This is a genomic window from Pseudarthrobacter sp. J1738 (assembly GCF_050490315.1).
Classification (GTDB): domain Bacteria; phylum Actinomycetota; class Actinomycetes; order Actinomycetales; family Micrococcaceae; genus JBNPEO01.
In genome coordinates this window covers 257,668-315,338 of record NZ_JBNPEO010000001.1, presented here as the reverse complement: position 1 = coordinate 315,338, position 57,671 = coordinate 257,668, and the positions used below count along the sequence as shown (strand labels likewise).

At 60.3% G+C, this 57,671-nt stretch carries 50 protein-coding genes and 1 pseudogene (1 of these 51 running past the window's edge); 17 read left to right on the top strand and 34 right to left on the bottom strand.

What is annotated here, in order from left to right:
- Nucleotides 1–1,221: the 5' portion of a nitrite/sulfite reductase gene (locus ACQR35_RS01515; protein ID WP_430269027.1), read on the bottom strand. The gene continues 525 nt to the left of window position 1, outside the view; the window shows 1,221 of its 1,746 coding nt (coding positions 1–1,221); it begins with the start codon at nt 1,219–1,221; its stop codon lies off the left edge, out of view.
- 90 nt (nt 1,222–1,311) lie between these two features.
- Entirely contained in the window at nt 1,312–2,019 is a 708-nt protein-coding gene (locus tag ACQR35_RS01510; RefSeq protein WP_430269026.1) for a sirohydrochlorin chelatase, read from the bottom strand.
- 99 nt (nt 2,020–2,118) lie between these two features.
- Here ACQR35_RS01510 and ACQR35_RS01505 point away from each other — a divergent pair, with 99 nt between their 5' ends.
- Both ACQR35_RS01505 and ACQR35_RS01500 read left to right on the top strand, forming a co-directional pair.
- Nucleotides 2,119–2,760, top strand: a complete 642-nt coding sequence (locus ACQR35_RS01505; protein ID WP_430269241.1) for a trimeric intracellular cation channel family protein — start codon at nt 2,119–2,121, stop codon at nt 2,758–2,760.
- A 23-nt stretch (nt 2,761–2,783) separates the two neighbouring features.
- Nucleotides 2,784–3,209, top strand: coding sequence for a hypothetical protein (locus ACQR35_RS01500; RefSeq protein WP_430268040.1), 426 nt, complete (start codon nt 2,784–2,786; stop codon nt 3,207–3,209).
- Nucleotides 3,210–3,335: 126 nt separating this feature from the next.
- Here ACQR35_RS01500 and ACQR35_RS01495 read toward each other — a convergent pair whose 3' ends face one another.
- The 4 genes from ACQR35_RS01495 to ACQR35_RS01480 form a co-directional block, all read right to left on the bottom strand.
- Nucleotides 3,336–4,157 (bottom strand): endonuclease domain-containing protein, encoded by an 822-nt coding sequence (locus tag ACQR35_RS01495; RefSeq protein ID WP_430269025.1) that lies wholly within the window; start codon nt 4,155–4,157, stop codon nt 3,336–3,338.
- 355 nt (nt 4,158–4,512) lie between these two features.
- Nucleotides 4,513–5,616, bottom strand: a complete 1,104-nt coding sequence (locus ACQR35_RS01490) for a polyprenyl synthetase family protein (protein WP_430269024.1) — start codon at nt 5,614–5,616, stop codon at nt 4,513–4,515.
- A gap of 9 nt (nt 5,617–5,625) precedes the next feature.
- A complete protein-coding gene (locus ACQR35_RS01485) occupies nt 5,626–6,981 on the bottom strand; it encodes a geranylgeranyl reductase family protein (protein WP_430269023.1) in 1,356 nt (451 codons plus the stop codon).
- Between the two features lie 12 nt (nt 6,982–6,993).
- Nucleotides 6,994–7,746: a demethylmenaquinone methyltransferase gene (locus ACQR35_RS01480; protein WP_430269022.1), complete on the bottom strand. Its 753-nt coding sequence runs from the start codon at nt 7,744–7,746 to the stop codon at nt 6,994–6,996.
- A gap of 116 nt (nt 7,747–7,862) precedes the next feature.
- On the opposite strand from ACQR35_RS01480, the gene ACQR35_RS01475 reads away from it, so the two are divergent.
- From ACQR35_RS01475 to ACQR35_RS01460, 4 genes are all read left to right on the top strand, one after another.
- Nucleotides 7,863–9,209 (top strand): isochorismate synthase, encoded by a 1,347-nt coding sequence (locus ACQR35_RS01475; RefSeq protein WP_430269021.1) that lies wholly within the window; start codon nt 7,863–7,865, stop codon nt 9,207–9,209.
- Between the two features lie 270 nt (nt 9,210–9,479).
- On the top strand, nt 9,480–10,418 hold the full coding sequence (locus ACQR35_RS01470) for an ABC transporter substrate-binding protein (protein WP_430268046.1): 939 nt from the start codon (nt 9,480–9,482) through the stop codon (nt 10,416–10,418).
- A gap of 35 nt (nt 10,419–10,453) precedes the next feature.
- Nucleotides 10,454–11,476, top strand: coding sequence for an amino acid ABC transporter permease (locus tag ACQR35_RS01465; protein WP_430269020.1), 1,023 nt, complete (start codon nt 10,454–10,456; stop codon nt 11,474–11,476).
- Nucleotides 11,473–12,249, top strand: coding sequence for an amino acid ABC transporter ATP-binding protein (locus tag ACQR35_RS01460; protein ID WP_430268048.1), 777 nt, complete (start codon nt 11,473–11,475; stop codon nt 12,247–12,249). The genes ACQR35_RS01465 and ACQR35_RS01460 overlap by 4 nt, the downstream gene beginning before the upstream one ends.
- A 104-nt stretch (nt 12,250–12,353) precedes the next feature.
- On the opposite strand, the gene ACQR35_RS01455 is transcribed toward ACQR35_RS01460, so the two are convergent.
- From ACQR35_RS01455 to ACQR35_RS01445, 3 genes are all read right to left on the bottom strand, one after another.
- Nucleotides 12,354–13,409, bottom strand: coding sequence for a hypothetical protein (locus tag ACQR35_RS01455; RefSeq protein ID WP_430268049.1), 1,056 nt, complete (start codon nt 13,407–13,409; stop codon nt 12,354–12,356).
- 171 nt (nt 13,410–13,580) lie between these two features.
- A complete protein-coding gene (gene menD / locus ACQR35_RS01450) occupies nt 13,581–15,368 on the bottom strand; it encodes a 2-succinyl-5-enolpyruvyl-6-hydroxy-3-cyclohexene-1-carboxylic-acid synthase (protein ID WP_430269240.1) in 1,788 nt (595 codons plus the stop codon).
- A 146-nt stretch (nt 15,369–15,514) separates the two neighbouring features.
- Nucleotides 15,515–17,605 carry a PhoX family protein gene (locus ACQR35_RS01445; RefSeq protein ID WP_430268050.1) on the bottom strand — a complete coding sequence of 697 codons (2,091 nt, stop codon included), beginning with the start codon at nt 17,603–17,605 and terminating at the stop codon, nt 15,515–15,517.
- 201 nt (nt 17,606–17,806) lie between these two features.
- Here ACQR35_RS01445 and ACQR35_RS01440 point away from each other — a divergent pair, with 201 nt between their 5' ends.
- Together ACQR35_RS01440 and ACQR35_RS01435 are read left to right on the top strand one after the other, a co-directional pair.
- Nucleotides 17,807–18,094: a helix-turn-helix domain-containing protein gene (locus ACQR35_RS01440; protein WP_430268051.1), complete on the top strand. Its 288-nt coding sequence runs from the start codon at nt 17,807–17,809 to the stop codon at nt 18,092–18,094.
- On the top strand, nt 18,091–19,323 hold the full coding sequence (locus tag ACQR35_RS01435; RefSeq protein WP_430268052.1) for a type II toxin-antitoxin system HipA family toxin: 1,233 nt from the start codon (nt 18,091–18,093) through the stop codon (nt 19,321–19,323). Before ACQR35_RS01440 ends, ACQR35_RS01435 begins: the two co-directional genes overlap by 4 nt.
- 29 nt (nt 19,324–19,352) lie before the next feature.
- Here ACQR35_RS01435 and ACQR35_RS01430 read toward each other — a convergent pair whose 3' ends face one another.
- Complete coding sequence (locus ACQR35_RS01430) at nt 19,353–20,384, bottom strand: o-succinylbenzoate synthase (protein WP_430268053.1); 1,032 nt, start codon at nt 20,382–20,384, stop codon at nt 19,353–19,355.
- A gap of 76 nt (nt 20,385–20,460) precedes the next feature.
- Here ACQR35_RS01430 and ACQR35_RS01425 point away from each other — a divergent pair, with 76 nt between their 5' ends.
- A complete protein-coding gene (locus ACQR35_RS01425; protein ID WP_430269019.1) occupies nt 20,461–21,360 on the top strand; it encodes a phosphatase PAP2 family protein in 900 nt (299 codons plus the stop codon).
- Between the two features lie 23 nt (nt 21,361–21,383).
- On the opposite strand, the gene ACQR35_RS01420 is transcribed toward ACQR35_RS01425, so the two are convergent.
- The 7 genes from ACQR35_RS01420 to ACQR35_RS01390 form a co-directional block, all read right to left on the bottom strand.
- Entirely contained in the window at nt 21,384–22,622 is a 1,239-nt protein-coding gene (locus ACQR35_RS01420; RefSeq protein WP_430269018.1) for an MFS transporter, read from the bottom strand.
- A gap of 6 nt (nt 22,623–22,628) precedes the next feature.
- Complete coding sequence (locus ACQR35_RS01415; RefSeq protein ID WP_430268056.1) at nt 22,629–23,780, bottom strand: MinD/ParA family ATP-binding protein; 1,152 nt, start codon at nt 23,778–23,780, stop codon at nt 22,629–22,631.
- A gap of 93 nt (nt 23,781–23,873) precedes the next feature.
- A complete protein-coding gene (locus ACQR35_RS01410; RefSeq protein ID WP_430268057.1) occupies nt 23,874–24,317 on the bottom strand; it encodes a VOC family protein in 444 nt (147 codons plus the stop codon).
- 232 nt (nt 24,318–24,549) lie between these two features.
- Nucleotides 24,550–25,380 carry an MBL fold metallo-hydrolase gene (locus tag ACQR35_RS01405; protein WP_430268058.1) on the bottom strand — a complete coding sequence of 277 codons (831 nt, stop codon included), beginning with the start codon at nt 25,378–25,380 and terminating at the stop codon, nt 24,550–24,552.
- 85 nt (nt 25,381–25,465) lie between these two features.
- On the bottom strand, nt 25,466–26,890 hold the full coding sequence (locus ACQR35_RS01400; protein ID WP_430269017.1) for a dihydrolipoamide acetyltransferase family protein: 1,425 nt from the start codon (nt 26,888–26,890) through the stop codon (nt 25,466–25,468).
- Between the two features lie 5 nt (nt 26,891–26,895).
- A complete protein-coding gene (locus ACQR35_RS01395) occupies nt 26,896–27,903 on the bottom strand; it encodes an alpha-ketoacid dehydrogenase subunit beta (protein ID WP_430268060.1) in 1,008 nt (335 codons plus the stop codon).
- Complete coding sequence (locus ACQR35_RS01390; protein WP_430269016.1) at nt 27,900–29,111, bottom strand: thiamine pyrophosphate-dependent dehydrogenase E1 component subunit alpha; 1,212 nt, start codon at nt 29,109–29,111, stop codon at nt 27,900–27,902. The genes ACQR35_RS01395 and ACQR35_RS01390 overlap by 4 nt, the downstream gene beginning before the upstream one ends.
- Before the next feature lie 143 nt (nt 29,112–29,254).
- Here ACQR35_RS01390 and ACQR35_RS01385 point away from each other — a divergent pair, with 143 nt between their 5' ends.
- On the top strand, nt 29,255–29,698 hold the full coding sequence (locus ACQR35_RS01385; protein WP_430269015.1) for an Lrp/AsnC family transcriptional regulator: 444 nt from the start codon (nt 29,255–29,257) through the stop codon (nt 29,696–29,698).
- A gap of 12 nt (nt 29,699–29,710) precedes the next feature.
- Here the strand turns inward: ACQR35_RS01385 and rfbA are convergent, their stop codons facing one another.
- The gene (gene rfbA / locus ACQR35_RS01380; protein WP_430269239.1) at nt 29,711–30,595 is read right to left on the bottom strand and encodes a glucose-1-phosphate thymidylyltransferase RfbA; all 885 of its coding nucleotides are present in this window, start codon (nt 30,593–30,595) and stop codon (nt 29,711–29,713) included.
- Between the two features lie 55 nt (nt 30,596–30,650).
- Between rfbA and rfbB the strand changes: the two genes are divergently transcribed.
- From rfbB to ACQR35_RS01360, 4 genes are read left to right on the top strand one after another with little or no spacing between them, the layout of a single operon-like run.
- Entirely contained in the window at nt 30,651–31,679 is a 1,029-nt protein-coding gene (gene rfbB, locus ACQR35_RS01375; protein WP_430269014.1) for a dTDP-glucose 4,6-dehydratase, read from the top strand.
- Nucleotides 31,676–33,127, top strand: coding sequence for a sugar nucleotide-binding protein (locus ACQR35_RS01370; protein ID WP_430269013.1), 1,452 nt, complete (start codon nt 31,676–31,678; stop codon nt 33,125–33,127). Before rfbB ends, ACQR35_RS01370 begins: the two co-directional genes overlap by 4 nt.
- A gap of 32 nt (nt 33,128–33,159) precedes the next feature.
- The gene (locus ACQR35_RS01365; protein ID WP_430269012.1) at nt 33,160–34,176 is read left to right on the top strand and encodes an LCP family protein; all 1,017 of its coding nucleotides are present in this window, start codon (nt 33,160–33,162) and stop codon (nt 34,174–34,176) included.
- A 44-nt stretch (nt 34,177–34,220) separates the two neighbouring features.
- Entirely contained in the window at nt 34,221–35,609 is a 1,389-nt protein-coding gene (locus tag ACQR35_RS01360; protein WP_430268066.1) for an AAA family ATPase, read from the top strand.
- On the opposite strand, the gene ACQR35_RS01355 is transcribed toward ACQR35_RS01360, so the two are convergent.
- From ACQR35_RS01355 to ACQR35_RS01325, 7 genes are all read right to left on the bottom strand, one after another.
- Nucleotides 35,606–36,463, bottom strand: a complete 858-nt coding sequence (locus tag ACQR35_RS01355) for an aldo/keto reductase (protein WP_430269011.1) — start codon at nt 36,461–36,463, stop codon at nt 35,606–35,608. The two genes, ACQR35_RS01360 and ACQR35_RS01355, sit on opposite strands and share 4 nt — an antisense overlap.
- 147 nt (nt 36,464–36,610) lie before the next feature.
- Complete coding sequence (locus tag ACQR35_RS01350) at nt 36,611–37,813, bottom strand: hypothetical protein (RefSeq protein WP_430269010.1); 1,203 nt, start codon at nt 37,811–37,813, stop codon at nt 36,611–36,613.
- The gene (locus ACQR35_RS01345; protein WP_430269009.1) at nt 37,810–39,081 is read right to left on the bottom strand and encodes a glycosyltransferase; all 1,272 of its coding nucleotides are present in this window, start codon (nt 39,079–39,081) and stop codon (nt 37,810–37,812) included. The genes ACQR35_RS01350 and ACQR35_RS01345 overlap by 4 nt, the downstream gene beginning before the upstream one ends.
- Nucleotides 39,081–39,965, bottom strand: coding sequence for an ATP-grasp domain-containing protein (locus tag ACQR35_RS01340; RefSeq protein ID WP_430269008.1), 885 nt, complete (start codon nt 39,963–39,965; stop codon nt 39,081–39,083). Before ACQR35_RS01340 ends, ACQR35_RS01345 begins: the two co-directional genes overlap by 1 nt.
- Entirely contained in the window at nt 39,962–40,870 is a 909-nt protein-coding gene (locus ACQR35_RS01335) for a PIG-L deacetylase family protein (protein ID WP_430269007.1), read from the bottom strand. Before ACQR35_RS01335 ends, ACQR35_RS01340 begins: the two co-directional genes overlap by 4 nt.
- Nucleotides 40,867–41,961 (bottom strand): SdrD B-like domain-containing protein, encoded by a 1,095-nt coding sequence (locus tag ACQR35_RS01330; RefSeq protein WP_430269006.1) that lies wholly within the window; start codon nt 41,959–41,961, stop codon nt 40,867–40,869. Before ACQR35_RS01330 ends, ACQR35_RS01335 begins: the two co-directional genes overlap by 4 nt.
- A gap of 42 nt (nt 41,962–42,003) precedes the next feature.
- A complete protein-coding gene (locus ACQR35_RS01325) occupies nt 42,004–42,771 on the bottom strand; it encodes an Ig-like domain-containing protein (RefSeq protein ID WP_430269005.1) in 768 nt (255 codons plus the stop codon).
- A gap of 526 nt (nt 42,772–43,297) precedes the next feature.
- On the opposite strand from ACQR35_RS01325, the gene ACQR35_RS01320 reads away from it, so the two are divergent.
- Nucleotides 43,298–45,973 (top strand): LuxR C-terminal-related transcriptional regulator, encoded by a 2,676-nt coding sequence (locus ACQR35_RS01320; protein WP_430269004.1) that lies wholly within the window; start codon nt 43,298–43,300, stop codon nt 45,971–45,973.
- Nucleotides 45,974–46,067: 94 nt separating this feature from the next.
- On the opposite strand, the pseudogene ACQR35_RS01315 reads toward ACQR35_RS01320, so the two are convergent.
- From ACQR35_RS01315 to paaA, 6 genes and pseudogenes are all read right to left on the bottom strand, one after another.
- Nucleotides 46,068–46,274, bottom strand: a pseudogene (locus tag ACQR35_RS01315) (enoyl-CoA hydratase/isomerase family protein); the annotation flags it as partial.
- A gap of 32 nt (nt 46,275–46,306) precedes the next feature.
- Nucleotides 46,307–47,521: a 1,2-phenylacetyl-CoA epoxidase subunit PaaE gene (paaE, locus tag ACQR35_RS01310; RefSeq protein ID WP_430269003.1), complete on the bottom strand. Its 1,215-nt coding sequence runs from the start codon at nt 47,519–47,521 to the stop codon at nt 46,307–46,309.
- A gap of 8 nt (nt 47,522–47,529) precedes the next feature.
- A complete protein-coding gene (gene paaD, locus ACQR35_RS01305; RefSeq protein WP_430269238.1) occupies nt 47,530–48,084 on the bottom strand; it encodes a 1,2-phenylacetyl-CoA epoxidase subunit PaaD in 555 nt (184 codons plus the stop codon).
- On the bottom strand, nt 48,084–48,968 hold the full coding sequence (gene paaC / locus ACQR35_RS01300) for a 1,2-phenylacetyl-CoA epoxidase subunit PaaC (protein ID WP_430269002.1): 885 nt from the start codon (nt 48,966–48,968) through the stop codon (nt 48,084–48,086). Before paaC ends, paaD begins: the two co-directional genes overlap by 1 nt.
- On the bottom strand, nt 48,965–49,276 hold the full coding sequence (gene paaB / locus ACQR35_RS01295) for a 1,2-phenylacetyl-CoA epoxidase subunit PaaB (protein WP_430269001.1): 312 nt from the start codon (nt 49,274–49,276) through the stop codon (nt 48,965–48,967). Before paaB ends, paaC begins: the two co-directional genes overlap by 4 nt.
- Entirely contained in the window at nt 49,273–50,247 is a 975-nt protein-coding gene (gene paaA / locus ACQR35_RS01290; protein ID WP_430269000.1) for a 1,2-phenylacetyl-CoA epoxidase subunit PaaA, read from the bottom strand. Before paaA ends, paaB begins: the two co-directional genes overlap by 4 nt.
- 121 nt (nt 50,248–50,368) lie before the next feature.
- Between paaA and ACQR35_RS01285 the strand changes: the two genes are divergently transcribed.
- Both ACQR35_RS01285 and ACQR35_RS01280 read left to right on the top strand, forming a co-directional pair.
- A complete protein-coding gene (locus tag ACQR35_RS01285; RefSeq protein ID WP_430268999.1) occupies nt 50,369–51,163 on the top strand; it encodes a low molecular weight phosphatase family protein in 795 nt (264 codons plus the stop codon).
- 82 nt (nt 51,164–51,245) lie between these two features.
- Complete coding sequence (locus ACQR35_RS01280; RefSeq protein ID WP_430268998.1) at nt 51,246–53,480, top strand: S9 family peptidase; 2,235 nt, start codon at nt 51,246–51,248, stop codon at nt 53,478–53,480.
- Between the two features lie 133 nt (nt 53,481–53,613).
- On the opposite strand, the gene ACQR35_RS01275 is transcribed toward ACQR35_RS01280, so the two are convergent.
- The 3 genes from ACQR35_RS01275 to pta form a co-directional block, all read right to left on the bottom strand.
- Nucleotides 53,614–54,168 carry a GNAT family N-acetyltransferase gene (locus ACQR35_RS01275; protein ID WP_430268997.1) on the bottom strand — a complete coding sequence of 185 codons (555 nt, stop codon included), beginning with the start codon at nt 54,166–54,168 and terminating at the stop codon, nt 53,614–53,616.
- 119 nt (nt 54,169–54,287) lie between these two features.
- Entirely contained in the window at nt 54,288–55,427 is a 1,140-nt protein-coding gene (locus ACQR35_RS01270; RefSeq protein ID WP_430268996.1) for an acetate kinase, read from the bottom strand.
- Entirely contained in the window at nt 55,427–57,499 is a 2,073-nt protein-coding gene (pta, locus tag ACQR35_RS01265) for a phosphate acetyltransferase (protein ID WP_430268995.1), read from the bottom strand. The genes ACQR35_RS01270 and pta overlap by 1 nt, the downstream gene beginning before the upstream one ends.
- Between the last annotated feature and the right edge of the window lie 172 nt (nt 57,500–57,671).

The window sequence follows — 57,671 nt, the reverse complement described above, 5'->3', positions numbered from 1 at the left end:
AGGCACGTCCAAGACCACAAGTTTTTGGTGTGGGGTGGTGCGCAGCCGGTAGGAGCCGTTGGATTCAAGCAACTCAGCCAGGGATACAAGTGCCGCACCGGAGAGCCGCCCAGCGGTGGGTGTGGCGCCGATGTAGAACTTGCCGTCCTTCTGCTCGTGGATGCCTACGTGGTCCCCGGGGGTTGCCGGTTTGGGCGCCGCCGGGCCGTCGTTGAGCTTGTAGCCGAGGTACTCATCCTCCAGAACGGTGCGGAATTTCTCCACGCCCCAATCCGCCAGCAAGAACTTCAGACGGGCTTTGGTGCGCATCCGGCGGTAACCGTAGTCACGGAAAATACTTGTGACACCCAGCCAAACGTCGGCGGCTTGCTCGGGGAGAACAAAAGCGCCAAGACGTTTGCCCAACATCGGGTTGGTGGACAGCGCGCCACCCACCCACAGGTCGTAGCCAATACCGAGTTCGGGGTGAACGTGACCCACCAAGGCAACGTCGTTGATCTCGTGAACCACGTCTTGGCTGGGGTGGCCGGTGATGGCTGTCTTGAATTTGCGGGGCAGATTGGCCAGCTCAGGGTCGCCAATAAACCGCTCGGAGAGTTCCTGGATGAGCGGTGTGGGATCAATGATCTCGTCCTTGGCAATGCCCGCTACCGGAGAACCGAGAATCACGCGCGGAACGTCGCCACAAGCCTCGGTGGTGGAGAGCCCCACAGACTCTAGCCTGCGCCAAATCTCGGGGACGTCTTCCACCCGAATCCAGTGCAACTGAATGTTTTGCCGGTCAGTCAGGTCCGCACTGCCACGGGCAAAGTCCACTGAAATCTGCCCGATCACGCGCAGTTGCTCGGTGGTGAGCGCCCCGCCGTCGATCCTGACTCGGAGCATAAAGTATTTGTCTTCGAGCTCGTGTGGCTCCAAGGTGGCTGTTTTACCGCCGTCGATCCCTTGTTTGCGCTGGGTGTAGAGCCCCCACCAGCGGAAACGGCCGTGCAGGTCAGTACCATCGATCGATTCGAAGCCCTGCTGCGCGTAGACCGTCTCAATGCGTTCGCGAACGTTGAGCCCGTTGTCCTCTTGCTTCCAGGTTTCGTTGGCGTTGAGCGGCTCGGTGCCGTCCACCTTCCACTGACCGTGCGGTTTAGCTGCCGGGCGGCCCGGGCGGTTGGCCTTGCGGGAAGCGGCGGGGTCAGTGCTTGCTCCGGCTAGAGCTGTCTCAGTCATTGTCCGACTCTAAAGCCGCGGCAATTTCTTCAACAAAGGAGGAGGCAATGAGAGGTCACGCGGGGAAACAATTCGTCACCTTTGAGACTTTTATGACGGGTTTCGAAGGGCCTCGTCGTAGCGTTCCAGCGCGATTTCGGCCAGCACTTCGGAGGGCAGGAGCGGCTCCGTGACCACGTCCGCACCGGCTTTGGCCAACTGGTCGTGGAAAAATCCGTGCGCCAAAAGATAGGACGCCACCACCACACGATCTGCGCCTTCTTCCCGAGCCTGATCTTCCCTTGCTTGAGCAACGGCGTCGGGCACTGAAGGGCTCGCCGAGGCGCCGTACCCAATCACAATCCGGTTGGGAACTAAGGTGCGTAAATCCTTGGCGAGGGCTTCAACATTGACAGCAGCACCGGCGTCGGAGGATCCAGCGGCGGCCAGGACCACGGCATCATCGGCACCAAGGTTTGCTTCTGCGAGGCGGGTCGCCAGCAGCCGCGCCAAGCGCGGATCCGGGCCCAGCGGTTCCGCGGCGAACAGACCGGGACGGCTACTCACGGCCCGTGCAATGTCCACCTTGACGTGATAACCAACACTTAAAAGCAAAGGAACGACGACGGCGGACTCGCCTTCGCCAATCCCGGCCACAACGTCTTTGAGGTCTGGGGTTTGGACGTCAACGTAGGCCTCACGAACGTCGAGTTCAGGGCGCAGGGCAAGGATTGCGGCCCGTAGTGAATCGACCTCTGCGGCACCCTGGCCGCTCGAGGTTCCGTGGCTGCAGGCGATCAAAATGGGAAGCTGGCTCATGGCAGGAGCCTACGTTGCCGGGGGCGCCGGATGAGAACAGGCACGCTCGAAGTCCGTATTCTGGGACGAGCCATTTCCTCACCTTTTCTGGAAGGTTCCATGTTTTCCTTCGATGCCGCTTTGCTCGCTTTGGACTTGATTGGTGTGTTTTTCTTCGCCGTGTCAGGTTCGCTGCTGGCTGCGCGCAAACGATTCGATGTTGTGGGTTCGGTCCTTCTGGCCTCGCTGGTTGGTCTGGGTGGTGGCGTGATTCGCGATGTTCTGATCAACGCCGGCCCGCCAGCCGTTTTCACCAACCCGTGGTACTTGCTCCCGCCGGTGTTGGCTGCAGGTTTGGTGTTTTTCCTGTTTGAAAGTGTGCAGCGGTACACCTCGTTGCTGACCTACTTTGACGCTGGCAGACTGGCCTTGTTTTGTATGTCTGGTGCGCTCAAGGCCATCAACGCTGGCCTCCATCCGGTTGCTGCTGTGCTGCTGGGTGTCACCACTGCGGTGGGCGGTGGGGTGTTGCGGGACATCACAGCCAATGAGGTCCCGCAATTGTTTGATGCCAAGGATATTTACGCGCTTCCGGCCTTCACTGGCGCTGGGCTCACCGTCCTGGTTTGGAACCTTGGAGCATTCACGTGGGCCACAGCCTTGGCGATCGCGATGCTAGTTTTCGCTTTCCGAATCCTTGCGTGGCGGCGTCATTGGTTTGTGCCCTTGGCCGTTAATGGGTGGCATCGTCAAGAGAGCTAATTCCATTGGCTAGGATTGATTCCATGACTGACATGTTCCTAGAGAAGTTCCGTGCCCTGGTACCGAAGTATCTCGAGGATGAGTGGCAGCCAGAGGACGGCCTCACTGATGCCGAGCTGGATGAAGCCCTCTCCCAGCACACCTTCACCATCCCGGCTGTATTGCGCGAGTTCTACCTAGCCTTGGGTGGCTGTGAGGACATCATGGAGGCCTACCACTACTTCTGGGATCCTGAGGAGCTCGAAGTGGATGAAGAAGGCTTCTTGATGTTCCTTGAGGACGAGGAAGAGAAGTTCACTTGGGGCTTCCGTGCCGGGGACCTTTCCATCCCGGACCCCATTGTGTGGCGCCGAAACAACATGCGCGGGCAGTGGAAGAGCGAAGAAGGAACGTTCTCTGAGTTCACCTTCGACATGCTCGAGTGGGCTTTTGAGGGCGACGAAGACTAACTCCCGTCTGCCCCCTCCTACGAGCCGCCCCTGCCGCCGAGTTTCCCCTCTTTTTGGGGTCCCATTCGGCGTGTTGCCAAGAAACGCCGGGCTCACCGGGGCGATCTCCGCAAAAGAAGGGGATTCTCAGCGGATCACCCTGCCCGCGAGAACCTGTTGCACTTGAGCTAGGACCTCTTCTGGCCGGTACATCAAGGCCGCGTAGTCGAAGCGGAGAACTGTGTAGCCCCTGAGGATGCTCGCATTGTTCCGTGCCCGGTCTTTGATAACTTGTTTCGGCTCGAGGTGAGTTTTGCCGTCCACCTCAATAATCAGAAAACCCTCGATCAGGAAATCCACAATGCCTACCCCGGCAATCTCCACTTGAGCCTGGACGAACAGCCCCGCCTTGCGGAAGAGGAGTCTGGCCACCACTTCCAAGGGGGAATCGGCCGTACACTCAACTAAGTCCAGCACGCTCCGGGCCTTCCCGTTCCGTTTCCCCGGTAGCCGTTCCCGCAGAAAATCTAGGGTTGATTCGCCTTGGGCCACTGCAGATTCCACCATCACCACCGCTTCCAAAACTGGCCGGCAATTGAGCGCGTGAATCAGCACATCGCCTTTTCCAGCAACTGGCAGCAATGGGTGCTTGGGGACCACAGAGTTTCGATGAACGACGGCGTTCTTCTCACCCCCGTGCCTACAGAGCAGATGGGGCAGTTCCGGGTTATGCAGCACCCAGAAACCGTAAAAGTGGGCGGCCGATACACAGCTCACCAAGCCATTGGCCACCACGGCGTACCTGAGTACAGGGTCGGCTCCCGGAAGCGCAAGGACACCTGGACGCTCGCGCCGCACCACGCCGTCGTTCACTGCATTGCGCAAGTCCCGCTCGCTGAACCCGGCCCGCAATAGCTGCACCGGACGGGCCACCGAGCCGAAGCGCTGAAGGGTTTGCACCAGTTCCATGCTCCCCAGCGTGACGGGCCCAGCACCCTGAAGAAACCCGGAATTGCGCCTATGTGGACAACTTTGGCAACATCCCCAACAATCTTCCCTGCTGAGATTGCCCTCCTTTTACCGAGGGTCCAGCGAATTCCCCGGCGGTTCGGCGCAACTCGCCGCAGCGCCTTCCAAAACCTGGGGAAACTCGGCAACACAACACTATGACGTCACAGTTGGACTACGTGACAATACTTGTCATAGACTTTCACTAGACACACCACCGCCTCCGGTGTTTCTGATGCGAACGGAAACGGCTCCGGCCTTTGCAATGTTTGACTCGTACATTGCAAAGGCCGGAGCCGTTTCGCTCACCCAAAAACTAGCTAGCGCGGTCCACCACTGCTAGAGCAAAGCTGGCCAAGGATTCCTTGACTACACCCTCCGGCAGCGGCGCCAAGGCGGCAATTGCCTCGTCAGCCCACGTGCGTGCAATAGCCCAAGACTCGTTGGTGACCGGGTGCTCACGCAGGGCGGTAACGGTCTTAGCCAGTGCCTCATCGCTACTGAGATCCCCATCCACCAGGGTCAAAAGTTCCGCGGCGGATTCGTCGCCTGCCGCTGCAGCCTGACGCAACAGCAGCACCGGCAGGGTTGGCACGCCCTCACGCAGGTCCGTTCCGGGCGACTTACCGGACTTGACCTTTACTCCGGTGACATCAATAACGTCGTCGGCAAGCTGGAAGGCAACACCAATTTTTTCGCCATACTCAACCAGAACGTCTTCGTATTCGTCAGGTGCGCCGGAGAAGATGGCACCGAGCTGACCGGAAGCAGCCACCAAGGAACCAGTTTTGTCCGCGATCACTGACAAGTAGTGCGCCAAAGGGTCTTCGCCTTCGCGCGGTCCAACTGTCTCGTGCAATTGGCCAAGGCACAAACGCTCAAAGGTCCGCGCCTGAATACCAAGGGCGCGGGTACCCAATTCCGAAACCAGGATCGAGGCGCGCGCAAAAATCAGGTCACCCGTGAGCACTGCAACCGAGTTGCCCCAGACCTCGTGCGCTGTGGGTGCGCCGCGACGGTAAGGAGCGGAGTCCATAACGTCGTCGTGGTACAGGGTTGCTAGATGCGTCAACTCAACAACTACAGCAGCCTGGACAATCTCAGGGCGGGTGTGGTCCCCCAAGTGTGAGGTCAGCAGAGTCAGTAGCGGGCGGACGCGCTTGCCGCCGGCTTCCACCAAGTGGCGCGACGTTGCGTCAGCGAGCGGGTCAGAGTTGGCAATGGCTTCGCGCAGCTTCTTCTCAACCCGAGCCAAGTTTTTGGTGATCTCCGGGCCGAGCACGTCATCCTCTGCGATCGCTGCAAAACCGGCCGGAAGGGTCAGGGAAGTGGCGATGGCCTTGGTGTTGGGGGCAGGCTCATCGGCTGGGGGCAGGCCGTGTCCGGCGTGCGTCCAGCTGTGGTTTGCGGAGTTGGTCACGAGCTAAGCCTAACTAGTGGGCGTCGAAACGGATGACTTGGAGCCCGGAACGGCACTATTTGCCGGTCCCGGGGTGGGCAGGAGCCCGGTGTTTGAGGTGGCCGGAACAAGTTTCTCGAGCAAACGAATTGCCCGGTCCTCAAGTCCTTTTTCTTCGGGCCCGGTGAGATTGGCCAGCATTCGGACCACAAAACGCATCAGCGGCGGAATCGGCATACCGGTCCGCAGCGCGAGTTTCATCACTGCCGGTTTGCCGATGAGCGTGGCGAAAGTACGGCCCAAAGTGAAGTGGGATCCCCACTGTTCGCGCACATAGTCTGCGTATCCGGCAAGGTGCGCGTCGGCGTCGTGCTGGCTAAGAGGTGAGGACTTCCGGGACTGCGCGTCAATGATGAACTCGGCGGCGAACCTCGCGGACTCCATTGCGTAGGAGATGCCTTCACCGTTAAACGGAGACACCATTCCGCCAGCGTCGCCGAGCAACAGCAAGCCGGGCACGTAGTGCGGGGTGCGGTTGAAACCCATGGGCAATGCGGCGCCGCGAATTTCCCCCACCATGTTCTCCGGTGTGTAGCCCCACTCAGCGGGCATACCAGCTGTCCAGTCCCGTAGGACCTGCTTGTAGTCGAGTTTCCCGAATTCTTTGGACGAGTTCAGGATGCCGAGACCCACATTGGACGTGCCGTCACCCACACCAAAAACCCAACCGTAGCCGGGCAGCGGACGGCCGTTTTTGTCAGGGAGTTCCAGCCAGCCTTCCATCCAGTCGTCATTAGTGCGCGGGGACGTGAAGTAGGTGCGCACGGCTACGCCGAGAGGCCGGTCATCGCGCTTGGCGACACCCAGAGATACAGCGGTGCGGCTCGAGTTTCCGTCAGCTGCAAGGACAACGTCAGCGTGAAAATTACGGGTTTCCCCGGTTTTGCGCCCGTCCGGGTCCAGGATTGCGGCCCGAACGCCGGTCACACGGCCGTCTTCACCGCGCAGCGCTTGGGTCACGCTGTGGCTTTCCAGTACGACGGCGCCTGCCGAACGAGCGTGCTCAACCAACTCTTCGTCAAAGCCAAGGCGCGTGCGGATCAGTCCATAGTCGGGAAAGTCTGTGAGCTCGGGCCAAGGAACCTCAATTTGGCGACCCCCAGCGATCAGGCGGAGCCCCTTATTGCGGCGCCACCCTTCGGCTACAGGGTGTGGCAAACCGAGCTTCTGAATCTCCCGCACAGCGCGGGGTGTGAGCCCATCGCCGCAGACTTTCTCACGCGGGAAGGTGGTTTTTTCCAGCACAGTGACGCTGACGCCAGCTTGAGCCAAATAGTAGGCCGCAGTAGACCCGGCCGGGCCCGCTCCAACAATAAGTACGTTCACGGTGAGGGTGCTTTAGCTTTCCGCCAAGGGCTTGGCCGGCGCGGAAGTGGTTGCGGACACCAGTGGCTTGGTGGCTCGGTGCACTGCAACGATTCCGCCGCTGAGGTTGCGGTAGGCAACGTCTTCCCAACCGGCGTCCTGCATCCAGTGGCTCAGATTGTCTTGATCCGGCCAAGCACGAATGGACTCGGCCAGGTACACGTAAGCGTCCGGGTTGGAGGAGACCTTAGTGGCAATGGCGGGCAGTGCTCGCATGAGGTACTCGGTGTACATGGTGCGCCACAGCGGGATGACGGGTTGGGAAAACTCCGGAATCACAATACGTCCGCCAGGTTTGGTCACGCGGAACATCTCAGCGAGCGCTTCTTTGGGACGGTTGACGTTGCGCAACCCAAAGGAAATGGTGCTCGCATCAAAGCTGTTGTCCGCGAACGGCAGGTTGGTGGCATCGCCCGCAATGAAGTTGATGTCTGGGCGGCGTCGTTTGCCGGTGCGCAGCATCCCCAAGGAGAAGTCGCAGGCCACAACGTCGATTCCAGCGTCCGCGTAGGGCTCGGAAGAAGTCCCGGTCCCGGCAGCAAGATCGAGCACGCGCTGACCCGGACGGGCACCTACGGCGTCGAACACAATTTTTCGCCATCGGCGCGTTTGGCCCATAGAGAGGACGTCGTTGACCACGTCATACCGCGGCGCAACATCGTCGAACATCTTGGCTACTTCGTCCGGACGCTTATCGAGAGAGGCTCTATTACCTGCGCTAGTCACCATCCCATTGTCGCAAATCTTTGCCCGGGCTTCTAACCACGTGCTGAGAAACGCCCGGGAGCGGTGAGGGTAAGCAGATTCGGGCCAGCGCGGCGGCAGAGTAATGTTGTCTCATCATGACCGGCACCCTCAAAGCTCTTACAGTCCCCCTGGGAGAATCCCGCTCCCCCGAGGGGCTTTCTGCTTTCCTAGTCCGGGACAACATGCTCAGTTGGAACCGGCGCGAATCCGGTTTGGTGGGCTTTGGCGAGCTTGACCGTTTCACCGCCACGGGCCCGGACCGGTTTATCAACGCGGAACAGTGGTGGAAGCACCTGGTTCTGGATGGCGATATTCGCGACGAGGTGAACCGTCCCGGCACTGGCGCCGTGGCTTTTGGTTCCTTCGCGTTCTCCAAAACGTCTAACCACCTTTCGCGGCTGATAGTCCCTGAGCTCGTGGTAGGACTGCGGGACGGCGCCGCTTGGGCCACGCTGCAAACGTATAAAGACGCCGAAATCACCTCAGCGGATGTCCTCGCTGCGCTGGATGGTTGGCTCGGCGTCGAACCTTCTGCTGTGGGTTCAACTGGCAGTTCGGCTGGCAGTTCCGCCGGGGTGGGAAGTGGGCTCGAGGGAACACTTGCCACTGGCGCCCTCTCCGAGTCTGAGTGGACTGAAGCGGTCCGTTTGGGTGTTCAACAAATTGGCACCGGACGGCTGGAGAAGTTGGTTTTGGCACGCGATGTAGTGGCAACCATTCCCGACGGTGTGCATGCGGCCGCGGTCCTCAAGGAGCTCGCGCAACGCTACCGGGATTGCTGGACCTACGGTGTGGATGGGCTGGTTGGTTCCACCCCGGAGATGTTGATTCAGGTGGAGGGCCGCACGGCTCAGGCGCGCGTATTGGCAGGAACCTTAGACCGCCGGGATGCGGTTGCACACGATCCTAACGGCGACGGTTTGGCCTATGCCGAGCGCATGTTGGCCGGTTCCGCCAAGCAACTTCACGAGCACAAGATCGCCATCGCGTCCTTGACCACGGCGCTTGAGCCCTTCTCTGAAGCGATGAGCGCACACACCGAGCCCTTCATTTTGGAACTCCCAAACGTATGGCATTTGGCCTCCGACGTTCGCGCCGAATTGGCTGACGCAGAAGGCCATGTGCCTACCTCGCTCGCGCTGATAAACGCTTTGCATCCCACTGCTGCCGTCTGCGGAACCCCCACCGCGGTGGCCGGTGAGTTGCTGCGCGAGCTGGAAAAAATGGAGCGGGGACCCTACGCGGGACCGGTGGGCTGGTTGGACAGCGCTGGCAACGGCGAGTGGGGTATTGCATTGCGTGGAGCCGTCATCGAGTCCCCCACGCAGGTGCGCTTGTATGCAGGTTGCGGCATTGTTGCTGGCTCAGATCCGGCTGCTGAACTTGCAGAGACGTGGGCCAAGTTCCGGCCCATGCTCGAAGCCCTCGGCCTGCGAACCTGACGCCTGCGCGCTTCTGGATCGCTCCTGGATCTCTTCCCGGCTTGCGCCTGGATCGCTTCCAGGCTTGCTCCCTCGCGATTCCACCTCATCTCCACCTCAGCGCCGAGAAGTCTGTAATAAGAGACAGAGACCCTCGTGTCACACTTGTGTTCCACACCACACTTGGTATCCAATGGTGAACATTAGTTGACTGTGACGCACCTCTCTCAGCCGGCTATAGACTTAAGGCCGGTTTATTTGCCAATCACCCCTGCTACAAAAGGTAAAGACATGCAGATCCAATCCAAGACTGTGGCTAAAGCCCTGGCAGTCTTCGCCGTCGGCGCCCTCGCACTGACCGGATGCACCAACGCTTCCGAAACCGGCACCCCCGGCGCCGGTGCAAGCAGCGGTGGCGCTGCAAGCTTCGATCCCAGCACCATCCAGAAGGATGATGCGCTTGCAGCATTGGTTCCCGCAGCCATCAAGGCCAAGGGCACACTGACCGTCGGTGCAGACACGTCCTACGAGCCGGCCGAATTCTTGGCCACCGATGGCCAGACCCCGGTAGGTTACGACGTCGACATCGCCAAGGCGATTGGCGCCACTTTGGGCCTGAAGGTTCAGGTCCAAACGGCCGAGTTCACCGGCATCCTCCCGGCATTGGGCCCCAAGTACGATCTCGGCATTTCCTCCTTCACAATCACCAAGGAACGCCTCGCCGCTGTAAACATGGTGAGCTACTTCAACGCCGGCACCGGCTGGGCTGTCCAGAAGGACAACCCCAAGAAGTTCTCCCTCGATGACATTTGCGGACGCTCCATCGGCGTGCAGACCGGAACCGTCCAGGAAGACCCGGACCTCTCCACGCGCAGCAAGAAGTGTGTAGCTGACGGCAAAAAGGCCATCGACGTTGTAACCCTCAAGAACCAGACTGATGTCACCACTCGTCTGGTCAACGGCAGCATCGATGCCATGGCTGCTGACTCACCGATCATCGGTAACGCTGTTGCCAAAACCAACGGTGCACTCGAGAAGTTCGGCGAGGTCTACGACGCTGCACCTCAGGGCATTGCCATTGCAAAGTCGGACACCGCCTTGGCTGATGTCATCCAGAAGACGCTCACCAAGTTGATGTCAGATGGTTCGTACAAGAAGATCCTCGAGGGCTGGAACAACCCTGAGGGCGCCATCGACAAGGCCGAGGTCAACCCGGCGGCTGGCTCTTGAGCCATTCCGCCACCCCGAACTCCACAGGTGGAATGATGGCCCCCCATCACAAGGACACTGACGCACCGGTACTGAACAAAGCAGTACCGGTGCGTCACCCCGGGCGCTGGATTAGCGCCGTCGTAATTCTTGGTGTTTTGGCTCTGATTTTGCAGAGCCTTTTCACCAACCCACGCTTCCGCTGGGACATCGTTGCCACCTACATTTTGGACACCAAAGTTGTCCAAGGTGTGGGCTGGACTTTGTTGCTCACCGTAGCGTCAATGGTGCTGGCAATTGTGCTGGCAATCCTCTTGGCGTTTATGAGGCAGTCGGACAACCCGGTATTCCGCTGGTCCAGCTGGGTATGGGTTTGGTTTTTCCGCGGTACACCGGTTTACACCCAGTTGATTTTCTGGGGACTGATCTCGGTCCTCTACCCAAAGATCAGCGCGGGCATCCCGTTCGGTCCCGAGTGGTTCAGTCTGGATACTGCCAGCGTGATCACCACTTTGGTGGGCGCCATTTTGGGTCTAGGCCTGAACGAATCTGCTTACCTTGCCGAGATTTTCCGGGCCGGCCTGAAGTCTGTAGACAAGGGCCAGATGGAAGCCGCTGAGGCTCTGGGCATGTCCAAGGGCAAGATCATGTGGCGGATTATTCTGCCTCAGGCCATGCGTGTGATAGTTCCACCAACAGGCAACGAGACCATCGGCATGCTCAAGACCACCTCGTTGGTTCTAGCCGTGCCGTTCACACTCGACCTGACTTTCGCCACCAACTCCTTGGCTAACCGCACGTACATGCCAATTCCGTTGCTACTGGTTGCCGCAATTTGGTACCTGGTCATCACCAGCTTGTTGATGGTTGGCCAGCACTACATCGAGGCGTACTACGGAAAGGGCGTAGACAACCTCTCGCCCGCTCCGGTGAACGCCGCCGCAGCCAAGGCCAACAGTGCATTCAAGAGTGGTGCTCATGTTGGGCCTGTAACCGCTGCCACTGAGACTGTTGCTGCACCAGCTGGTGCACCCGAGTCCGCGGCCACCGCGGAAGATCCGAAGGAGGACTCAAAATGACGGCTAACACCGCCGAGCCGCTAGTCCGGATCGAAGGGCTGCATAAGTTCTACGGCCACCACCACGTTCTGCGCGGGATTGATCTCACTGTCAACCAAGGCGAAGTCTCCGTGGTAATTGGCCCCTCGGGCTCCGGAAAGTCCACCATGCTTCGTTGTGTGAACCTGCTGGAAACCATCAGCGCTGGACGCATTTCCGTGGGTGGTGACCTGATCGGTTACCGCGAAGTCAATGGCCGCTTGCACGATCTGAAGACCAAGGAAATCTCGGCCCAGCGCCGCGAAATCGGAATGGTCTTCCAGCGCTTCAACCTCTTCCCTCACAAGACTGCTTTGCAGAACGTGATGGAAGCTCCGGTACAGGTCAAGCGTGTACCCAAGGCTGTGGCCAAAAAGAAGGCTCTCGAGTTGCTGGACCGGGTGGGCTTGGGTGATCGCTCTGGCCACTACCCTGCACAGCTCTCTGGTGGTCAGCAGCAGCGTGTGGCAATTGCACGGGCGTTGGCCATGGAGCCGGAATTGATGCTCTTTGATGAGCCTACTTCCGCTCTGGACCCTGAACTGGTGGGCGATGTGCTCAACGTGATGAAGGATCTGGCCAAGTCCGGTATGACCATGATTGTGGTAACTCACGAGATTGGTTTTGCCCGCGAAGTCGGCGACCGGCTCACGTTTATGGATGGCGGCGTTGTGGTGGAAAGTGGCGATCCTCGCGAGATCATCGCCAACCCGCAACATGCCCGAACCAAGGAGTTCCTCAGCCGCGTACTGTAGTTCCTGTTTTCGCTACAAAAAAGGACATTCGCATCCGGAATCCGGGGTGCGGATGTCCTTTTTTGTAGCGGTTTTGAGGGCGGCGGAGCTAAGCGAATGCGGAGTTAAGCGAGTGCGGAGCGGGACGGCCTGCGTGGGACCCCGCTGTCGCTGAGGAACTTGTTGAACCGGTCTAGGCTTTGCAGTTCTTGCCATCCCCAGCGAATAACTCGCGGACCCAATGCGCGGATCCTGTCCTCACGCCGTTTCTCGGCCTGCACAATCTCCGAGGCGCTGCGTCCATTCGTGTACTCAATCTTCTGATACTTCACAGCACCGTCGAACTCGCCCACCAGAATAGAGTCCGACGACGGTAGTGCGGCTAAAGTGCCAGAGGCGCCAAAGGTTCCACCACCAAAGGGGCCGGAACCAGCGCCGCCACTTGCCGCTCCACCACGAATGCTGTCCGGGGCTGGCCAATCGAAGTCGGTGCGCGCCACTAAACCCTGGCGATCATAAAACTCGTGTTGCAGACGCGGCCTAGCGAAGCCTGCAATTTCCATCATTGCCCGGCTCAGCGATTCGCCCGGAGAGCCCGACGCCGGATCGGCAAAGGCCAATCGCTGGGTAAGTCGCTTGCATCCGTCGGCCGAGTAAAGCTCCTCGATGCCCTCCAGAATTTCCGTCCGGCCCAATGGAAGAAACCCGCGTTTCGCATCGCCATTGAGCGCATGATCCGTAGCCATAATCGCATCGGGAAAAGTGGCGTACACCAAAAGGTCCTGCACAGTCCGGACCCGGCTGGAGACCAGAACGCCGTACCGCTGAACGGCGTCCCCTCCCCCATCCGGAACGTGGTGACGCACCACTCCGTTGCGTGAACGCCCACCGCGAGCGTCGGACGTGTAGGCGTGTACCGGCGTCGTACTTCTGAGAGGTAGGTGCCACAGCAGCGCGGCCGAATCGCGGCAGAAAACTGTCCGTGAGCGGAACGATTCGGCGCAGGCGCGGATGCGGTGCAAGTCTTTGTCCCAGGGTGCGAGTGCGTTCCAGGTGCCCGTCTCGAGGTAAACGCCTGCCCTGAGCCGAACGAGTTCGCCGGATTTCGCTTGCCTAGCAAGGGTTCGTGCGCCTAGGCCTGTGGTAGCTGTTCGCGTCAGGATCAACGGTTGGAGGGACATGCTTCTACTCTCGCGGGAACGCAGCCGAGGCAATAGGCGCGTTGAGCCGTATGTGGACAGCGTGCGCGAATTCGTTCGGGACTACTCCTCCACACGATCCCCACCTTTTCCGCTACGAAATTAGACATTCGCATCCGGAATCCGGGGTGCGAATGTCCTTTTTTGTAGCGGTTAGCGGAGTGCGGCGTTCACCGAAGACTTGATGCGAGCGTGGAGATTGCGCAGGGTGTCGCGAGTGGTGCGGACCTCGATGATACTGCGGCCGGTGATGGCCTCGGCCAGAGCATCCTCGAGTTCGGCGCCAGTGCTCACCACACGGTGCGCGATGCCGTACGCCGCGGCAAGGTGCGCAATGTCCACCGTGTGCGGGGTGCCAAAGTAACGTTCGACGGCGGCCGCGTACCGTGGTTTTTCGCCGAGCTGCCCGTGCTCCAAGACGGAGAAGATCCCGCCCCCGGAGTCGTTGAGGACAACGATTTGGAGCGGCCAGTCGGGTTCGTCAGGTGGGGTGAGCAGTGCGCCGACGTCGTGCAGGAAAGTGAGGTCTCCGAGAAGAACCCGCGTGGGGGTTGAGCTGGAGAACATCACGCCCGTGGCCGTTGAGATGGTGCCGTCGATCCCGGCAAGGCCGCGGTTAGCGTAGACGTTCCCGGGTGAGGTGCCTTCTGGTGAAACCACGGGCTGCCCGGCGAGGTCAACATCCCTGATCGGGTTGGAGGAGCCGAGGACCAAGGCCGCCCCTGAGACACCCGTTGCCCCATTGTGAGCAGCCCAGACGCGCCGCGCCACGGCAGGACCTGTGAGCGGCTGGGGCTCTGTCAGTCCGGCCCGCCCGGACAACCCAGAAGCACCTAGCACCTCAGCGAGCGCGCCCTCTGCTGCAGCCCCCGCGGCTTGCCATGCCTCAAGCCAGCCGTCTTCACCACGCCCGGCAAACAATGACAGCTCTTCCCAGTCGTCGATCACGGTTTCGGTGCGCTTGCCTTCGTCGAACCAGGCGACTGGCCGCGGAACGTATAAAGCACGCGGAATATCCGTGCGGGCCAGCAGAGCGGCAACGGGCCGGGACAAGGTAGGCCGTCCAAACACGATCACCCGATCTACGGCAAGCAATCCTTCGGGCCCGGATTCGGCGAGCAGTAGCCGGTACGGTCCCACAGCGTTGGGCCCAAAACGTGCGTTGGAGGATGGCTCGGCCAAGAGAGGCAAGCCGTGAACTCGGGCAAAGTATTCGGCCTCGCGCCCAGCCTCGGCACTGGTGGCGTGGCCTGCCACCACAACTGCCCGCCCGGGGCACTCCCCTACTGGCTGGTAAGGCAACACTTCAAAGCGCCAGTCTGCATCGTCGTCGGAAGCGGCGTCAGCCTGAACACCGCCAGGAAAAGCGGCGTCAGCAAAACCTGTAGCCGGTTGCTCTGCCCAATCCGTGCCGTCCAGCGGCGGGGTGAGCGGGTCGCGGAAGGCGAGGTTGACCTGTACGGGGCCGGCTGGCGTGCCCGGCAGCTCACCTTTGGCGGCCAGGAGAGCAGTGCGTATCGCTGAGACTGGTGAATCCCCCGCGGCAACATCCACAGCAAAACGGGCATGCTCAGCAAAAAGGTCGAACTGCACTGTGGTCTGGTTAGCTCCGGTTCCGCGTAGCTCGGTGGGCCGGTCGGCGGAGAGCACCACCAGGGGGACGCTCGCGTGGTTGGCTTCCATCACCGCGGGCAAGAGGTTTCCGACGGCGGTCCCGGATGTGGTCACGATGCCCGCCGGGGCGCCACTCCCCAGTGCGAGCCCCAGTGCGGTGAATCCTGCCACTCGCTCATCGGTGCGGATGAGGACACGGATGCGGTCTGCGGATTCTGCCTCGGCAAGCGCGTAAGCCAGGGGCGCAGAGCGGGATCCTGGGGCCAGCACCACGTATTTCACCCCGTAGCCGATCAGCGTTTCCACGGCCAGTCGCGCGGATGCCATCGAGTCGAGTACGGGCTCTGGGGGCAGTTGTGAAGTCACCGCTCCAGTCTATTTCCCTTCCGCACGCGCAAACGCTCGCCCACCGTTGGCAAAAATTTGGAGCCACGGCGGACGAGCGTTTGGGTCAAACAGTTTCTATGCGAACATCACTTTTTGAAGATCTGTACGACGGCGGGACGCGGTGCGCGCACTTGGCCCTTCTTGGGCTTCGCGCCAGCGGGCACGTAATCCGGGAAGAAGGAATGCTGGTCCGTGAAGGAACCTTCTTCACCCGGGTGCTGGACCGACACAAAAACGTTGCGTTCCTCGTCGTGCACAATCGGGCCACAGGTTTCGGCTTCACGTGGCACGGCTAGGAACTGCTCCACGCGTCCACGTTCGCTGCCTTCTAGGGTGACTTTGAAGAGACCGTCTGCCTTGGCGATGGTGGAAGGCGCGCCGTCGGTGGAGATCCACAGGTTCCCTACGGAGTCGAATGCCACGTTGTCTGGGCAAGAGATAGGGGAAACCTTCTCTACCGGGTAGCCACCGAAGTAGGTGCTGCCGTTTACCGAAGGATCGCCGCAGACCAGGAGCAGGTTCCAGAAGAAGCGTGTTGAGGTCTGGTCGCCGCGTTCGGTGATTTCCACAATGTGGCCGTCGCGGTTGGTGGTGCGCGGGTTTGGCTCCGTTGCGCCTTCTTTGCCGGTTTTGCCGCGGTCGGTGTTGTTGGTGCAGGCTACGTAGACTTTGCCGGTGGCCAGTGAGGGCTGGACGTCTTCGCAACGGTCCATTTTGGTGGGGTTGACCTTGTCTGCAGCCAAACGCGTGTATACCAGAACTTCTGCCACGCTCATCCCGGCAACCTTGGACTGACCGTCTTCAACCAGCGGGATCCACTGCCCGGTACCGTCGAAGGCACCGTCTGAGGGGAGCTTGCCGCTGCCGTCGATTTCGGCGGCCGAGGAGTCGCCGGTGAAGCGGGCTACGTAGAGGTCGCCTTCTTCGAGGAGGGTCATGTTGTGCGCGCGGTCGGCTGCTGTATTTCCGGAACGGTACTTGTTCTTGGACACAAACTTGTACAGGTAGTCGAAGCGCTCGTCGTCACCCATGTAGGCCACAACGTGTCCGGAGCTAGCCACAATTACGTTGGCGCCTTCGTGCTTGAAGCGGCCCATCGCTGAGTGCTTGCGCGGGGTGGAGGTGGGGTCAAACGGGTCAACTTCTACGATCCAGCCGAAGCGGTTGGCTTCATTTTCGTATCCGGCATTTCGGGTGTCGAAGCGAGGGTCGTCCAGCTCCCAGTTGCGGGCGGTGGGCTTGCTTCCCAGGCCGTAGCGCTTGTCCGAGGCAGAGGTTCCGGGGGTGACAAAGTAGCCGTTGAAGTTTTCTTCACCGGAAAGGATGGTGCCCCAAGGGGTGGTGCCGCCGGCGCAGTTGCCCAGGGTTCCCTTGATGGCAGCACCGGTGGGGTCAGCAACGGTCTTGACCAGCTCGTTGCCAGCTGCGGGCCCGGTGAGCGTGTACACGGTTTCGGTGAGGTAGCGCCGGTTCAGCGGCGCACCCTTGACGTAGTTCCACGGCTTGGTGGTGTTTTTACGTTCAAGTTCGACGACGGTCAAACCGTGTGCGGCGCGGCCCACTTGGCGCACTGTGGCTGCGTCAGTGGTGGCCGGGAACATGATGTTCTCGTTGGTGTATTCGTGGTTGGCGAAGAGGACGGCGCGGCGGCCCTTACTACCGGGGATCTGGATGATGTCCGAGTAGTCGTTGTTGTAACCGAATTGGAGTTCTTGAGCTGCGCCGCTCTGGTTGTTGATGTCGAAAGCGGGTGCGTCGTTGAAGAGCGGGTCACCCCAGCGGATGATCGGCTGCCAGTCAAAACCTTGAGGAACCGTAAACGCGTCAACTGCTGCATCCACAGGCTTGATGGCGTCAAAAGCGAGCTTGCTTTTGTGCCCGTGCTTAGCGGCGCCAGCCAAACCAGCGGCCGCGTTTCCTGAAGCAGCGTTTGCTGTGCTTGCGGCGTTTCCGCCAAGGACAACTGCTAGGGCACCTACGGCGCCTGCGCCGAGGGCTTGGCGGCGGGTGAACGCGGCGGAAACAACGTCACGGAAGTAGCCGTTGGAGCTGGTGTTGCAGACTTCACCAAAGCAGGCGTTGTCGCATTTGAGCGCACAAGTTACAGGGCTGCGCTTGCCCAGTGTGTGTCCGGCCATGGGCAGGAGCTGAATCTTGCGGTTGGTGTCCAAAGACATCTGAGGGACCTTTCAGGGGTGCGTACTGCGGTCCCGTACAGCCAAACAGTCCCCCGCGACATCCACCCCAAAATCGAGTGAAATCGAAGTGAACTCGGTCACTGGAAGTCAAGCGCAGCCAAACGCGCGCCGTCCATTATGCAGCGAAATCTATGCATAACAGGTAGTTGAGCTTATGATTGTTTTCATAAGGGAGGCGTGATGGCTGGGTACAAGATTGATCGTCAAATGAAAGAATTTGGCGAACACGTCCGTGGCTGGCGGATGGTTCTGAATCTGACACAACAGCAGGTTGCCGAACGCGCGAACACCACACGGGACACGCTGAGGAAGATTGAGACCGGGAGCGGCGGGGTTGGTTTTGCAGTTGTTGCCCAGGTATTGCGTGCGTTGGGGCAGCTGGACACTGTGGTATCCGCCGTCGATCCGCTAAATAGCGATCTTGGCCGAATTCGTGCAGGGAACCTCAACAAGAAGCGGGCCCTATGACCACCATTGAAGTCTACTTGGGCGACGGCGATGCGACCCTAGTTGGCCAGGCCCACTTGACGCGAAACCGCGGCCAGTTGTCAACGACTTTCCTCTACAGCTCGCAATATCTCTCGGGCACACATGCTGCGATCGACCCTGCACTCCCTCTGGTTCCCGGTGCTCAACACCAGTTGGGTCTTGCGGGGGCATTTGCGGACAGCTCACCCGATAGATGGGGCCGTAATCTCATAGAAAAAGCAGAACGGGCCAGCGCCCGCGAGGAGAATCGGTCGGTACAAAGCCTTGACGATCTTGACTTCCTACTTGGAGTCAGCGATGACACACGGCAAGGTGCTCTTCGATTTCGGATGCCGGACCAGCTCGACTTTCTTGGACGGCCTTCGAAGGTTCCTCAGTTGGTTTCGCTACCGGAGCTCCTGCGCGCTTCAGACCAGCTATCGCGTGATGGCGATACGTCCGCTGCGGTCAAACAACTGCTCGATACCGGAACTACAGGTCTGGGTGGCGCGCGTCCCAAAGCGTCATTTCGATTTCCTGATCAGGGATTGGGCATTGCAAAGTTTCCTCACGCGAGCGATCAGTGGGACGTTATGGCGTGGGAGTCGACAGCTCTGGACCTACTTGGCCTCGCTGGCATCACGACGCCCCTTCATAAGCTGGTCACCGTGGGCGAGAGGTCCGTGTTGCTTTTGCGCCGGTTTGACCGCTCCCCGTTAGGATCACGCATTGGCTACATCAGCGCCATGACCGCAACGGGATCCACCGACGGTCAGCGCCGCGATTACGCGGACATTGCCGAGTCCCTCCGCGATCTCTCCAGCAATCTGAAAAGCGATCAGCGTGAGCTCTTCGACCGCGCCGTTGCGAACGTGGCACTGGGCAATACGGATGATCACTTGCGCAACCACGGCTTACTATCGACGGGCCACGGCTGGGCCATGAGTCCGGCTTTCGACGTCAACCCGAACCCTGATCTGGCACAGCGCCGATCAACGTCGATCATGGGTGCGGATACTTTCGACGATGAAGTTGCAGGCCTTCTAGCGTTGGCCGACGAATGCGATTTGACGCTCAAAAACGCCAAAAATCGGATTGGTGCAGTGGCGGGACATCTGAGCGGATGGCAGGCGGTCGCACGCAAAAATGGCATACGAGGTCAGGAGGTCACGATGATGGCTGAATCCTTGACTCCTCGTCTTGAAGCACTCTTGGCAGCCGCAGTCTAGGCCACTTCCCCCGGACCGCTACTAACCGCTTAACTGCTCAGCACCGCGTACGCCTCCCGAAGCCGCTGTAGCCACCACTCGCGTCGCGGCGCCGCGGCCGTGAACTGCGTCAACAGCGCTGGGTCCGGGTCAACATCGCGGATGGTGATGCCGCCGTCGTGCACTGTGAGGGAGTCGGCAACCACGTCCCCCGCCATCAGCGAAACGGTCCCCAGCCCGCACGCATACGGGAGTTCCGGCAGCGCCGCGGCTAGGGCCAGGCCGGCGCGGATTCCCACTGAGGTGTCTAGGGCCGAACTCACAACGGCGGGGAGCCCGGCTTGCGCCACAATATCCAGCGCGCGCTGTACTCCCCCGAGCGGGGCGACTTTCACGATGATCAGATCCGCAGCCCCGGCCCGGGCTACTTTGAGCGGGTCCTCGGCTTTGCGGACTGATTCGTCGGCGGCGATGAGGAGAGGGTTGCCGGTGGCGCGGAGTTGGCGCCTAGTTTCTGCGAGGCCGGGGACGTCCGGGACGGGTTGTTCGGCGTATTCGAGATTGTATTGAGCCAGGGCGTTGAGGGTCGCGACGGCGGTGGGCACGTCCCAGCCACCGTTGGCGTCTACTCGCAGGCGTGCGTTAGGGGCGGCAGCGCGCACGGCGGCCACCCGGGCGAGGTCATCAGCGGGGGTTTGGCCGGACTCGGCTACCTTGATTTTGATGGCGTCCACACGACCAAACCCGGCGAGGACGTCGGCCACACGGCCGGGCGCCACGGCGGGAACCGTAGCGTTGACGGCAATGCTGGTCCGCAGCGGCGGGGGGAAACCTTGCCATGCTGCTTCGATGGCCGCTGCGAGCCAACGTGAGGACTCGTCCGGCCCGTATTCCAGGAACGGCCCAAACTCGCCCCAGCCGGCTGGCCCGTCAAAGAGCATCACTTCGCGGTGCAGGACGCCTCGGAATTTCACGCGCATAGGAATGGAGACCACATGCGCGGAGGCAAGCAATTCCTCAAGCGACGGCAAAGTCTCCTTTGGCGGGGTCCCCTTGGGGGTTGACTCAGCGGGACTGAACATCCCCCCAGCCTAGCGAGCACCCGTGACATTCCGTGCCATCACCAAGCCTCCAGAAACTTGTGACACCCTTAAACAAATGAACAACGTCTACCAGCACTCTCAGCGCCGGGCGGCCCAAGGAACGGGGCTGCTATTTTTTGTTGCCACCGTGGCCTGCCTACTGGCGCTTGCTGGCACGTACTACTTTTTTGTGCGCACCACTACCGGGCAGTTTATTGACGAGTCAGCACTGGTCGAGGCCACTGCACTCAACGGCCCGGCCACTCGAACCTCCACAAAATTCTTGGATGCTTTGCCCGTGATCTCACTGGTTTTAGCGAGCATTGTGGTCCTGTTCGTCACCATCGGGCGGCATCGTTGGGCCGCCGCAGGCATAGCCCTTGCTGCGTGTGCTGGTGCCAATGCGGCCACCCAACTACTCAAAAACTGGTTCCCGGCGCGCCCTTTCACGGGTGTGCAAACACTTGAGCTGAATTCTTTACCTTCGGGTCACACCACCTTGGCGGCCTCGGCTGCTGCCGCGGTGGTCCTTATGGTGTCCCCACGGTGGCGACCCTTGGCAGCGTTCGCTGGCGGTAGCTTCGCCGTCGTAACCGGCGTTTCTACCCTGATCAACCAGTGGCACCGGCCCTCTGACGTGGTGGCGGCGTACTTAGTGGTGGGCGCGTTTATGCTCCCGGCCGGTTGGTTGATGATGCGGCTGGGTAATGCGTGGAACGTGTGGGACGGCTTCGGCGAACATTGGGCCGCCTCGCGCTGGTGGCTGTTGCTGCCCGTGATCGCCGGGCTGAGTGCTGCCGGGGTTGCCGTGTATTCGTTGATGAAGATCGCCCCCGGCGACGGCCAAGAAACCTCCACCACCAACTACTTTTGGTCCGGTGTGGCGCTGATTGTGATCGCCGGATACTTATGCGTGGTGGCCGTGACCTGGCTTTTTGCCCATGCAGCCAGGCGACGGGCCCCGGCAGAATTGTAAGCGAACCGGCATTTGGGGCAGCTTTAGTAATTCCTGTGGTGTTTGAGCCGGGGAATGAACACACCCAAAACGGCTGCGGCTGCGAATCCGATTACCCCAGTGGCGGCAACACCGGCGCCGAGGGACACTGTTGCTGTGACTGCTGAGAGCAGTACGGGGCCGCCGGTTCCGCCGGCATCGGCCATAAATCGCCAAATCCCCAAGAACTGCCCACGGCCACGGTCCGGAGAGAAATCCGCCCCCAGGGTCATAATGAGCCCGGAGCTGATTCCGTTGCCAAACCCAATCAACAGGGAAACCAACAGGAGCGAGACAAAGGTGCTGGTGAGCGGGATCAGAAGCAACGCCACACCCATAATCAGGGTGGACGGGATGGCCACCCATTGCCGGCCTTTGCGGTCCATCAGCTTTCCCGCAGGGTAAAACACCAGCATGTCCACTGCCCCGGAGAGTCCGTAAATAATCGAGGCGTGGGTGGCATCAAGCCCTAGATTCTCAGCCCACAACGGGATCACCACTTGCCGGGAGGCCCTTAAAGCACTGAGCAATAAAATGCCAGTGCCCAGGCTGAAAAATACTGTCCGGTGGGAAACAGCCACGGATCGCAGCGTGGGCTCCGGACCCCTAAAACCGTCCCTGCCCGTGGGTGAGTAGACCAGGTCTGGGATGGTGATGGACAGTGCCGCTGCGGCGAACATCCCCACCACACCCACCCAGTAGGCGCCGGCCATTCCCCAAAAATGCATGGCACCGGCACCAATAAACGGACCCAAAAAGATCCCAATCCGGCTTACCCCGCCCAGCGTTGACAAACCTCGTGCACGGAAGTCCACCGGCACGGCTTCAGTGAGGTATTTCTGGCGGGCCAAACTAAAGACGCTCGATGCCATACCAACCACCATCATGGCTGCGGCAAGAACCCAAAGCCCAGCACCGGCGTCGGACGTTCCGGAAGGACCCGCACGCCCAAACTGGGCGGCAAGCGCCGCCGCGATGAGTGCCAAGCCGCTCGCAAAAGCTGCACCAACAATTGCCCAGCGTTCACCAAACTTGAGGGTAATCAGCGATGCCGGCAGGTTAAAGAACCAAGAACCCAAACCGATGAGCGTGACCACCAAAGCTGCCACAGCAACACTTCCACCGAGCTCGCGCGCGGTCAGCGCAACCACCGGGAGGATGGCGCCTTCGCCTATACAAAAAAGGAGCGCGGGTCCAAAAGCTGGAACGGCAATACTGCGAAGGCTAAAAGGTTCTGAAGTCATTAGTGGTTAGCGGTAGCCGTCCACAATTGCTGCGGCGATTTCCTTGTACGCGCGGCGGGTTTCCGGGCGGAGCGCGTCAAGGGTAACGAGGTCCCCGTCTGCCACACCACGGTCGTGTGGGACGGCGATGAGTTGGCGGCAAATTCCGGCCAAGTATTCCTCAATGGCGTCCTTGTCCACGCGCGAGGAAACCTCGTCTTTGTCAGTGATAACAACAATCGCGTTGCGTGCTAGGTCTTCGTAGCCGTGCCCGGCCAACCATTGCAGAGTGCTGCGTGCGCGTTTGGCGCCGCTCACCGCGTATCCGGCGGCCACAATGAGGTTGTCCGCGGATTGCAAGATCCCGCTCATAGCGTTGTGGGTGACGCCGGTTCCGCAGTCAGTCAGGGACAGCGAGTAGTAAGAGTCAATGAGTTTGCGGATGCGCAAGTACTCATCGGCAGTGAGCGAATCTGAAACTTCCGGGTCCTGCTCCCCCGCGATCAGGTGCAAACGTCCAGCGTGGTGCATGTAGCGGGAAAGGTCTGTGAGCGAATCGATTGATTCCAGATTTTTGAGCAGGTCCGTGATGGTTCGCGGTTGCTGGGTGCGGTAAATGCCTTCACCGAGGGCACGTTCCACGAGGTCACCGGAATCCGGGTTGGCGTCCACAGCGCAAGGCGGGTCACCACGGTACTCGGCGAGCATCAGGCCCACACCCACGGTGGTGGACGTTTTGCCGATGCCACCCTTAAGCGACAGAACTGCAGTGTTGTAACTGCCGTGGAGTTGGCGGGCGATGCGGCTTTCTAGCTCTTGCTCTTCACGCTGTTTTTGGCTGGGACCGAGGTTGATGGCACCGGCGGAAATCGAGTAGAGGATTCCGCGCATACCGCCGGCGGGACGGACTTTCTGCTCGCGCACAAAGGAGGTGTGGGTCGAGGGGAAAACCGGGACGTCGGCAACTGCAGGCTCAGCGGCTGAGGCAGCCGGAGCGTTAGTTTTGCTGGTGGGCACAGAGCTGATCACTGGCGGGGTTCCGGACTGCCGGAAGCCACCAACGTAGTCTTCGGTTTGTACTTCAGTGGGCTCGGCTTTGCGCCGATCGCGGCGCCGGCGTAGTTCCGGCTCCGGCTGGTCGTTGGGCGCAGAGTTGGTGTGGTCCACCGGTGCGGGCATGCTGATCTCCCCAGATTGGCGTAGTGGTCCGCAACGATCCGCCGCGGCTAGCTCCGAACTGCCATTCTATGGGGAAATCAGCCCGCCCGGGGACTAAGCAGCCGGTGCCGAATCGCCTTGGTCGCCGCTCTGGGTTGCAATGTTGAAGAGCCAGTTGATGCCAAAGGCATCTACGAGCATTCCAAAGGTGTCGCCCCACGGCGCCTGGGTCAGTGGCTCCACCGTTTGACCGCCGGCCACCAAGGAGTTGTAGTAGCCGCGCAGCGTTTCCTCGTCATCGCCACTGAGGGAAATGGAGATGTTGTTCCCCTCGTTGTACTCCATGTACGCCGGGGTGTCCGATGCCATGAGCGTTAGGCCGTTGGGAGTCTTCAGCATCGCGTGCATCACCAAGTCAGCGTCCTCGGGGCCTTGGCTAGCACCAAAATCTGCGAAGGTGTTGACCGTCAGTTCCCCTCCAAATACGGAGTGGTAGAACGTGATTGCCTCGCGGGCGTTGTTCTTGAAGCTGAGGTAGGGATTGAGTATTACGGCCATAGCGGTTCTCCTGTGTGCGTTTTTGATGTGCGATTTTTTGAGGTTTTCAGCAGGGGCGCTGGCCGCAGATGAGAAAACCCGCTCCAAGTTCGTGGGGGGACGTCTTGAAGCGGGTTTCACCCAGCCTAACTGAAGATTTTTGCCCCGCTTAGGGTTTTAACGGTTTCTTAACGCTGCGGCGTTGAAAGTACTGCGGCAAGAAGTTCAGCGGCAAGAAGTACGACGGCGGGACTTACCTACCATTGGCGCGTTCACTGTGTGTGGTCTCGCCCAGGCGTGTGATGAACCAGCGCGACTGGATGGGCCCATAGGGCAGGATCGGGATGGCTTTGGTAGCGTCGCTGGGTGCTTCGCGGGTGACTTGACGGGCTTGCCGGACGGCTGTGCTCATGGTCTCGGCCATGGTTTTCACAAATCCGTCAGCAACCGTTTCGCCGTGTCCGGGGACGAGGAATTCGTAACGGTGGCGAAGTGCTGAGATGTGCCGGAGGGTATCTGCCCAGTCTTCCGGGAAGGAGTCCTCAAAGGAGGGGTGCGAGCCCTGTTCTACCAGGTCGCCAGCGAAGAGGACTTTGCTGGTCCCCACTAAGAGGTCGCCGTCGGTGTGACCGCGGCCTAGGTAGAACAGTGTTGCCACTTGCCCGCCCAAGTCAAGAAGCACTGGCTGTTCACCTATCAAGGCGGTGGGCACCACAATGTTGACGTTGTTTCCGGTTTTGTCCGCCATTTCGGGTTCGAAAGCGGCCACCTCGGTGCGCTGCTTTTCGCCGCTTTTGATGATCTGTTCGGCACAGTTACTGTGCGCCCAAAACTCGGTGGCGCCGTCGGCCGCAAAAACTGCATTGCCATAGAAGTGGTCATAGTGGGCGTGGGTGTTCACAACTACTAGGGGTAGTTGGGTGATCTCGCGGACGGCGCTGAGGATTTCAGCCCCTTGCCGCGGGCCCGATCCAGTGTCGATGACCAGCGCGCGTTCAGTGCCCACCACCAAACCGGTGTTCAGCAGTGCTGAGTCAGTGGTGAGTAGATAGTTTCCATCGCCAAGTTCACGCCAACGGGACATCCAAACCTCCTGGTTGAGCCTCAAACCCGCACCAACAGTTCTTTGCTGCGATGCGCCGTTGGAAATCGATTCTACCCGTAGCCGCTTAGAGGTCGGCGAGGACGGTGGCAGGGGTTTGAATGGCGCTGGCTACGTAGTTGAGGAAGCCGCTCGCGGTGCCGCCGTCGCAGACTCGGTGGTCAAAAACGAGGGTCAGTTCGGTCACCTTGCGCACGGCCAACTCTCCGTTGACCACCCAGGGACGGTCGATGATCCGTCCGACTCCGAGCATCGCCACCTCGGGGTGGTTGATGATCGCTGCGGAACCGTCCACACCAAACACGCCATAGTTGTTCAGTGTGAAGGAGCCGCCGCCAAGTTCGGCCGGTGTTCCTTTTCCGGAGCGGGCTACCTCAGTGAGGCGGCGAATTTCGGCGTCGAGTTCTAGGGCGCTGAGCGCGTCAGCGTTCCGCACACTCGGGACCACCAGCCCGCGGTCGGTCTGCGCTGCGAAGCCCAGGTTCACTCCCCCAAGCTGCACGATCTCTTGGCTGCCGTCCGGCAATGTCTCGAATCTGGTGTTCAGCTCGGGGTACTTTTTGAGCCCAGCCACTACAAAGCGAGCAATAAACGCGAGCAGCCCTGGTGTGGCATCGGGCCGTTGAGCTTTGAGCTCGGCCCGCATCTGCACCAGCGCGGTGGCGTCAACGTCCAGCCATACTGTTGCCTCGGGAATCTCACTGCGGCTGCGCGCCATGTTCGCGGCCACTGCTTTGCGGACACCACGCACAGCAACGCGCCCGACGACGCCGAGCCCGGTTCGCGTGTCCATCTCACCAGCGGTGCCGCTCCCCGCTGCCGGGACACCCGCGGCAGCGGCGGTCTCCGGTGCGGCAATCCGAGCTTCAACGTCGCGGCGCATAATCAGCCCACCGGAACCACTCCCCGCAAGGCTATCGAGGGCAACCCCGTTCTCGCGAGCCAGTTTCCGCACCAAAGGCGAAATCACCGAGGACACCTTGGCGGGCACGGCAGTGTTAGCCGCAGTACCCCGCGGAGCCCGGCTCCGCCGAGCACTCGAAGCACCGCCAGGCGTCCCGTACCCAATAAGTACGTTCCCGGATCCCGCGCGTTCCTCCTCGCGATACGCCGCCGCAGCGGATGATGCCGCCCCGGGAGTGGCATCGGGCCTGCCGGAGCTGGACGGCTCGCTGCTTGCAGCAGAGCCGTCCAGCGTAGGGGCGGGGGCGGCATCATCCGCGGAGGAGCCGGAACCGACACCAACGGAAGAACCAACCGAAATCAGCGGCTTCCCCACGTCCAAGGTCTCTCCCGGGGCACCGTGAAGTGTTACCACAACACCGCCATAGGGCGAGGGCACTTCCACCATGGATTTGGCGGTTTCTACTTCGGCGATGGGCTGGTCCACCACAATGGTGTCCCCTTCGGCTACCAGCCAGGTCACCAACTCTGCTTCGGTGAGTCCTTCGCCAAGGTCCGGCAAGAGGAAGACTCGTAAGGAATCAGACAAGGGAATCAGTCCTCCCACTGCAGCTGATCTACGGCATCGAGGATGCGGTCCACGCTGGGTAAGTAATAGTGCTCGAGTTTGGGAGCCGGGAACGGGACATCGAAGCCTGTGACGCGCAGGACGGGTGCTGCGAGTTGGTGGAAACAGCGTTCTTGGACGCGGGCCACAATCTCGGAGGAGACCGAGGCGAATCCGTGTGCTTCGGCAATAACTACTGCCCGGCCGGTCCGGCGCACTGACTCACACACTGTGGCGTCGTCAAAAGGGACTATGGTGCGCACGTCGATCACTTCGAGTGACCGGCCCTCTAAGGCCGCGGCTTCGGCGGCGAGTAGTGCGGTGGGGACAGAGGGGCCGTAGGCGATGAGCGTGGCGTCGGTTCCGGGGCGTGCCACGGCGGCGTGACCTTCGCTCGTTTCGCCGGCGGCAGCCCGCGCGTCGTACTCTTCCGCCAGATCGGAAAGGGACACATCGTCCTTACTCCAGTACAACTTTTTGGGTTCCATAAAGATGACGGGATCGTCGGAGGCGATGGCGTCGCGGAGCATCCGGTAGCCGTCGGCCACGGTGGCTGGTGTGTAGACCTTGAGCCCGGCAGTGTGGGCGTAGTAGGACTCGGAGGAGTCGCAGTGGTGCTCCACTCCCCCGACTCCACCGGCATATGGGATGCGGATAACGAGAGGAAGTTTCACGTGCCCGCGGGTGCGGTTGTGCATTTTGGCTACGTGGCTGAAGATCTGTTCGAAGGCCGGGTAGGCGAAGGCGTCGAACTGCATTTCAATGACGGGACGCATCCCGTTGATGGCCATTCCCACGGCCATTCCAACGATTCCGGATTCGGCCAGTGGGGTATCAAAGCAGCGGTCTTCGCCGAAGGTTTTCATCAGCCCATCGGTGATGCGGAAAACTCCGCCCAGACGTCCAACGTCTTCGCCGAAGACCAGGACTGAATCGTCTGCGGTCATGGCGTCTGCCATGGCGGTGTTGAGTGCTTTGGCGAGGGTAACGCTCACTGGGCACTTCCTTGGGGTTCGACGACGGCGCTGGTACCGGCGGTGCGTGCGGCAGCAGCATCGCGGGAGAGTTCGTCCGCGAGCAGTGCTGATTGTTCGGCTAGTTGGCTTGTTTGGCGTTCGAAGACGTTACTAAAGAGGTCGAGCGGGTTAATGTCCGCGTCTTGGTTGAGGCCGTCCCGGAGCTGGGTAGCGATTTCCTCGGCGCGGTCCGCGATTCGTTGTTCGCCGTCGTCGTCCAAAATGTTCCGGCCCTTAAGGTAGGCGCGCATCCGCGGGACTGGGTCTTTGGCGCGCCAGGCGGCGACTTCTTCATCGCTGCGGTAGCGGGTGGCATCGTCGGCGTTGGTGTGGGCTTGCATGCGGTAGGTGATGGCTTCCACCAAGAGTGGACCGGAGTCTTCACGGGCGAGATTAACGGCGCGGCCTAGGACGGCGAGGACTGCTACAAGGTCATTGCCGTCTACGCGTTCCCCGGCCATTCCGTAGCCCACTGCTTTGTGGGCCAGTGACGGTGCCACGGATTGGTGGGCGAGCGGGACGGAGATGGCGTAACCATTGTTTTGAACAAAGAAGATCACGGGTAGGTGGAAGACTGCGGCGAAGTTGAGGGCTTCGTGGAAGTCGCCTTCGCTCGTGGCACCGTCTCCGCACATGGCCAGGACCACTGTGTCTTCGCCGCGCAGTTTTGCTGCGTGCGCTACGCCCACTGCATGGAGGAGTTGGGTGGTGAGTGGGGTGGATTGGGCGCTGACTTTGTATTGCTGGGGGTCGTAGCCGGCATGCCAGTCACCGCGGAAGGAAGTCATCACTTGGACGGGGTCTACGCCCCGGGTGATCACGGCGACGGTGTCACGGTAGGTGGGAAACATCCAGTCGTTGGCGCCGAGGCACAGTGCGGCACCTACCTGGCAAGCTTCTTGGCCGTGGCTCGAGGGGTAGACGGCCATGCGGCCTTGCCGGACCAGGGCTGAGTTTTGATCGTTGATTCGGCGTCCGACGACGAGGTGTTGGTAGGCGTTTAAGAGGTGTGAATCGTCCGGGATGGGGTATTCGTGGCCGGGTTCTGCGCCTTGATCCGTGTGGGCGATTGCTTGGCCAGCTTGATCTACCAACGCGATGGTGTGACGGGCGGGGAGCATGTAGTCCTCAACGCTGATACCAAAGCGGAGGCCGGGCGCGGAGGTGTGCTGGGTGGGGGTCGTCATTGATCCATCCTTTGAAGGCAAGTTTCACCTTCAGTATGGCTTTGACGCTTGTTCTGTATCTAGTAATTCCGGGAATCGTGGAGATCTTGCTGGATCCGGCCTAGTGTGGAAGACGAATTGCACAATGTGGGCTGAATGACACGATGGGGTGTGGACAATTGGACGAGGTGGACCGCGCGATCGTTGCGGAGTTGACGCGTGATGGCCGAATGTCAGTGACGGCGGTGGCGGAGAGCGTCCACATTTCCAGGGCCCACGCATATTCGCGGATTGCACGGCTGACGGAGACGGGTGTGCTGAGCAAGTTCACGGTGCTGGTGGATCCCATCAAAGCTGGCTTACGGTCATCGGCGTATGTAACGCTCAAAGTTCAGCAGCATGCTTGGCGGGAGTTGCGCGAGAAGCTGCGCGAAATCCCTGAGGTTCACCACATTGCCCTTGTGGGCGGGGACTTTGACGTGATCCTGCTGGTGCGGGCCGTTGACAACATTGACCTGCGCCGCGTGATCTTCGACCAACTGCAATCCATGCCAGGGGTGGTGGATACGCAGACGTTCTTGGTGTTTGAGGATTTGGATGTGCGGTGAAGTTGGTTACCCCTACCGTGGGTGGTTCATGTGGTTCTCGTCAAGCAATCCCAAAAGGTAGGCACCGTAGCCGCTCTTTACCAAAGGTTCCGCACGGGTCCGGAGTTCGTCGTCGTTCAGGAACCCAGCACGCCACGCTGTTTCCTCCGGCGCCCCGACTTTGAGTCCTTGGCGGTTCTCTAAGGTCCGGATGAAATTGGATGCGTCATTGAGGTCATCGAAGGTGCCCGTATCCAGCCAGGCGGTGCCGCGAGGCAGGACCTCCACATGGAGTTTTCCCAGTTCCAAGTAGCGCCGATTAACGTCAGTGATCTCAAGTTCACCTCTTGCCGATGGTTTGAGACCGCGCGCAATATCCACCACGTTGTTGTCGTAAAAGTACAGGCCCGGAACCGCATAGTTGCTCTTAGGGGCCGCTGGCTTTTCCTCCAATGAGATCGCGTTGCCGTCCAGATCAAACTCAACCACACCATAGGCGCCGGGGTTCTTGACCCAATAGCCGAACACCGCCCCGCCGTCGATCTCGGTAAAACGGGTCAGCTGGGTGCCCATGCCCGGCCCGTAAAAGATGTTGTCTCCCAACACTAAAGCCACCGAGTCGTTACCAATGTGATCGGCTCCGAGCGTGAATGCTTGAGCCAAGCCGTCAGGGCTGGGTTGCTGAACGTAACTGAGGTTCACACCGAACTGTTCACCATCTCCAAGCAACCGTTGAAACTGCTCCGCATCGTGAACAGTGGTGATGATGAGGATGTCCCGGATGCCCGCGAGAATGAGCGTGGACAGCGGGTAGTAGATCATGGGCTTGTCCCAGACAGGTACCAATTGCTTACTGATACCTCGAGTAATTGGGTGGAGCCTGGACCCCGTTCCGCCTGCCAAGATAATTCCTCGCATGCTACGCATCATCGTCTCTTCATGTGACTTGCGCAACCACGTATCGTTAGGCATCATGGGGAGATTTCTTGTCACAGGCGGCGCCGGTTTCATCGGTTCCAACTTTGTCCACTACCTGATCCGGACTACTGAGCATCACGTGACAGTCCTGGACAAACTCAGCTATGCCGCAAACCCCGCGTCCCTAGCCGGCCTGCCCACTAGTCGCTTTGAGCTTGTGGTGGGTGATATTTCCGACCCCGGCATAGTTGATCAGTTGGTGCGCTCAGCCGACGTGGTGGTGCACTACGCCGCCGAATCCCACAATGACAACTCGCTTTTTGATCCGGCCCCGTTTCTGCAAAGCAACATCATTGGCACTTACACCCTTTTGGAAGCGGCAAGGAGGCACGGCACACGCTTTCACCACATCTCCACTGACGAGGTTTACGGCGATTTGGCGCTAGAGGATCCTGCCCGTTTCACCGAGGCCACCGCGTACAACCCCTCAAGCCCGTACTCTGCCACCAAGGCAGGCTCAGATTTATTAGTGCGCGCGTGGGTACGGTCATTTGGTGTGGCGGCAACCATCAGCAATTGCTCCAACAACTACGGTCCGTTCCAGCACGTCGAAAAATTCATCCCCCGCCAAATCACCAACGTCATAGACGGCATCAGACCCATGCTTTATGGCGCGGGCAACAATGTGCGTGATTGGATTCATGCAGACGATCACTCGCGCGCAGTCCTGAGCATCATTGAGCGCGGAAGGATCGGTGAGACGTACCTGATCGGGGCTAATGGCGAGCGCAGCAACAAAGACGTAGTGGAACTGATTCTGAAACAGATGGGGCTACCGGCTGACTCCTACGATCTTGTTCCTGACCGGCCAGGACACGACCTGCGCTACGGCATCGACTCCACAAAGCTGCGCAACGAACTCGGTTGGGCGCCGGAATACGCCGACTTTGAGGCTGGCCTTGACGCAACGATCACCTGGTACCGCGAACACGAGGCTTGGTGGCGACCACAAAAGGCTGGAACGGAGGCCCGCTATATGGCCCAAAACAACACATCCAAAAAGGCCCCTCGGACTACGCCATGAAATTTGCACAGCCCCTCGCGGTCCACCAAACAAACATTCCAGGGCTCCTGGTTATTGACCTCCCCGTGCACGGTGACAATCGCGGGTGGTTTAAAGAGAACTGGCAACGAGAAAAAATGCTGGCGCTTGGCGTGCCGGACTTTGGCCCTGTCCAGAACAACATCTCCTTCAACGCGAGCGCCGGAACCACTCGCGGGATCCATGCCGAGCCGTGGGACAAATTCGTCTCCGTGGCCAGCGGACGGATCTTTGGCGCTTGGGTTGATCTTCGCGAAGGGACGTCCTTCGGCACCGTCTTCACTGCCGAGCTTGGCCCGGACCAAGCAGTATTTGTGCCACGGGGTGTGGGGAACGCCTTTCAGAGCCTGCAAGACGGGACAGCATATACGTACCTAGTCAATGACCATTACTCGCCCGAGGCGCAGCACCTGTACACATTCCTCAACCTTGCAGATGAGACGGCAGATATCTACTGGCCCATCCCCCTCGCCGAAGCCGAGCTGTCCGAGAAGGATCAGAAACATCCGCGCTTGGCGGACGTAACTCCGATGCCACCGCTGAAAACCTTGGTACTTGGTGCGGACGGCCAATTAGGCCGGGCTCTTCGGCAGCAACTCGGCACGGCACCGAACGTGGAATTCGCGGGACGAGAAGACCTCGATCTGAGCATGCCGGACGCGTATACAGGCCGAAATTGGCGCCAGTATTCAACAATCATCAACGCCGCTGCCTTCACTGACGTGGATGGCGCCGAAACTCCTGAGGGGCGCCGCGCGGCCTGGCAGATCAACGTCAACGCGGTCACGCAACTTGCGAGGATCGCCACCGAGTACCGGTTGACCTTGGTCCACGTCTCGAGCGACTACGTTTTTGACGGCAGTTCAGAGCTGCATTCAGAAACGGAACTGGTCTCACCGCTGGGAGTCTACGGTCAGAGCAAAGCGGCTGCAGACGCCGTCGTACTTTCAACCCCGCGGCATTACATACTCCGCACAAGCTGGGTGGTGGGTGACGGCAAAAATTTTGTCCGCACCATGGTTGGGCTCGCGCGCGGAGGTGTAGCTCCGGCCGTGGTTAATGACCAGTACGGTCGGCTGACCTTTACTCAAGACCTGGCAGCCGGCATTCAGCACTTGCTTAGCACAGGGGCCACCTACGGCATCTACAACCTGACCAACGACGGCGACTCCCGGAGTTGGGCGGACATCGCCAAAGAGATTTATGGGCTATTGGGGCAACCACGTGATTCAGTAACCGGGGTCAGCACTGCAGAATATTTCGCCGGGAAATGCGCCGCGCCCCGGCCACAACACAGCACTCTGGAGCTGGGCAAAATCAAATCTGCAGGCTTTTACCCCCAACCCGCGTCACAACGCCTTGCGGAATATGTGGGCGATGAGGTTAGTGCGTGGCGTGTGCGAGAAGCGTTGAGTGAGAAGCGAACTTAGCTTTTGACAGCCCTCGCTGTTATTCTCGGCCCATGGATGAAACCCCTTCTGGACGCAAAAAAACTGGCCGCACTGTGCTGATTAGCTTTGCCGCAGTGGTGGTTATTGCCGCCCTCGTGGCTGGCGGCTATGTATTCAGCTTGGTGCAGTCCTACAAGGACAACGTGACGGTGATGGAATCGGCATTCCCCGAAGAATCCACCCGCCCCACTGCTACCGGCAGCGGCGATTCCAAGGCAGTCAACGTCCTGCTTCTGGGTTCGGATACACGCGGAGCTGGAGTCACTGACACCACCGCCTCGGGTTCATCCGATCAGCGCTCAGACACCATGATCCTGGTCCACATTCCGGCTGACCGGAAGCACATCTATGGCATCTCGATAATGCGTGACCTCTGGGTGGACATCCCTGGTCACGGTCAAGCGAAGATGAACGCCGCTCTGGCCTTCGGCGGTATCCCGCTGGTGGTGCAAACGGTTGAACAACTCCTCAAGTCCCGCATTGACCACGTTGCGATTGTGGACTTTGAAGCCTTTAAAGGCGTGACGGAGGCGCTCGGAGGAATCGAAGTAAACGTCAAAGAGCCCTTCACCGCCGGCCAGTTCAATTACCCGGCGGGTAAACAGACACTCTCGGGTGACAAAGCGCTCGCCTTCGCCCGCGAACGCCACGCATTTACTGACGGCGACTATCAACGAGTGCGCAACCAGCAAGCTCTGATCAAGGGTGTTATTGCCAAATTGCGTGACAAGGGCACCCTCTCCAACCCGGGCAAACTGCAGTCCCTCGTGTCAACCTTGTCTCCATACCTCACAGTGGACAAGGGTCTCGACGCGGGAACCATCGCGTCCTTGGGCGTCTCCGTAGCTGGTGTTGGGGCGGCAGACACCAAATTCTTCACCCTGCCCACCGGTGGCGTAGGAACCTCAGCAGACGGCCAATCGATTGTGCTCCTTGACGAAACCGGAACCAAAGCGGTTTCCGATGCCCTGGTCAACGACAAGCTAGACGAATACGTAGCGACTACAAAGGTTGACAGCGGAAACTAGCCGTACCCTTTCCCCGCGGAACCGCAACTGCTAGGTTCAACGGCATGGATGAAAAATTGGGGGATTTCCTTGGCAACTTTGCGCAACTTGTTCAGCTGGCCCAGGCTCAACAACAGGACCGAAGCACAGGCCCGCAGCTTTCGGAGACACTTGAGGAATACCTCGGCGTCCCGCTAAATACGCTCTCCGTCATCACCGAATCCGTGCCCGCGCATCGGCTAATGGACGCGGACATCCTGATGAGCGAATACGCCGAATCGGACCCGGAATACCGGCTCACCGGCGTGGGTGGCGGGGACCAACGCCACCACCAGTCCTTGGCCGATATGTTGCAAAACACCATGTTTTCGCCCATGTTCCCCATTGGCCAACCCGACTATGCGAACCTGGCGACCGGCCCTGATGACTACCGCCGCGCTGTCGTTTTTGGCGTTTGGCTCTTGCACCACAACAGTGAGCCCATGGCGGTACTACAGCGCGACGCGAACCAGCGCTTCGGCCGCCAGACGGCCTCGCTAGAAGTCCTGGCCCAGGCAGACACCGCCATGGACTTCTTGGCTGACTTCCGCAAACAATTCCAACACCGCAGCGTCCTCAAGGGCCAAGTTATTTCGCTAGACATCAGCGAATACGGACCCAGCGGCGCGGGTGTGACGTTCCACCGTCGGCCACAAATCAACGGCACCGATGTCATCCTCCCAGACGGACTTTTGGGCAAAGTCAATGCGCACGTGACGGGCGTCGCCGAACACCGCGAGTCCCTCAAAAACCACGGCCAACACCTCAAACGCGGAGTCCTGCTATACGGCCCACCCGGGACCGGCAAAACACACACCGTCAAATACCTACTGAGTGAAAGCCCCGGAACCACGGCAATCCTGCTCTCCGGCCAATCCCTCGCCCGGATTACCGAAGCGGCTCAAATGGCCCGCGCGCTGCAGCCATCGATTGTGGTCTTGGAAGACTGCGACCTGATTGCCGAGGACCGCAGTTTCTCTCGCGGCCCGCAACCGCTCCTCTTCGAAGTTCTCGACGCCATGGACGGGCTCGACGCCGACGCAGATGTAGCCTTCATCCTCACCACCAACCGGGTAGACATGCTGGAACGGGCCCTCGCCCAACGCCCCGGCCGGGTGGACCTCGCCGTGGAAATCCCACTCCCGGCAGAGGACGAACGCCGCAAACTCATCAAGCTCTACGCCCACGGCATCCCCTTCAGTGACGCCGCCATAGCGGGCGCCGCAGCAAGCACCGCCGGCACCACCGCATCCTTCGCGAAAGAACTCGTCCGCCGCGCCGTCGTCGCCGCTGCTTTGGAGAGCACAGCGGTAGCCGACCGTCACCTCACAGCCGCGGCGGCTGCCCTGATGTCCGACGCCGAATCCCTCACCCGCAGCCTCCTGGGCAGTAACGCAAGCACCGCCGTCGGCTAGTTGCTCCGGTGACTGCCCAGGCGGCTCACCATGGCCGGGTCGCGGTGATCAAAGAACAAACTGGCACCCGTGTCTAAGGTGGCGATCTGCTCCATCTGCGCCTCACTGAGCTGGAACCCAAACACATCAAAGTTCTCAGCCATCCGCTCCGGGCGCCCCGACTTAGGAATCACCACAACACCGCGCTGAATCAGCCAACGCAACACCACCTGCGCAACAGATACCCCGTGCTCGGCAGCAATGCCGCTCAACAACGGGTCAGTAAACAAGTTGTTCCGGCCCTCCGCGAACGGACCCCACGACTCGATCTGCACACCGTGTTCGGCCATAAACGCCTGATCCGCTGCCCGCTGATAAAACGGGTGCGTCTCTATTTGATTCACAGCCGGGACGATCTGGTTGTGATCGATCAAATCCACCAGCCGGTCCATGTGGAAGTTAGAAACACCAATAGCCCGGGCCAATCCCTGCGTGTTCACTTCCTGCAGGGCACGCCACTCGCTATACACATCACCAATCGGCTGGTGGATCAGGTACAAATCCAGATAATCCAGTCCCAAGCGGTTCAATGAGTTATGGAAAGAACGCTTGCTGTCCTCCTGCACATTGCCCGTGGGCGCGTGCTGAATCCACAACTTTGTGGTGACAAATAGATCGTCCCGGGCAATACCACTCGCCTTGATCGCGGCGCCCACCTGTCCCTCATTGCCGTAACCGGCTGCCGTATCAATGTGCCGGTAACCAGCCGCGAGCGCAGCCTCCACTGCGGCCTGAGTGTCCTTCGGCTCAATCTGATACACACCAAAACCGAGCACGGGCATCTGGACACCATTATTCAAAGTCACTGTTTCCATAGGGCTACTTCACCACGTCGGAGCAGATTTGGGGAGGGTCTGGCGGGACGGGTACGTGCAGGCCACCCTCAGCTCCCAGCACTCCCAAAACTAAGACCGGCGCCTGCCCCACCTGTTGTACAGACGCCGGCCGTCTCTTAGGACCCGCTACCGAGTCCAAGCTTCTTTGATTGCTTGCCAATGCTGGTCCGAAAGTTTGCTGGCCGGGGTCACTGAGACGGAGCGTGCGCCACCCTCGGCCGCAGCTTTGAGGGCGGTCTTTAGATCCGTTGCGGAGACCGTCCCGGACTTGTCGCCCGAGTTCTCGTCAGCCCACAAACCGATGGACTGGGAAATCCGGCCTGGATCGCGCTGCACCAGCTTCGCCGCCAAATCCTTGCTATCACCCGGATCCCCACCGTTGAGGCCAAAGTAATCCCACACCACCAGACCATCCGAAGACTTCAACAACTGGTTGTAGTCCTGCCCGGAGTCCTTTCGGTCCCCACCCAGATCCGCATTGGTTGCCGCGCCGGCCCCAGAGTTCGGGCTGCGGACATCCATCAGCAACTTCACCCCAGACTTTCCGGCGGCGTCCCGAGCCCGGGCGACCAGCTTGGCCAACACGGCCGACCGCCACTTTCCAATGCTCGGGTCATTGGTGTTGATACTGCCGTCCGAATTCCGGGGCCAATCATCCTGACCGCTGAAATTCCGGTACGAATCAGCATCAGCGTCGCCAAAAGTAGAGTCGTCAAACATCAGCTCCGTCAGGGACACAGCATCCGGCTTGTACCGGGCAGCCACATCCCCCACCAAAGCCACCAAATGCTCCCCCACCGCGCCATGCTCCAACGCCGCCACTGACGCAAAATCCGCCGACCGTTTCCCCTGCACATCTTGACCAGCCAGCGAAGAATCCTCAGCGATCATGCCCGGCACCAACGCATCCACCACCAGAGTGGTTTTCCGCTTAGAACCATCCGGCGCGGTCCCCACCCCTTCCAACGCCTTCCACACAAAATCCTCCCCACGGCTGCTGCGGACCTGCGAAGACTGCTGCTCGCTGTGCCCGGCCCACACAAACCCAGTCCAGTCAGGACGTCCGACGGCGATCCCCACCGAATTCGCCCGCACTTCCTGAAGCTTCTGGTTCAGTGCGCCCCAATCCTTCCCAGGCACCGCCACGTCCTCAAAACCAAAGTTCACAGCCCGCTCCGCGGGCGGCGCAGCAGGCGTACACGCAGCCAACACCAAAACCGCCACCAACCCCACCGGAACCAGAAAACGAACCGCAGCTTTCGCGGAGATCAGCGCCGCCGTCGTTATACCTGTTGTTGCACTCAAATGATTACCCACAGCGTTCCTCATAGCGTTTCCAAACTTCGGGTAGGAATACTCACCACACCGGTCCGTTCCAACTTGTTCCACCGGGCCGGGGCGCCGCGAACCTCCTGGACCACAGCCCAAAACATGGTGGCACCCACAAACAACGAATACACGGGCCACAACGGCAGGGTCCACAAATAGCGCAGATCCCCCCACGCCTTATTAATCCCCATAGAAAACACAGCCAAAAACACTGCCGTGAGCAGGCCAATCCAACCCACCACACCCCAAGCATCCGGCGGGACAGGGTTAGCCCCACCGGCCACCAGCAACGGGATCAACGCCACCACCAGCAACTGCAACAACGGCACCACCACCATGGTCAACGCATTGAACGCCATAAACGCACCAAAAACCCCATAGGCAGGGTTACCAATCATGCGCCAGTGAATCCGCAAACACTGCAACAACCCACGAGCCCAACGGACCCGCTGCTTCCACAAACCCTTGATGGTGGATGGGGACTCGGCATAAACCAGGGCTCGCGGGTTGTACCGGACCCGATACCCAGCCTTGTAAATCCGCCAGGTCAGGTCTAGATCCTCCCCCAAAGTTTTGGTATCCAACGGACCAGTAACATCCAAAACATCTCGCCGGAATGCCCCAATGTTCCCGGACACAATCGGCATAACGTGCAACACCGTCAGCCCACGGCGCACCAAACCCGTACCAATGTGGGAGATCACGGTGAGCAGCTGAGTCTGAACCTTGTTCAAGTTCACGGGCCGGTCATCCCCACACACGGCACCCACCCCACTATCGGTAAAACCGGCGAGCATATCCTCAATAGTGTGGGCGGTAAAAATTCCATCGGCGTCCACAAACATCAACACCTGGCCTTTGGCCCGCTGCGCACCGTTATTCAGCGCCGCACCCTTGCCGGCATTCGGCTGCGCCACAAAAGTGACCACAGGGTGCTTAGCGGCGAGCGCAGCCATCAACTCCGCCGTGTTATCCGTGGACCCGTCGTCCACCAAAATGACCTCCATAGGACGGTAACTACTCGCCACCACGGACTCCACACAGTTGTTGATCACGTTGGCCTCGTTGTACCCGGGGACAATCACTGAGACCATGGGCTGCTGATCCAACAAGCTCGGTGCCTTTTGCCTCCGCCTGCGCCAAGCCACGAATTCGAACCCCATGCTGAGCGGAACAAACAACAACTTGACGAGGCCAAACGCCAAAATCAGCACTCCGGCCCAGAACATTCCGGGCAGCACAAAAACTGCTATGCCATACCAGTCCACTAGGGCACCTTAGGGAGAAAATCACACAAGACGTGCTCCAGCAACCGAGGTGCCGAACGGCTATTGGCACCAAACCGCGCGTTCACTTCCAACACCACCGGAGTGCCGTTAGCGCGCATCCGAATGTCTACATCCACCGGCCCGGTCAGGCACAGGGCCGCGGCGGTGCGGGCGGCCAAAACTCCCACGGCAGGTTGACGCCACGAGGGCACCAACTCCACCCCCGTTGCGTTGCCCACCCGGCCTTCTTTCAGTCCCGTTTTTTGCAAAACAAAAGTGCGCGGTTCACCGGTGCCACGCGGCATGTGGACCACCGGAGCGAACTCCGTTCCTGGCGCAAACTCTTGGACAATCAACGAATCGTCCAGGCTGGCCCAGTCCAGCCGAGACCCCGGGTCAATCACCTGCACACCCCGGCCACCACGGGAGACCCTTGGCTTGAGGATGAGTGGGGCGCCCAATTCACGGAATGCGTCCTCAAGGCAGACAAACTCGGAAGGCAACCCGAACAACGGCACCGGGATGCGTTTGCTGGCCAGTGCCATCATGGTGAAGAACTTGTCGTTCGCTACATCCACCCCCTCTGGCGGGCTAATCACTGTTGGTGTTGGAAACTCGCCATCGGCCACGGCCCGCGCCAACACAGGCAGCTCTTCGCTAACAGTGGGTATCACCAAGTCCGCCCGGGTACGGCAAGCGATGCTGTACAAGGCCTGGACCATCCCCGGATGACTGGCCGAGACAATCCGGTGCCGCTCAGAGACGGGGGCCGGAGCTTTAGCGTTTATATCAACGCCGATCACATAGTGACCCTGAGCCAACAATTGTTGACCCAGGGCTACGCCGACTGGACCGGCGCAGCCCGTTACCAGGATCCTTTTCACAGGTCTCCCATCGCGGAGCCCAAGAAACGTACCGGCTCAAAAGCTTCCGCGTACTGGCGTTTGGCTTGCGAACCACGGAACGCCGCCATCCCTGTGACGTGCCCGGCGCTCATGTACGGCTTAGCCATCTGCCCCTGATGGGTTTGCACAGCTTTGACCTTGATATCCATGTAGTTCTGAATATCCACGTACACGCTCGGGTTAAACGCCCGGGTGGTTGAGGGGCTTTCAAAACAGAGGATGGTGGGTTGACGGCGCGCAGCCCGCAAAGTGGCCATGTGCACGGCATGATGGTCCTGGTGCTGATCCGAGTTGGAGTGGGTGAACACCACATCCGGCTTGATCTCATTGATCACAGCTTCAATGCTGTTAACCATGGCGGTGTTGTGCGCCGCCAGCTCAGTGTCCGGGAAATTGAGTACCTTGAGATCTTTGATGCCAATAAAGTTCCCGGCTCGGGCAGCCTCAGCCTTGCGTTCCGTCCGGACTCCACCAACGTTGCCCGAGCTCATCACCAACCCGTACACCTGATGACCCTGATCAATCATCTTGGCCAAGGTCCCGCCACAGGCGAGTTCCAGATCATCCGGATGCGCACCCACCGCCAGAATGGTGCGAGTCTGCGGCATGGGCTGGGTGGTGATCCGGAAACGAATCAGCAACCAAGCGGCAAACACTGTGGCAACCACGGTCAGAGCTACGGCAAGCTCACGCATCAGCTCTGGTGTGCCCGGGACCAACGCCGCCGCATTAAAGGCGGCCAAAATAAGGGCCCCGCCCATCATCTCTGCGCGCAGCGTTGAGCCACTGCGAAGGTGCCGGACGAAAATCCGCGAGTAAAACGGCGTTGCAAGAAAAGCGGCCGTCGCCAGGCACAGTGCCAGGCAAACAACGTTAGGGATCACTGGGAAACTTCTTTCTTAGACGTGCGTGACTTACGCAGGAGTGCGAGTGCTGCCAAACCGGCCAGTAACGCTGTTAGGCCTATAAACACCAGGGCACGCAGAGCGATGGGACCGGTTTGTGCCAGCTGGTCAGCCGGGGCCGATGCTTGGCTGTCCTGCGCCGGAACATCAGTGCCAGCCGGTCCTTGCGGCGCGGTGGGGACAATGATGGGCGTGGTCGCCGCAGTCGAAGTGGGTACTGGCGTTGCGGGAGGAATCACCGGTGACGTGGGGCTGGTAGGCGGCGCAGGCGCTGTAGGTTCAGTGCTTGGAGGTGTAGTGGGTTCCGTAGTTGGCGGCGTTGTTGGGGCAGGCGTCTGAACCGTCACAAAGCCAAAGTCCAAACTCAGATCCTGGGTGTTCCCCTGGCTGGTATCCACCGTGCTCACGGCCGTCCAGGTGGAGGAATTAGCACCGGAATCGTTGCCCGTGCCAGCAATAGTGGGCTCCAGCCCAGCCAAAGCCGCAGCCGACGCATTCCGGTCAACCATCACCTGGTAAAAAACCCCGGCCGGCAACGGCGCCAACCCCTCAAACAGGAAGTGGCCCTGCGCATCCGATGTCTGCGCCGCGATGGGCAGACCGTTCACATCCGTGGCTGCCAAACCATCCGTCCTGCCCACCGTCAAACTCACCCCTGCCAGCGGAGTATCGGAGGCGTCCTGCAAACCATCCCGGTTCTGGTCCACAAAAATCTTGTTTCCCACACTGTTAGGCGGCACCCCCTCGCCCGAGCCACCATTCTGGGTGCGGGTGGCAGTTGCGGTGCTGGACTGAGTGCCGGTTTCGGTAGAGAACCCACCGTCATTGGTGAACGTCCGGGCGCTCTGATCCGTCACCGTGCCGGTCAGATCAACGTTGATAAATTCCGACGCCCCAATGTGGTCCAGCACCAAGATGAACTTGCCCGGATCGCAGCTAAAAGACACCACACGCGAGGCCGGCAACGGCACCGGGTCAACAATGGAACGGTTCCCCAACAAAGTGGTGCCCTTGGTGATGTTCAGCGAACTGCAATCCAAGGTCCAGCCCGGCTGCGCCGTATCCGTCACAGTGATGGGGCCAGCGAACGGACCGCTAGGCAGCCCGATCCGCTACCCCAAAGCACCCACCGGATCAATCACGCCTTCATCGCGCCGAGTCCAACCGGAGAATTTGGAAAAGTCCCGGCTGGTATTGATGGGCAGCTCTGGCATACCGCTGGTGCTCGCCTGGATGGTCACCGGAACCAAGTCCCCGGTGAAATCCAGATCGTACGTACCCGGGACCGTGCCGATCACCGCACGGTCCCACTTCAAGGCAACAAAAGCTTTGCCCTGAACTTTTGCGTGGCTTGCGGCGAAGTCCGTAAAAGTAAAGCGTGCGATTTTCCCCTCCCACACTGCAGTGGCAACCACATTGCCGTCCGGGTCCAGCACGCTAAACGGCGCTGTGGATTTGGGGCGCAGCTCATTGGGCAACACCACCGTGTAACTTGCGCCAGCCACTGCAACATCGGGGATATCAAAGTTGAAATCCAGCCGAAGGGTATCCACACTGCTGGACTGCAGCGGGCCCAACACCAGTCCGGAGAACACCGCGTCTTGTGTGGTAGCCATCGGGGCCACGTTTAGTAACGACGCCGGTGCTGCCGCAACTGGTGCGGTGGCGGCCTGTGCGGTGGCGGCGCTAGGTGCTACCGCCGTCGTGCTGGCAAATGCTGGTGCCACTCCCGGAAGCAGAACAGCGCTTGCTACGGCAAGTGCACAAAGGCTGGTCCGCGTCGCAGCCACTGACCTATGTGATGTTCTAGCGGATTGTGTGCCGGCCTCTGGGACTGGAGCTTGGAAAATGGACGTTTTGGGGGTGCTGTAAAAAGCCATCGTGGAAACTTTCGAAATATGGGAAATGCGCACCTCTGCGCCGGATTGCGGTCCATATTCGGGTAATGACGTACGGCTCCGCTGTTCCTGATGTATGCCCTGCCACACGGGCTGGGATCAGATCCAGAAGCTCAGCTTGTGTCCGGGCAACTGGTTTATCCAGCGTATGGATGCCGTTGTGCCGGTTGGGAAAAAATGTGGATATCGCCAACGTAACTGCGGATAACCACCTGATTAATGTGGCAGCGTGCGTACTCTTTACAGAGGCCGTGTGGGCAATCACGTGCGGTTAACCACACGGAGATAAAGAACCGGCTCCACGCTCAGAAAGGCTCGCTAGTATTCATACAGTTCCGGCACCGCGGGAACTGTGCCGCTGCGGCTATGGGAATCTCGGCAAGGAGACTCACCGCAACGCTGAACCCGTCCAATCCGGGCGGAGATGCGAGGTCCTATAACAAATGCAGCGTGAAAAGTCGCGGCCGCATCCAGCGACGCAGACGGCATAACGGTATATGGGGTATGTGTGCACAGATCTGTTCAAACCCGACGACGAGAATTCGAGAATATTAAGGCGCTGATCCAACGCCCTCGAGAAAATGCTCTATTGGTTCACGGACCCACTGGCAGCGGAAGAACCCGCCTACTGGGCCAAGTTTCCGAGGCGTCCGAGGCACCCGCGACAATGATGTCCGCTGGCCCCACCCACGGTGCCGAGCCACTGTCCGGCCTTTTTACCCTCACCGCCGGTGGCGCCTTACCCTCAAGCAACGGCCTGGGACGTGTATCCCCCGGCGGGGAGGCCCCCACCTCCGATGAACTCCTGGCCCTCGGCCAGCACATTGTGGATTCGATGGTGGCCCAAAACTCCGGTCCCCGAGTAGTCCTCATTGACGATCTAGACCTCGCCGATCCGCAAACCCTGCAAGTCATGGGATACGTGATGCGCCGTCTTGCCGGAACCGGTGTGTGGATTGTTGCCTCAGTCCAAGAAATTTGTGGAACCGGGCCACTGCACGGCATCCGCACCCTAGACCTGCAACCGCTCTCGCGCACCCTCATGATGGAACTAGCTATTTCCGAGGCGCCATCCAACGTGGACACCGGTGTGCTTCGGATGCTGGTGGACTCTGTGGACGGAAACCCCGGGGCACTGCTTAAGGCTCTGCGCAGCCTAGACGTCACCCAACTAGACGGCCGCCACCCGCTCTCTCTGCCGCTACGCCAAGACGCCGCAACCGCGGCGAAACTCCTCCGGCAACTGGAACCGCACAGCGCCGCGTCCAAAGAAGTCCTCACTTGGATGTCCACCGCTCCAGGTATCAGAGTGGCCACGCTCAAACTCGCTCTCCCCAAGAGCTACTCTGCAGTGACCGAGCTCCTCGCCGCCGGGCTAGCAGGTCACTTAGGTGAAGGAATCCGTATTACCCAGCCAGCCTTGAGGTCAGCACTGTACTGGTCCCTTGACCCGGAACTGCGAACCCATATTCACGCAACTCTGGCAGAACATTCCATCCAGCCACTGAAACAATGGCACCAAAGTTTCAGCGACTTCAGCACCGAAACGGCCCGCAGCCTACGCAAAACCAGTGCCGAACTGATTTCCATGGGATTTGTCCGCGAAGGCATCGAGTTCACCGAACGCGCCTCCATCCTGGGCCCCGCCGCTGACGAAGACTGTGAGGACCTTGTGGTTCTGGGCGAAACACTCCTTGCCCAAGGCGAAATAGAACTCGCCCGCACCTTCGCTGGCCGGGCCCAGTTACTGCGCAGCAGCGGAGACCTTCCTTTGCGAATCACCGGTCTGCAAATCGCCTGCGAGTACTTCCTCACCCAGCGCGTCCTCAGCAACGTTGCCCGCTCCACCACTGAACAAGAGTCCGACGGCGGCCGCGAACTGGCCACGGGTTTGGTCTTAGCCGTTGCCTCCCTACACACCGACCGTTGGGAATTGGACGCAGCTCGCCGAGCACTCAAATCCGCCCGTGCCATGCCCGGAATAAGCTCAAAAATCGTTGCGGTTCTGGCCGATTCCATCGAAGCCCTGATCAATGCACTAGACCTTGGAGTGGCCCCGGTGGTCCCCACCACTGCTGTGCAAGAGCTGGGCCGCGTCTGCCAGAACGTCCACGACCCCAGCATGTGGGTGCCCTTCGCCGTGGTCAACTTCGCCCGAGCTTGCTACATGGCTGAGAATTTCGACGAAGGCCGGTCACTACTGGATTCCCTCTTTCACCAGCAAGGAAAACTCAGCCCGCTTTGGTCCGCGATCGCTCGTCTAGAGCGCATTGAACTAGAACGCAGGGCCGGCAACCACGGGGTGGCGCTGATGGAAATGGCCTCCGTGATCAAGTCAGATGAGCCGGATGTTTTCCGGCACACTATGGCCGTCAATACCTCCTGGTACTGGTTTGAAATCGGCGAACAAGAACTCGCCGCCGAAGCCTACTTGGCCTCCGTCCGCTATAGCCAAGGCCGCCGGAACATCGAAGTCAACGGCCTGGTGGACGCCCGCCGAGGCTCCTTCAACTTGCGCGCCGGAGACGTGGATGAGGCACTCGTGTACCTGCGCCGTTGCCAACAGACCGGTATGCACTTGCGCAACCCGCAACTGATGCGCTTTGAACCAGACCTTGTGGAGGCTCTGGTCCGGGTGGGTGACGTGCGTGAAGCCAAAGAAGTGATGGCTGAATTTGAAGAACGTGCAGCACGGACCCCTTCACGGTGGGCCCAGCTGGCAGTATTACGGTGCCGTGCAGTACTACAGGACGGCGAAGCATCTATAGCTGCTTTTGAAGAGGCTCTGAGCGCTTTCACCGAGTCTGATTCAGAATACGATCACGCCATCACCCTGGCAATTTTTGCCCAACGGCTCTCCGAACTCGGCAAGGACTCACGCGCCCGGCAGCTCATCCATGCGGCTCAAATGTCCTTCACGGACATTGGCCTGCCGCTCTGGGCGGACATCCTGGACCATCAAGAACCGCTACCCGATGGTGACCTACAGGCGCACCTGCTACTCAAGATGCCGGAGACGCAGCGCCAAGTGGTGGAACTAGTGATGGCCGGTTACCGGAACAAGGAAATTGCGGACGAGCTCTTCCTCTCTGTCCGAACCGTTGAAGTGCGGCTCACCAAGGTGTACAAGGAGCTGGGCGTGAAGTCCCGGGCGCAACTGTTGGCCCGTTTGGGTGCTGGGTAGGTTTATCCCTTGAAGCGGGGCTGCCGCTTTTCTTGGAATGCGGCGGGCATGGCTCGGCTAAAAAGGCCCTGGCTCACTGCATCTTTGCCGCGTCCACCTCGGAAATGTCACGGCCAGCACAAAAGGCGCGCCCGGCTCCGTGCAACAGCAGCGCCCGCACGTGACCACGTTCGGCGGCGGCAGCGGCGTCGTCGTACGCCTTTGCCAAATTCTTCAGGTCCACCTCGGCGAGAGAGTTCAACTTGTGTGGCGCGTTGAGGCAGATTTCAGCCACCGAATCCGCAATGGAAAGTTTAATCATGCCCTGGCCCTCACCTGTTCTTCGACGTCTTCTTAGACGTCGTAATCAACTGTGACGGCGGGTGTGGTGGGGCGGGCTTGGCAGGTCAAAACGTAGCCCTTTTCCAGTTCGTCTGGCTCAAGTGCGTAGTTCTCCTCCATGTCCACACTCCCAGCCGTGACCTTCGCCCGGCACGTGCCGCACACTCCTCCTGCACAAGCAAAAGGGACATCCGGGCGGACTCTCAGAGCGGCGTTCAGAATGGATTCGCGGGCGTGAACCGGGCTAGCCACCTCGCCCTGCAAGCCGTCCAAAGTGAAAGTGATTTTGTAGGTCTCGTCCTGTTCCTTGGCCACCACACGGCTGCCCTGTTGTCCCTCCGGACGGTCCGGGCGGCCAGTGCTAAACAGCTCAAAACGCACATGCCCGGGCGAGACCCCCCGCGCCGCCAACGCATCCCGGCACAACTGCACCAATTCAAAGGGCCCACACAAGAACCACTCGTCCACGTCCTGCGTGTGGATGGCTGTGCCCAACAACTGTTCAAGCTTCTCAGCATCAATCCGGCCAGTCATCAACGGCGCAATCCGCTGCTCCCGTGAGAGCACATGATGCAACGCCACCCGAGCCGGATATTTGTCCTTTAGATCCGCCAGCTCTTCAAGGAACATCACGTCCATGGCGGACTTGTTCGCATAAACCAGGTCAAAACGATTGTGGGGATTGGCCGCCAAAAGGGTCCGGGCTATCGCGATCACCGGAGTAATTCCCGAGCCTGCAGCGATCGCCACAAAAGTGCCGCTGGGGCCGTTTCTGGTGGCCAGATCCTCCGGGTGATTCATGGAGTTCAACACATTGTGCTGCACGTCCTGCCCGTCACTCCCGTGCTGAGAAATGAAGGCACCCATAGGGCTCATCACGTCCAAACGGTAACCCGGCTGCAATTCAGCGTTAGCCCAGGTGGAAAACAAACCGCCCAAATCCTTTTTGATTGCCACCCGAATTTCCGCGGACCCGTCAGCAAAACTACGGGGTTCCGCACAAATCGAATAGCTACGACGCACCTCGCGCACCGCACCGTCGTCGTGCGCTAAATCGGTGCGGAGCGCCACATACTGGCCCGGCAAATAGTCATACTGACCGGCCAGGTCCGCGGGGACTCGGAAGGCTACCTCAATGGCGTCCTCAGTCAGTCTGCGGACCTCTTTAACGGACAAAGAATGAAAAGCAGCACGACGGCGGCCGGCCGCGGAATCGGTGGTGGTCATCCCAATCCTCACAAAACCTTGAAGTAATCGAACGGCTCAGCACAGTCCTTGCACACGTAAAGCGCCTTGCAGGATGTGGAGCCAAAACGGGAGAGCTCCTTGGTGTTGAGCGAGGAGCACTGTGGGCATTTCACGGCCAGTTGCAGGCGGATGGGGCCAGCTTGAGTGAATCCGTTGGCGGTTTTTCCGGTGGGTGGCGCGATTCCGTACGCCGCCAACTTGGTTCGGCCAGCCTCACTCATCCAATCCGTGGTCCATGCTGGCGAGAGCACCAAGCGGACGTCAAGGCTGGGGTAACCCGCTTTACTGAAGGCGTTTTTTAGATCATCGCGGATGGCGTCCATGGCCGGGCAACCCGAATACGTGGGTGTGATGGTCACCCGAACGGTAGGGGTGATGGTGCCGCAGTCCACCAAGTCCACGGCACGCAAAATGCCCAAGTCCTCAATAGTGAGCACGGGAATTTCCGGGTCGGTGACAGTGGCCGCGAGCGCCCAGGCCTTGGCCTGAGCCGACTGGTGTTGCGCTGGAGCGGGGATTGTGGCCGAGCCGTTGACCACCATCACCACACCGCTCCAGGGTGTTCACGAGCCAGAACCTGCATCTCAGCCAAAATGTATCCCAAGTGTTCCGAGTGCTGGCCGTGCCTTCCGCCCCCCGGATTTTGCTGGACATCCGGGACCTCGAGTTCGGCTTCTTGGAGCACGTTTCCGGTGAGCTGGCAGAAGTCCTCACGAACGCTGGTGAACAGGTTCTGCGGGATGACGTTCGCTGCTTCGAGGTCTTGGATGAGCTGGTCCTCTTGAAACAGCTCAGCCACGTAGGGCCACACCAAGTCCAGGCCCTTGATGATGCGGCGCCTGGATTCCTCGGTGCCAAGAGCCAAACGTAGAACCCACTGAACACTGTGATCGCGGTGATAATCCACCTCTTTAACGGCCTTGGCACAAATGGCTGCAATGGTGGCGTCAGCGCATTTTGCTGGATCCGCCAGGCGCCTGTACAGCTCAAACTGGTAAAAACTCAGCACAAACTGCCGGGCAATCGTCACAGCAAAATCGCCATTAGGCTGCTCCACCAAATGGCAGGACCGGAACTCATCCTCGCCACGGAAGTACGCTAAATCGTCCTCGGTGCGAGGCTTTCCTGTTTTGCCTGTTTGATCTGGGAGCCCTGCGCCAGCGTACGTGAGGAACGATCTCGCATGGCCCAGTTCGTCCAAGGCAATATTTCCCAGCGCCACGTCTTCCTCGAGCTCCGGTGCCCGGGAAATCCAATGGCTCAAACGCTGCGCCAAAATCAGTGCGTCATCACCCAGGCGCAGCGCGAACTCGGCCACCGTGGTGTTTGGTTTGGCGTGACCAGTGGCGACGTCGAGGGCGATGTCCTCCGGGCGCAGGGCGTTGCCGGGAGTGATGCGCGTTGCGGTGGCGTTGCTCTCACTCACAGGTGCTTCACTCCTTCGCTCTTGGTGTAATACGTGGCATGGCGGTAGTCCTTGCTCTGCGGCGACTCAAAAAACGCGCCCTTAGAGTCCGGGTCACTCGAGGCGATTGCCTCAGCTGGGACCACCCAAATGGACACACCTTCATTTCGGCGTGTGTACAAATCCCGAGCATTCCGCAAGGCCATCTCAGCATCAGGAGCGTGCAAAGAACCAGCATGAACATGGCTCAATCCGCGGCTGGAACGGACAAACACCTCCCACAACGCCCAGCCCTGATGGTGGAGTGGGGTTGGGTTTTGCTCGCTCACGCTGCCGCCTCCTGCAAGGCTGCTTTAGCTGACTGTTTCTGCGCATAAGCCGCGGCTGCCTCACGGACCCAAGCGCCGTCGTCGTGCGCTTGCCGGCGACGCTCAAGGCGCTGCGCATTACACGGCCCACGGCCAGCAAGCACTTCCTTGAACTCTTCCCAATCCAGCGGCCCGTGTTCCCACTTCTTGGTGTCCTCGTTGAAGCGGATATCTGGGTCCGGGAGCGTCAGGCCGAGCGCCTTGACCTGCTCCACCATCATTCCCACAAAGCGCTGTCGCAGCTCATCATTGGAGAAACGCTTGATGTTCCAGGCCATAGACTGGCGCGAATTGGGCGAATCATCATCCGGCGGGCCGAACATCATCAGCGACGGCGCGTACCAACGGTTCACCGCATCCTGGGCCATCCGCTTCTGCGCCGAGGTGCCGTTTGCCAGCTCAAGCAGGATTTCAAAACCCTGACGCTGGTGGAACGATTCTTCCTTACAAACGCGCACCATCGCACGGCCGTAGGGTCCATAACTCGCTCGGCACAACGGCACCTGATTGCAGATCGCAGCCCCATCAACCAGCCAGCCGATCGCACCCATATCCGCCCACGTGCGCGCCGGGTAATTAAAAATGCTCGAATACCGCGCCTTGCCAGAGATCAGCGCATCCATCATCTGATCCCGGTTCTGGCCCAATGTTTCAGCGGCCGAATACAAGTACAACCCATGGCCAGCCTCATCCTGAACCTTCGCCATCAGGATCGCTTTGCGCTTGAGGCTTGGGGCCCGGCTAATCCAGTTCGACTCCGGCTGCATGCCAATAATCTCCGAATGCGCGTGCTGAGAAATCTGTCGGAGCAGAGTCTTGCGGTAGGCATCCGGCATCCAGTCGCGCGGCTCAACCCGGGAGTCAGTGGCCATCAAGTGATCAAAGTGGGCCTGCTCGGGTGTGGGTGTGGTGGGGCCCTGCTGTGTCGCCATGGCAACTCCTCGGAGAACGGCAGTCCATCAGCCACAAAGCGGCTTCATCGGACGGGGAATTAATTACTGACCGTTCGTTCAGAATATCCACGCGGTGTGATCTACGTCAAGGTGAATGCTCTTGGCGCTCAGGCCCGTTCGTCCCGCGTGTACGTTCTGGGCAGTAATGTGGACTTGGCCGCGTCTTCTGCTGCCCTGCAAGACCCTGCAATACTTACTGAGCACCACACCCGCACCCGCCAGCAGTACTCAAGCCAGCACTACCAAAGCCAGCACTACCAAAGCCAAGGAAGGCAGCCTGTCCATGACATCCTCGGAACCATTCCGCGTCCTGACTGTATGCACAGGAAATATCTGCCGCTCACCTTTGGCCGAGCGTGTGCTCCAAGCTGGATTTGACGCCCTCCACCCCGGCGTCTTTGAAGTCACTAGTGCCGGAACCGGGGCAATCGTGGATCACAGCATGCAGCCCGAAGCCGCAGAACTTGTTCAGAAGTACGGCGGCGACAGCGACGGTTTTGTCTCACGCCAGATCACCCCCGAGATTGCCCGCGCCGCAGATCTGGTGCTTGTTATGACCACCGAGCACCGCAGTCAGGTCATACAGCTCAGCCCGGCTCTCCTTAAGCGCACCTTCACAGTTCGCGAGTTCGCCAGGATGCTGGACGCTCTCGCCCCACGCCGCGCCAATCTCCCCATCGAAGATACCGTTGCAGGACAGTGGCGCCAGCTACCCGCTTTGGCTGCCTCAGTCCGGCACCTCTGCCTTCCGGAAACCCCCGAAGACAACGACGTGTCTGACCCCTTCCGCCGTGGACAAAAAGCATGGGTCAAAATGGACGGCGAGCTATCCCCCGCGCTGCGCAAGATCTTCCGCTACGCCCGGCACATCACCAAAGACCCCGCAGCGAACTGACGCGGCAAGCAACTACGCCAGTCGCGAAACCGGGCCTAGTTACGGGAGCGTAGTGCCGCCGTCGACCTCTATATTGGAGGCCATGACCACTGTTCCTGACGCTTCCACAGTTTCCACCACCCCTCAGCCTCCCGTCGCGAAGAAGGTCCCCACGGTTCGCAGCCACCACGGGGATAACTTCACTGACAACTACGAGTGGCTCCGGGACAAGGAATCTGCCGAGGTCGTAGCGCACCTCAAGGCCGAGAACGATTACCAAGAAGCAGTCACAGCGCACCAAGAACCTTTGCGCGAGGACATCTTCAACGAGATCAAAACTCGCACCCTGGAAACCGACCTTTCGGTGCCGCAGCGCAAGGACGGATGGTGGTACTACTCGCGCTCCGTTGAAGGCAGCGAGTATGGCATTAGCTGCCGGGTGGCCGCGAGCAACACCGGTGACCCGATTGCCGATTGGACCCCGCCGCAAGTTGAAGCCGGTGTCCCCGTTCCCGGCGAAGAGATCCTCTTGGACGGCAACATCGAGGCCCAGGGCAAACCGTTCTTCTCGATCGGCGGCGTAGCTGTCACGGTAGACGGAAACCTCTACGCTTATGCCGTGGACAACGCCGGCGACGAGCGCTTCACCATCCGCATCAAGGATTTGCGCACCGGCGAGCTCCTCCCGGACGTGATCGAGGGCGCCTTCTACGGGCTCACCTTCTCCCCCGACGGCACCCGCCTTTTCTACACAGTGGTGGACGATTCCTGGCGCCCGTACCAAATTCGCACCCACGTTTTGGGCACCCCCATCGCCGAGGATGAGGTGCTGTATCAAGAGGACGACGTCGCCATGTGGTTGGGCTTCGAACTCGCCTCGGATCGCCGTCACCTGGTCCTCTCCGTCAGCTGCTCTGAGTACAGCGAAACCCGCTACCTGAGCTTCGAAGACCCCACAGCCACGCTGCACACGATGATTCCGCGCAGTGAGCGTGTCCTCTACGAAGCAGAACCGTTCTTACTTCCGGATGCCTCGGCCCCCGGCGGATTCGTTGAGCGCATTCTGATCACCCACAACAAGGGTGCCGCGAACTCCATGGTGTCCCTGATCGACCCGGCAGAACTTGCCAAGCCACTGGCCGAGCAAAACTGGACCACCGTCGTCGAACATTCAGAAGAGGTGCGGGTCAACGGTGCCGGAATAACGGCGTCGCACCTGATCCTTTCCGTGCGCAAGGACACAATTGAGCGGGTGCAATTCATCCCGCTCGCCGGGCTCGGCACGCCCGCACAGGGTGCGCCCGTGGAACCCGCGTTTGACGAAGAGCTGTACACGGCTGGAGTGGGCGGCGCCGACTACAACGCGCCAGTGGTGCGCCTCGGGTACACGAGCTACTTCACCCCCTCGCGGGTTTACGACTACGTTTTGCCCACCACGGAACAGCCCGACGGCGAACTGCTACTCCGGCGCGAAAGCCCCGTTTTGGGCGGCTATTCGGCGTCGGATTATGTGGCCACCCGCGAATGGGCCACCGCCACGGACGGCACCCGCATCCCGCTGTCCGTGCTGCGGCACAAGTCGGTGGTGCAAGACTCGAGCGCGGCCGGGCTGGTGTACGGGTACGGGTCCTACGAGGCGAGTATGGACCCCGGGTTTGGGATTGCCCGGCTCTCGCTGCTGGACCGCGGGATTGTGTTTGTGATTGCGCACATTCGTGGCGGTGGCGAGCTGGGCCGGCACTGGTACGACGACGGCAAAAAGCTCAACAAAAAGAACACCTTCACCGACTTCGTGGACTCGACCGACTGGTTGGCTGGCTCGGGGTGGGTTGATCCGTCGCGGATTGCCGCCTTGGGCGGCTCCGCGGGTGGGCTGCTCATGGGTGCCGTGGCTAACTTGGCGCCGGAAAAGTATGCGGCGATTGTGGCGGCGGTGCCGTTTGTTGACGCACTGACCACCATCTTGGACCCGGAGCTTCCGCTCTCCGCTCTCGAGTGGGAAGAGTGGGGCAACCCAATCACGGATGCGGACGTGTACGCGTATATGAAGTCGTACACCCCTTACGAGAATGTGCGTGAGGTGGCGTACCCCAAGATCGCCGCAGTGACCTCGTTCAACGACACCCGTGTGCTGTATGTTGAGCCGGCCAAGTGGGTGCAGGAATTGCGGGCGGTTTCTACCGGGTCCGAACCTGTGGTTATGAAGATCGAGATGGACGGTGGGCACGGTGGCGCGTCCGGCCGGTACGTGCAATGGCGCGAACGGGCCTGGGACTACGCGTTTATCGCCGACTCGCTTGGCGCAACGGAGCTACTCCCGGGCGCCGGGCCGCGCTAGCTTCTTTCGCCGCGCTCTTCCTTTCCGCCCCTTCCGCCGAGGTCGGTGCTTAGCGTCGAGTTCCCCGTAAATTTGCGGGGAACTCGACGCGTTGCACCGACCTCGGCGGGTGGGGTCAGTGGCTGGGGTGCGTTTAGTGGCTGGACTTCCACTCTGAGGCGAGGATCGCGTACCTCGCCTCAGAGGACCGCACACCGTTTGCGAACGAATTTTCACGAAGGGTGGCCTCGTGCTGCATTCCCAAACGTTGGCACACCGCTGCAGAGGCACCGTTCAATGCATCGAGCCGGGCTTCGATCCGGTGCATGCCCAGCGTTTCGAACCCCAACTTGAGCATGGCTTCTGCGGCCTCGGTGGCATAGCCCTTGCCGCGCCCCGCCGGCGCCAAGATCCAGCCAACCTCGCCTTGGCCACGGCCGGGAAGCCACTTCAACACCACCTCGCCGAGCAGCACCGGACTACCCTTCGCCTCGACGGCCAGCGAGACCCAATCGCCCACCTGTTCAAAAACAAAGTTTGAGTATTTGCCCACAACTTGCATGGCGGTGGTGATCTTGTGGGGCCCCGAGGGAAGGAACCTCGCCGTCTCCTCAAGCGAACGATACGCGTGATAAGCCGTAAGATCATCGGCGGTGAAACGGCGAAGTACCAAACGTTCGGTCAGGATGGGCAGTGGGATTTCTGGCATAACTCAACGCTACGCCTTGCTCTCTCGCCATACGTTCCGCCGAGGTAGGTGCATAGCGCCGAGGTGCCCGTAAATTTGCGGGGGTATCGACGCGAAGCACCGACCTCGCGGGTGTTGGTCTACCGAGAAGAACTTACGACGGCGGCAGTCGCCTCAGCGATGGCCCGTTCCTCGTCGGTGGGAACCACCAACACCGGGATCGCGGAGCTGGCGGTGGAAATCACGCGAGGTTCCTTGGATCGCACAAGGTTCGCTTCGGCGTCGAGCTCTATACCCAAGGCACCCAAACGCTCCCCCACGAGCGCCCGGAACTGGTGCGAGTTCTCGCCGATCCCCGCGGTGAACACCACGGCCTTGGCCCCGCCCACGGCCACGTGATAACCGCCGATGTACTTGGACAGCCGGTAACTGGCCACGGCAAGCGCCATGGCCGAACGCGCATCCCCGGACTCGGCGGCTTCCACCACGGAGCGCATGTCGTTATTGCCGGCCAAGCCCAACAATCCCGATTCGCGGTTCAGGGCGGTGTCAATGTCCTCGGGCGACCACCCGGCCCGGCCCAAAAAGACCAAGATCGACGGGTCAAGATCGCCAGAACGAGTCCCCATAACGAGGCCCTCGAGCGGGGTGAAGCCCATGGAGGTGTCCACGGATTTTCCGCCCTGGATCGCCGTGACGGAGGCGCCGTTGCCCAAGTGGGCGATCACGCCGTCGAACTCGTCAACACCCAGCCCCAGCAGCGCCGCAGCCCGCGCCGCAACGTACTGGTGCGAAGTGCCATGGAAACCATAACGCCGGATCCCATGCAGTGTGTACAGCTCATCCGGGACCGCGTATCGCCAGGCATGCTCGGGGATGGTGCGGTGGAATGCGGTATCAAAAACGGCCACCTGCGGGAGGTCAGGGTACTCGCGGGTGATGGCACGGATGCCCAAAACGCTGGCCGGATTGTGCAGCGGAGCCAGCGGGTTGAGGCGTTCAATGGCCCGGGTGACTTCGTTGTTGATCAACACTGGCTCGCCAAAACGCTCGCCGCCGTGAACCACTCGGTGCCCGACGGCGTCCAGCGCCCGCTCGCCCAACTCGCCTTCCAGCGTGGACATCACACGGTCAATCGCCTCAACGTGATCGGCCGGGCCACCGGCGCCGGAATCGCCTATACGCTCCACTAGTCCATCGGTGAGAATAGTCCCCACCTCAACGTCGCGGACCTGATACTTCAGCGAGGACGACCCCGAATTGATCACCAAAACTAGCATTAGGCCTCCTGCGCCTGGATGGCCGTGATAGCCACCGTGTTGACAATGTCCTCGACCGTGCAGCCGCGCGAAAGATCGTTGACAGGCTTGCGCAAACCCTGCAGAACCGGCCCGACGGCGACAGCCCCCGAGGACTGTTGCACCGCCTTGTAGGTGTTGTTGCCGGTGTTCAGGTCAGGGAAGATGAACACGGTCGCCTGGCCAGCGACTGAAGAACCCGGCATTTTGGAGGCCGCAATCGATGCGTCCACGGCGGCGTCGTACTGGATAGGCCCTTCAACGGCGAGCTCAGGGCGGCGAGAACGCACCATTTCCGTGGCGCGGCGCACCTCCTCCACCGCCTCACCAGAACCCGAACCTCCGGTGGAATAGGACAGCATGGCCACGCGCGGTTCCACGCCAAACTGGGCGGCTGTCTCGGCGGAGGCCAGCGCGATGTCCGCGAGCTGCTCGTCGGTGGGGTCCGGGTTCACGGCACAGTCGCCATAGACCAGCACGCGGTCCTCCATCAGCATCAAAAACACCGAGGAGACGATCTTCACGCCATCGCGGGTCTTCACGAACTCGAGCGCCGGGCGGATGGTGTGGGCGGTGGTGTGCGCGGCACCGGAAACCATTCCGTCCACCACACCGAGCTGAACCATCATGGTTCCGAAGTAGCTGACGTCCAGCATGACTTCAAGCGCCCGGGCCAAATCAACGCCCTTGTGGGCGCGCAGCTCGGCGTACTTCTCGGCGAATTGTTGACGCAGCTCGCTGTTTGCCGGGTCAATGATGGTCACACCGGCCAGGTCAATCCCGTTACTTGAGGCGAGTTCGCGCACCTCGGCTTCACTTCCCAGCAACGTTAGATCGCACACGTCACGGCGGTGCAGGATCTCGGCAGCACGCAAGATCCGCACATCCGTACCCTCCGGCAGCACAATGTGCCTGCGCTTGGAACGTGCCCGCTCAATCAGCTCGTGCAAGAAACGCAGGGGCGTCATCCGCTCGGCCCGTGGCAAGTGCAGGCGCTCCATCAGCTCGTTTTCGTCTACGCGGCGGGACCAGAGGCCCAACGCCGAAGCCACCTTCCGCCGATGCCCGGTCCAGATCTCGCTACGCACCTCAGACACCCGCTTGGCCGTGACATAGGTGTCCTCCGGCGAGGCAAACACTGGGAACGGGGCCTGCGCCAACAAGGGATAAATGTTGGCATCCGGGCTCAGACCGCCGGTCAAAATCAGACCTGACGGAACTGGGAATTCGGGGCTGAACGAGGAAGCCAAACACGCAACCATCACGTCTGCACGGTCACCGGGAACAATCACCAAGGAGCCGTCCGTCAGCACGTGAAGGAAATTTCCCACATTCATGGCGGCCACCTGAATGGCCCGGACATCCCGCTCCATATCGGCGTGCCCGGCAATCTGCCGCACCCCAATCGTGGTGGCAACTTCACCCGTTGTGGGCCGGGAAATCTCCTCCAACTCGGGGAAAATGTAGACTGGCCGGCCGGATGCGCCCGGCTTCACGGCCGCAGCCACCGCGTCCAGCTGCTCCGGATCCGCGCGATTCACCATCAACGCCAGGAGTGTGCATTTCTCCGCCACCAGTTCCTTGCGCGCCAGCTCGACGGCGTCACCCGCCTCCTCGGGGCTGCGCCCCTTCGCGCTCACCACGGCGACCACAGGGCAGCCGAGGTTGTTCGCAAGGCGCGCGTTCAGATCAAACTCAACGGCGGCGTCGTGCCCGGCAAGGTCAGTGCCCTCAACAATGATGATGTCGCATTCGCTGGACATTTCGGCGAAGATTTCCACGCACCGGGCGTCGATCTCGTCGCGTTTGCCTTCAGCAAGGAGGGAACGGACCTCAGCCGAGGTCAGACCGCCGCGGCAGCGGGCTGGCTCAAGACCAAACCGGGAGCTCATCAGGCTCACCATAGGGTCGGCGTCGACGTCGTCCCCATCAACTACAGGTTTGAAGAAGCCGATCCGATCTGCGTGCCGATGCAGGGTGTCAGCGAGTCCTAGGGCAATAAGCGACTTGCCGGAACCGGGTGAGGTTGCGCTGACGTAAATGCCCTTAGCCATGGAATGCCTCTCGGTCTCAAAAGCTATCTGTCCCAAGCCTACTGTCCCAGCCCATCACTTCCCGCCCTCTCCCGCGCCCTCTCCGCCGTCTCCCCACCCCACCTCCCCGGGGGGGGGGGGGGGGGGAGGCCGTTTTGTGGGGGGTGGGGGGGAGGGGTTCGCCCCCCTTGGG

What these genes read in the sequence shown, in the direction of transcription:
- ACQR35_RS01350 (WP_430269010.1), bottom strand. Translation starts at nt 37,813, where the DNA reads ATGAGGAACGCTGTGGGTAATCATTTGAGTGCAACAACAGGTATAACG.
- ACQR35_RS01475 (WP_430269021.1), top strand. Translation starts at nt 7,863, where the DNA reads ATGACCGGCACCCTCAAAGCTCTTACAGTCCCCCTGGGAGAATCCCGC.
- ACQR35_RS01410 (WP_430268057.1), bottom strand. Translation starts at nt 24,317, where the DNA reads ATGGCCGTAATACTCAATCCCTACCTCAGCTTCAAGAACAACGCCCGC.
- rfbB (WP_430269014.1), top strand. Translation starts at nt 30,651, where the DNA reads ATGGGGAGATTTCTTGTCACAGGCGGCGCCGGTTTCATCGGTTCCAAC.
- ACQR35_RS01465 (WP_430269020.1), top strand. Translation starts at nt 10,454, where the DNA reads ATGGCCCCCCATCACAAGGACACTGACGCACCGGTACTGAACAAAGCA.
- ACQR35_RS01495 (WP_430269025.1), bottom strand. Translation starts at nt 4,157, where the DNA reads ATGGAACTGGTGCAAACCCTTCAGCGCTTCGGCTCGGTGGCCCGTCCG.
- ACQR35_RS01435 (WP_430268052.1), top strand. Translation starts at nt 18,091, where the DNA reads ATGACCACCATTGAAGTCTACTTGGGCGACGGCGATGCGACCCTAGTT.
- ACQR35_RS01455 (WP_430268049.1), bottom strand. Translation starts at nt 13,409, where the DNA reads ATGTCCCTCCAACCGTTGATCCTGACGCGAACAGCTACCACAGGCCTA.
- ACQR35_RS01280 (WP_430268998.1), top strand. Translation starts at nt 51,246, where the DNA reads ATGACCACTGTTCCTGACGCTTCCACAGTTTCCACCACCCCTCAGCCT.
- ACQR35_RS01460 (WP_430268048.1), top strand. Translation starts at nt 11,473, where the DNA reads ATGACGGCTAACACCGCCGAGCCGCTAGTCCGGATCGAAGGGCTGCAT.
- ACQR35_RS01390 (WP_430269016.1), bottom strand. Translation starts at nt 29,111, where the DNA reads ATGACGACCCCCACCCAGCACACCTCCGCGCCCGGCCTCCGCTTTGGT.
- ACQR35_RS01415 (WP_430268056.1), bottom strand. Translation starts at nt 23,780, where the DNA reads ATGCCCGCACCGGTGGACCACACCAACTCTGCGCCCAACGACCAGCCG.
- ACQR35_RS01365 (WP_430269012.1), top strand. Translation starts at nt 33,160, where the DNA reads ATGGATGAAACCCCTTCTGGACGCAAAAAAACTGGCCGCACTGTGCTG.
- ACQR35_RS01470 (WP_430268046.1), top strand. Translation starts at nt 9,480, where the DNA reads ATGCAGATCCAATCCAAGACTGTGGCTAAAGCCCTGGCAGTCTTCGCC.
- ACQR35_RS01370 (WP_430269013.1), top strand. Translation starts at nt 31,676, where the DNA reads ATGAAATTTGCACAGCCCCTCGCGGTCCACCAAACAAACATTCCAGGG.
- ACQR35_RS01275 (WP_430268997.1), bottom strand. Translation starts at nt 54,168, where the DNA reads ATGCCAGAAATCCCACTGCCCATCCTGACCGAACGTTTGGTACTTCGC.
- ACQR35_RS01425 (WP_430269019.1), top strand. Translation starts at nt 20,461, where the DNA reads ATGAACAACGTCTACCAGCACTCTCAGCGCCGGGCGGCCCAAGGAACG.
- paaD (WP_430269238.1), bottom strand. Translation starts at nt 48,084, where the DNA reads ATGGTGGTCAACGGCTCGGCCACAATCCCCGCTCCAGCGCAACACCAG.
- ACQR35_RS01270 (WP_430268996.1), bottom strand. Translation starts at nt 55,427, where the DNA reads ATGCTAGTTTTGGTGATCAATTCGGGGTCGTCCTCGCTGAAGTATCAG.
- ACQR35_RS01510 (WP_430269026.1), bottom strand. Translation starts at nt 2,019, where the DNA reads ATGAGCCAGCTTCCCATTTTGATCGCCTGCAGCCACGGAACCTCGAGC.
- ACQR35_RS01385 (WP_430269015.1), top strand. Translation starts at nt 29,255, where the DNA reads ATGGGGTGTGGACAATTGGACGAGGTGGACCGCGCGATCGTTGCGGAG.
- ACQR35_RS01500 (WP_430268040.1), top strand. Translation starts at nt 2,784, where the DNA reads ATGACTGACATGTTCCTAGAGAAGTTCCGTGCCCTGGTACCGAAGTAT.
- ACQR35_RS01355 (WP_430269011.1), bottom strand. Translation starts at nt 36,463, where the DNA reads ATGGAAACAGTGACTTTGAATAATGGTGTCCAGATGCCCGTGCTCGGT.
- ACQR35_RS01445 (WP_430268050.1), bottom strand. Translation starts at nt 17,605, where the DNA reads ATGTCTTTGGACACCAACCGCAAGATTCAGCTCCTGCCCATGGCCGGA.
- ACQR35_RS01420 (WP_430269018.1), bottom strand. Translation starts at nt 22,622, where the DNA reads ATGACTTCAGAACCTTTTAGCCTTCGCAGTATTGCCGTTCCAGCTTTT.
- ACQR35_RS01440 (WP_430268051.1), top strand. Translation starts at nt 17,807, where the DNA reads ATGGCTGGGTACAAGATTGATCGTCAAATGAAAGAATTTGGCGAACAC.
- pta (WP_430268995.1), bottom strand. Translation starts at nt 57,499, where the DNA reads ATGGCTAAGGGCATTTACGTCAGCGCAACCTCACCCGGTTCCGGCAAG.
- paaA (WP_430269000.1), bottom strand. Translation starts at nt 50,247, where the DNA reads ATGGCGACACAGCAGGGCCCCACCACACCCACACCCGAGCAGGCCCAC.
- menD (WP_430269240.1), bottom strand. Translation starts at nt 15,368, where the DNA reads ATGGCATCCGCGCGACTGGCCGTGGAAACGCTGATCGGCTACGGGGTG.
- paaE (WP_430269003.1), bottom strand. Translation starts at nt 47,521, where the DNA reads ATGACCACCACCGATTCCGCGGCCGGCCGCCGTCGTGCTGCTTTTCAT.
- ACQR35_RS01430 (WP_430268053.1), bottom strand. Translation starts at nt 20,384, where the DNA reads ATGTTCAGTCCCGCTGAGTCAACCCCCAAGGGGACCCCGCCAAAGGAG.
- ACQR35_RS01405 (WP_430268058.1), bottom strand. Translation starts at nt 25,380, where the DNA reads ATGTCCCGTTGGCGTGAACTTGGCGATGGAAACTATCTACTCACCACT.
- rfbA (WP_430269239.1), bottom strand. Translation starts at nt 30,595, where the DNA reads ATGCGAGGAATTATCTTGGCAGGCGGAACGGGGTCCAGGCTCCACCCA.
- ACQR35_RS01505 (WP_430269241.1), top strand. Translation starts at nt 2,119, where the DNA reads ATGTTTTCCTTCGATGCCGCTTTGCTCGCTTTGGACTTGATTGGTGTG.
- ACQR35_RS01325 (WP_430269005.1), bottom strand. Translation starts at nt 42,771, where the DNA reads ATGGCTTTTTACAGCACCCCCAAAACGTCCATTTTCCAAGCTCCAGTC.
- ACQR35_RS01360 (WP_430268066.1), top strand. Translation starts at nt 34,221, where the DNA reads ATGGATGAAAAATTGGGGGATTTCCTTGGCAACTTTGCGCAACTTGTT.